55 protein-coding genes and 1 riboswitch (2 of these 56 running past the window's edge) are annotated in these 57671 nt (G+C 45.2%); of the genes, 31 read left to right on the top strand and 24 right to left on the bottom strand.

All coding sequences use genetic code 11. The features are described from left to right. From parE to V7R39_RS03020, 3 genes are all read left to right on the top strand, one after another. On the top strand, positions 1-898 hold the 3' end of the coding sequence (parE, locus tag V7R39_RS03030) for a DNA topoisomerase IV subunit B (RefSeq protein WP_334027994.1). Its footprint begins 998 nt before the window's first position; 898 of the gene's 1896 nt are visible here — the last part of the coding sequence; the start codon falls outside the window, past its left edge; its stop codon occupies positions 896-898. A gap of 177 nt (positions 899-1075) precedes the next feature. Then, complete coding sequence (locus tag V7R39_RS03025) at positions 1076-3214, top strand: hypothetical protein (RefSeq protein WP_334027992.1); 2139 nt, start codon at positions 1076-1078, stop codon at positions 3212-3214. A gap of 383 nt (positions 3215-3597) precedes the next feature. Next, positions 3598-4911, top strand: a complete 1314-nt coding sequence (locus V7R39_RS03020) for a hypothetical protein (RefSeq protein WP_334027990.1) — start codon at positions 3598-3600, stop codon at positions 4909-4911. Between the two features lie 98 nt (positions 4912-5009). Here V7R39_RS03020 and V7R39_RS03015 read toward each other — a convergent pair whose 3' ends face one another. Then, positions 5010-5333 carry a hypothetical protein gene (locus V7R39_RS03015; protein WP_163107562.1) on the bottom strand — a complete coding sequence of 108 codons (324 nt, stop codon included), beginning with the start codon at positions 5331-5333 and terminating at the stop codon, positions 5010-5012. 156 nt (positions 5334-5489) lie between these two features. On the opposite strand from V7R39_RS03015, the gene V7R39_RS03010 reads away from it, so the two are divergent. Further along, entirely contained in the window at positions 5490-5681 is a 192-nt protein-coding gene (locus tag V7R39_RS03010) for a hypothetical protein (RefSeq protein ID WP_032095683.1), read from the top strand. A 1-nt stretch (position 5682) separates the two neighbouring features. Here the strand turns inward: V7R39_RS03010 and epmB are convergent, their stop codons facing one another. Then, entirely contained in the window at positions 5683-6708 is a 1026-nt protein-coding gene (epmB, locus tag V7R39_RS03005) for an EF-P beta-lysylation protein EpmB (protein ID WP_334027987.1), read from the bottom strand. Positions 6709-6744: 36 nt separating this feature from the next. Here epmB and efp point away from each other — a divergent pair, with 36 nt between their 5' ends. The 5 genes from efp (at position 6745) to V7R39_RS02980 (ending at position 12822) form a co-directional block, all read left to right on the top strand. Beyond that, positions 6745-7314: an elongation factor P gene (efp, locus tag V7R39_RS03000; protein ID WP_334027985.1), complete on the top strand. Its 570-nt coding sequence runs from the start codon at positions 6745-6747 to the stop codon at positions 7312-7314. Positions 7315-7441: 127 nt separating this feature from the next. Further along, on the top strand, positions 7442-8422 hold the full coding sequence (epmA, locus tag V7R39_RS02995) for an elongation factor P--(R)-beta-lysine ligase (protein ID WP_334027983.1): 981 nt from the start codon (positions 7442-7444) through the stop codon (positions 8420-8422). 381 nt (positions 8423-8803) lie between these two features. Further along, a complete protein-coding gene (locus V7R39_RS02990) occupies positions 8804-11359 on the top strand; it encodes a TonB-dependent receptor (RefSeq protein WP_334027981.1) in 2556 nt (851 codons plus the stop codon). Positions 11360-11606: 247 nt separating this feature from the next. Further along, on the top strand, positions 11607-12266 hold the full coding sequence (locus V7R39_RS02985) for a gamma-glutamylcyclotransferase (RefSeq protein WP_334027979.1): 660 nt from the start codon (positions 11607-11609) through the stop codon (positions 12264-12266). A 37-nt stretch (positions 12267-12303) separates the two neighbouring features. Then, positions 12304-12822, top strand: a complete 519-nt coding sequence (locus V7R39_RS02980; RefSeq protein ID WP_334027977.1) for a GNAT family N-acetyltransferase — start codon at positions 12304-12306, stop codon at positions 12820-12822. A 21-nt stretch (positions 12823-12843) separates the two neighbouring features. Here the strand turns inward: V7R39_RS02980 and V7R39_RS02975 are convergent, their stop codons facing one another. The 3 genes from V7R39_RS02975 to V7R39_RS02965 all read right to left on the bottom strand — a co-directional run bounded on the left by V7R39_RS02975 (position 12844) and on the right by V7R39_RS02965 (position 14263). Next, complete coding sequence (locus V7R39_RS02975; RefSeq protein ID WP_334027975.1) at positions 12844-13302, bottom strand: acyl-CoA thioesterase; 459 nt, start codon at positions 13300-13302, stop codon at positions 12844-12846. Beyond that, complete coding sequence (locus tag V7R39_RS02970) at positions 13299-13646, bottom strand: hypothetical protein (protein ID WP_438823495.1); 348 nt, start codon at positions 13644-13646, stop codon at positions 13299-13301. The genes V7R39_RS02975 and V7R39_RS02970 overlap by 4 nt, the downstream gene beginning before the upstream one ends. A 167-nt stretch (positions 13647-13813) precedes the next feature. Then, positions 13814-14263, bottom strand: a complete 450-nt coding sequence (locus V7R39_RS02965; RefSeq protein ID WP_334027973.1) for a rhomboid family intramembrane serine protease — start codon at positions 14261-14263, stop codon at positions 13814-13816. Positions 14264-14469: 206 nt separating this feature from the next. Between V7R39_RS02965 and V7R39_RS02960 the strand changes: the two genes are divergently transcribed. Beyond that, on the top strand, positions 14470-14607 hold the full coding sequence (locus V7R39_RS02960; RefSeq protein ID WP_334027971.1) for a hypothetical protein: 138 nt from the start codon (positions 14470-14472) through the stop codon (positions 14605-14607). Positions 14608-14751: 144 nt separating this feature from the next. Here the strand turns inward: V7R39_RS02960 and V7R39_RS02955 are convergent, their stop codons facing one another. After that, entirely contained in the window at positions 14752-15333 is a 582-nt protein-coding gene (locus V7R39_RS02955; protein WP_334028153.1) for a peptidylprolyl isomerase, read from the bottom strand. Between the two features lie 59 nt (positions 15334-15392). Further along, entirely contained in the window at positions 15393-16604 is a 1212-nt protein-coding gene (locus V7R39_RS02950; RefSeq protein WP_334027969.1) for a methyltransferase, read from the bottom strand. A 289-nt stretch (positions 16605-16893) separates the two neighbouring features. On the opposite strand from V7R39_RS02950, the gene V7R39_RS02945 reads away from it, so the two are divergent. From V7R39_RS02945 to V7R39_RS02930, 4 genes are all read left to right on the top strand, one after another. Further along, positions 16894-17580, top strand: coding sequence for an alpha-ketoglutarate-dependent dioxygenase AlkB family protein (locus tag V7R39_RS02945; RefSeq protein WP_334027967.1), 687 nt, complete (start codon positions 16894-16896; stop codon positions 17578-17580). An 82-nt stretch (positions 17581-17662) separates the two neighbouring features. Further along, positions 17663-17980 carry a BolA family protein gene (locus V7R39_RS02940; protein WP_287009726.1) on the top strand — a complete coding sequence of 106 codons (318 nt, stop codon included), beginning with the start codon at positions 17663-17665 and terminating at the stop codon, positions 17978-17980. Positions 17981-18045: 65 nt separating this feature from the next. Beyond that, positions 18046-18744, top strand: coding sequence for a phosphatase PAP2 family protein (locus V7R39_RS02935; RefSeq protein WP_334027965.1), 699 nt, complete (start codon positions 18046-18048; stop codon positions 18742-18744). Between the two features lie 86 nt (positions 18745-18830). After that, the gene (locus V7R39_RS02930) at positions 18831-19448 is read left to right on the top strand and encodes a nucleotidyltransferase family protein (protein ID WP_438823505.1); all 618 of its coding nucleotides are present in this window, start codon (positions 18831-18833) and stop codon (positions 19446-19448) included. A 9-nt stretch (positions 19449-19457) separates the two neighbouring features. Here V7R39_RS02930 and V7R39_RS02925 read toward each other — a convergent pair whose 3' ends face one another. Continuing rightward, positions 19458-19745 (bottom strand): hypothetical protein, encoded by a 288-nt coding sequence (locus V7R39_RS02925; protein WP_032095697.1) that lies wholly within the window; start codon positions 19743-19745, stop codon positions 19458-19460. Positions 19746-20193: 448 nt separating this feature from the next. On the opposite strand from V7R39_RS02925, the gene V7R39_RS02920 reads away from it, so the two are divergent. Together V7R39_RS02920 and V7R39_RS02915 are read left to right on the top strand one after the other, a co-directional pair. Then, entirely contained in the window at positions 20194-21759 is a 1566-nt protein-coding gene (locus V7R39_RS02920; RefSeq protein WP_334027960.1) for a SulP family inorganic anion transporter, read from the top strand. A 229-nt stretch (positions 21760-21988) separates the two neighbouring features. Further along, positions 21989-22360, top strand: a complete 372-nt coding sequence (locus tag V7R39_RS02915) for a VOC family protein (RefSeq protein WP_163107501.1) — start codon at positions 21989-21991, stop codon at positions 22358-22360. Positions 22361-22499: 139 nt separating this feature from the next. Here the strand turns inward: V7R39_RS02915 and V7R39_RS02910 are convergent, their stop codons facing one another. Then, entirely contained in the window at positions 22500-22922 is a 423-nt protein-coding gene (locus V7R39_RS02910; RefSeq protein WP_163107500.1) for a VOC family protein, read from the bottom strand. Positions 22923-23179: 257 nt separating this feature from the next. On the opposite strand from V7R39_RS02910, the gene V7R39_RS02905 reads away from it, so the two are divergent. Next, positions 23180-24172 (top strand): glycosyl transferase family protein, encoded by a 993-nt coding sequence (locus tag V7R39_RS02905; RefSeq protein WP_334027956.1) that lies wholly within the window; start codon positions 23180-23182, stop codon positions 24170-24172. Here V7R39_RS02905 and V7R39_RS02900 read toward each other — a convergent pair. The 5 genes from V7R39_RS02900 to ccoG form a co-directional block, all read right to left on the bottom strand. Beyond that, positions 24169-24369 (bottom strand): hypothetical protein, encoded by a 201-nt coding sequence (locus tag V7R39_RS02900; RefSeq protein ID WP_334027954.1) that lies wholly within the window; start codon positions 24367-24369, stop codon positions 24169-24171. The genes V7R39_RS02905 and V7R39_RS02900 overlap by 4 nt on opposite strands. Positions 24370-24521: 152 nt before the next feature. Further along, positions 24522-25154: a thiol:disulfide interchange protein DsbA/DsbL gene (locus tag V7R39_RS02895; RefSeq protein ID WP_334027952.1), complete on the bottom strand. Its 633-nt coding sequence runs from the start codon at positions 25152-25154 to the stop codon at positions 24522-24524. Positions 25155-25367: 213 nt separating this feature from the next. Beyond that, on the bottom strand, positions 25368-27317 hold the full coding sequence (locus tag V7R39_RS02890) for a TonB-dependent receptor plug domain-containing protein (RefSeq protein WP_334027950.1): 1950 nt from the start codon (positions 27315-27317) through the stop codon (positions 25368-25370). Between the two features lie 75 nt (positions 27318-27392). Then, positions 27393-27669, bottom strand: a riboswitch (cobalamin riboswitch). A gap of 184 nt (positions 27670-27853) precedes the next feature. Beyond that, the gene (locus tag V7R39_RS02885) at positions 27854-28840 is read right to left on the bottom strand and encodes a serine/threonine protein kinase (protein WP_334027948.1); all 987 of its coding nucleotides are present in this window, start codon (positions 28838-28840) and stop codon (positions 27854-27856) included. Then, positions 28837-30267, bottom strand: a complete 1431-nt coding sequence (ccoG, locus tag V7R39_RS02880; protein WP_334027946.1) for a cytochrome c oxidase accessory protein CcoG — start codon at positions 30265-30267, stop codon at positions 28837-28839. Before ccoG ends, V7R39_RS02885 begins: the two co-directional genes overlap by 4 nt. 431 nt (positions 30268-30698) lie before the next feature. Between ccoG and V7R39_RS02875 the strand changes: the two genes are divergently transcribed. Beyond that, positions 30699-31064 carry a hypothetical protein gene (locus V7R39_RS02875; RefSeq protein WP_334027944.1) on the top strand — a complete coding sequence of 122 codons (366 nt, stop codon included), beginning with the start codon at positions 30699-30701 and terminating at the stop codon, positions 31062-31064. Positions 31065-31117: 53 nt separating this feature from the next. After that, positions 31118-31666, top strand: a complete 549-nt coding sequence (locus V7R39_RS02870) for a DUF3016 domain-containing protein (protein WP_438823494.1) — start codon at positions 31118-31120, stop codon at positions 31664-31666. A gap of 324 nt (positions 31667-31990) precedes the next feature. On the opposite strand, the gene V7R39_RS02865 is transcribed toward V7R39_RS02870, so the two are convergent. Beyond that, positions 31991-33751, bottom strand: coding sequence for an acyl-CoA dehydrogenase family protein (locus V7R39_RS02865; protein ID WP_334027941.1), 1761 nt, complete (start codon positions 33749-33751; stop codon positions 31991-31993). Between the two features lie 262 nt (positions 33752-34013). Between V7R39_RS02865 and V7R39_RS02860 the strand changes: the two genes are divergently transcribed. Next, a complete protein-coding gene (locus tag V7R39_RS02860) occupies positions 34014-34823 on the top strand; it encodes an SDR family NAD(P)-dependent oxidoreductase (RefSeq protein WP_334027939.1) in 810 nt (269 codons plus the stop codon). Positions 34824-34841: 18 nt separating this feature from the next. After that, a complete protein-coding gene (locus V7R39_RS02855) occupies positions 34842-35825 on the top strand; it encodes an amidohydrolase family protein (RefSeq protein ID WP_334027937.1) in 984 nt (327 codons plus the stop codon). Between the two features lie 98 nt (positions 35826-35923). Here V7R39_RS02855 and V7R39_RS02850 read toward each other — a convergent pair whose 3' ends face one another. The 3 genes from V7R39_RS02850 to V7R39_RS02840 form a co-directional block, all read right to left on the bottom strand. Further along, the gene (locus V7R39_RS02850) at positions 35924-37108 is read right to left on the bottom strand and encodes a mandelate racemase/muconate lactonizing enzyme family protein (RefSeq protein WP_032095710.1); all 1185 of its coding nucleotides are present in this window, start codon (positions 37106-37108) and stop codon (positions 35924-35926) included. Between the two features lie 90 nt (positions 37109-37198). Beyond that, positions 37199-37966: a class II aldolase/adducin family protein gene (locus V7R39_RS02845; protein ID WP_334027934.1), complete on the bottom strand. Its 768-nt coding sequence runs from the start codon at positions 37964-37966 to the stop codon at positions 37199-37201. A 167-nt stretch (positions 37967-38133) separates the two neighbouring features. Continuing rightward, entirely contained in the window at positions 38134-38670 is a 537-nt protein-coding gene (locus V7R39_RS02840; RefSeq protein WP_334027931.1) for an NUDIX hydrolase, read from the bottom strand. 174 nt (positions 38671-38844) lie between these two features. On the opposite strand from V7R39_RS02840, the gene V7R39_RS02835 reads away from it, so the two are divergent. The 5 genes from V7R39_RS02835 to V7R39_RS02815 all read left to right on the top strand — a co-directional run bounded on the left by V7R39_RS02835 (position 38845) and on the right by V7R39_RS02815 (position 46924). Continuing rightward, positions 38845-39894 carry an efflux RND transporter periplasmic adaptor subunit gene (locus V7R39_RS02835; RefSeq protein ID WP_334027929.1) on the top strand — a complete coding sequence of 350 codons (1050 nt, stop codon included), beginning with the start codon at positions 38845-38847 and terminating at the stop codon, positions 39892-39894. A gap of 14 nt (positions 39895-39908) precedes the next feature. Continuing rightward, positions 39909-43016 (top strand): efflux RND transporter permease subunit, encoded by a 3108-nt coding sequence (locus V7R39_RS02830; RefSeq protein WP_334027927.1) that lies wholly within the window; start codon positions 39909-39911, stop codon positions 43014-43016. A 503-nt stretch (positions 43017-43519) separates the two neighbouring features. Next, complete coding sequence (locus tag V7R39_RS02825; RefSeq protein ID WP_334027925.1) at positions 43520-43924, top strand: phosphate ABC transporter substrate-binding protein; 405 nt, start codon at positions 43520-43522, stop codon at positions 43922-43924. 34 nt (positions 43925-43958) lie between these two features. After that, the gene (locus V7R39_RS02820) at positions 43959-45140 is read left to right on the top strand and encodes a topoisomerase IV (RefSeq protein WP_334027923.1); all 1182 of its coding nucleotides are present in this window, start codon (positions 43959-43961) and stop codon (positions 45138-45140) included. A gap of 164 nt (positions 45141-45304) precedes the next feature. After that, complete coding sequence (locus V7R39_RS02815) at positions 45305-46924, top strand: methyl-accepting chemotaxis protein (RefSeq protein WP_334027921.1); 1620 nt, start codon at positions 45305-45307, stop codon at positions 46922-46924. A gap of 455 nt (positions 46925-47379) precedes the next feature. On the opposite strand, the gene rpoD is transcribed toward V7R39_RS02815, so the two are convergent. The 5 genes from rpoD to rpsU form a co-directional block, all read right to left on the bottom strand. Continuing rightward, positions 47380-49212 (bottom strand): RNA polymerase sigma factor RpoD, encoded by a 1833-nt coding sequence (gene rpoD / locus V7R39_RS02810; RefSeq protein WP_334027918.1) that lies wholly within the window; start codon positions 49210-49212, stop codon positions 47380-47382. 24 nt (positions 49213-49236) lie between these two features. Further along, positions 49237-49407, bottom strand: coding sequence for a hypothetical protein (locus V7R39_RS02805; protein ID WP_334027916.1), 171 nt, complete (start codon positions 49405-49407; stop codon positions 49237-49239). A gap of 207 nt (positions 49408-49614) precedes the next feature. Next, on the bottom strand, positions 49615-51393 hold the full coding sequence (gene dnaG / locus V7R39_RS02800; protein WP_334027914.1) for a DNA primase: 1779 nt from the start codon (positions 51391-51393) through the stop codon (positions 49615-49617). A 155-nt stretch (positions 51394-51548) separates the two neighbouring features. Continuing rightward, a complete protein-coding gene (locus tag V7R39_RS02795; protein WP_334027912.1) occupies positions 51549-51995 on the bottom strand; it encodes a GatB/YqeY domain-containing protein in 447 nt (148 codons plus the stop codon). Between the two features lie 527 nt (positions 51996-52522). Then, entirely contained in the window at positions 52523-52738 is a 216-nt protein-coding gene (gene rpsU / locus V7R39_RS02790; protein ID WP_012517258.1) for a 30S ribosomal protein S21, read from the bottom strand. A gap of 369 nt (positions 52739-53107) precedes the next feature. Here rpsU and tsaD point away from each other — a divergent pair, with 369 nt between their 5' ends. After that, entirely contained in the window at positions 53108-54121 is a 1014-nt protein-coding gene (tsaD, locus tag V7R39_RS02785) for a tRNA (adenosine(37)-N6)-threonylcarbamoyltransferase complex transferase subunit TsaD (RefSeq protein ID WP_334027910.1), read from the top strand. A gap of 178 nt (positions 54122-54299) precedes the next feature. Next, the gene (locus tag V7R39_RS02780) at positions 54300-55517 is read left to right on the top strand and encodes an alkaline phosphatase family protein (protein WP_334028146.1); all 1218 of its coding nucleotides are present in this window, start codon (positions 54300-54302) and stop codon (positions 55515-55517) included. 83 nt (positions 55518-55600) lie between these two features. Here V7R39_RS02780 and plsY read toward each other — a convergent pair whose 3' ends face one another. Beyond that, positions 55601-56203, bottom strand: coding sequence for a glycerol-3-phosphate 1-O-acyltransferase PlsY (plsY, locus tag V7R39_RS02775; protein WP_334027908.1), 603 nt, complete (start codon positions 56201-56203; stop codon positions 55601-55603). Positions 56204-56557: 354 nt separating this feature from the next. On the opposite strand from plsY, the gene folB reads away from it, so the two are divergent. The 3 genes in view from folB to V7R39_RS02760 are tightly spaced (at most 8 nt apart) and all read left to right on the top strand, a layout consistent with a single transcriptional unit that may run on beyond the window. Continuing rightward, entirely contained in the window at positions 56558-56911 is a 354-nt protein-coding gene (folB, locus tag V7R39_RS02770) for a dihydroneopterin aldolase (RefSeq protein WP_334027906.1), read from the top strand. Next, on the top strand, positions 56911-57405 hold the full coding sequence (gene folK / locus V7R39_RS02765; RefSeq protein ID WP_334027905.1) for a 2-amino-4-hydroxy-6-hydroxymethyldihydropteridine diphosphokinase: 495 nt from the start codon (positions 56911-56913) through the stop codon (positions 57403-57405). The genes folB and folK overlap by 1 nt, the downstream gene beginning before the upstream one ends. Before the next feature lie 8 nt (positions 57406-57413). After that, a protein-coding gene (locus tag V7R39_RS02760) for an undecaprenyl-diphosphate phosphatase (RefSeq protein WP_334027903.1) crosses the window boundary here: on the top strand, positions 57414-57671 show its start. Its footprint extends 543 nt past the window's final position; the window shows 258 of its 801 coding nt (coding positions 1-258); the start codon lies at positions 57414-57416; its stop codon lies beyond the right edge, outside the window.

Genomic DNA, 57671 nt, shown 5'->3' with positions numbered 1-57671 from the left:
AACGAAAGAGCGTTTATCTTCTCGCCAGTCTAGTGCTTTTGTGTCTGGCGTAGTGAAAGACTCGTTTAGCCTGTGGCTAAACCAGCATACGGACGTTGCCGAAGCCCTTGCCGAAATGTGCATTAACAATGCTCAGCGTCGGTTGCGTCAAACCAAGAAGGTCGCTCGTAAAAAAGTGACACAAGGCCCGGCATTACCCGGAAAACTTACCGACTGTTCATCACAAGATATTAACCATTCAGAATTGTTTTTGGTGGAAGGGGACTCTGCGGGTGGCTCTGCTAAGCAAGCCCGCGATCGTGAGTTTCAAGCAATTATGCCCCTTCGAGGTAAAATTCTTAACAGTTGGGAAGTCGACTCCTCTCAGGTGTTAGCGTCCCAAGAAATTCACGACATATCGGTGGCGTTGGGTATCGATCCTGATTCAACAGATTTGTCCGGTTTACGTTACGGTAAAATTTGTATTCTGGCAGATGCCGACTCAGACGGACTGCACATTGCTACCTTGTTATGTGCACTTTTCGTAAGGCATTTCAGAACACTAGTAAACCAAGGTCACGTTTACGTGGCTATGCCTCCTCTGTTTCGCATAGATGTGGGCAAAGAGGTGTTTTATGCGCTGGATGAAAGTGAAAAACAGGGCATTTTAGATCGTATCGAAGCGGAGAAAAAGCGCGGCAAGGTTAACGTGCAGCGTTTTAAAGGGCTAGGGGAAATGAATCCACTTCAGCTTCGCGAAACCACTATGGACCCGAATACCCGTCGTCTTGTTCAGCTAACTATTGGTGACGCTGAAGATATGATGGAATTGATGGATATGCTTTTAGCGAAAAAACGCTCAGGCGATAGAAAAACTTGGCTTGAAAGTAAGGGGAATATGGCCGAGGTAGTACTGTAGCTCTTTGCGTTAAACTCAATACATTAAGAAAGCACAGCACCGAGCTTTCTTTGTGTATAAACTTTTTACTTCTTTTTTACATCTGTTGCATCCAGTCGGTATTTTCGGCCGTTTGGCTTTTTGGACAGGACGTGAGTAGTACAACGTCACTACATCAAAATGGCAACGGAGAAGATTATGGGTTTATCAAATAGTTCACAGCGCAATATCAGACTTTCACTGCTTGCAGCCGCAGTCGTGTTTTCCCTTTCAGCCTGTAATGGCGATGACGGAGAGAACGGTGTCGATGGTCAAGACGGCGTAAACGGGGTAAATGGCCAAAACGGGGCCGATGGCCAAGATGGGGCAAACGGTGCCGATGGTCAAGATGGGGCAGATGGCCAAGACGGCGCGCCAGGACAAGATGGAAGCCCAGGTTTTGCAGCGGCGACTTTTTTAGTTGCTAATAACGGCGATAGCAATCGCAATACCGTATCGACGGTAGATCAAAACGCCAACGTTATTAATACAGTATCAACCGGCGCCAATGAAGGCGTGGCGTTGTCCCAAAGCAATACGCTGTTCCAAGCAGGAGATAGCGACCTTCCTCTTATTCGCTCATTCTGTTCATTTACAGGAAACAGCGACTTTGATGCAAACTTTGGCCATGACATTACTGGAGCTCAAACTGGTCTAGTCAATCCCAAAGGTATTGTATTTGCTGAAGAGGCCGGCCTTGTAATGGCTGCCGATTTTAATGGGCAAAGAGTGAGTGTTTTTGGTGGCCAAGCTGCAGGAAACGTAGCGCCTATTGCCGAAATTATGACTTCTGCCCGCCCTTGGGACTTAGCGTTTGATGAAAACGCAGATCGCTTATTTGTTGCATTAGTCGACGGTACAGTTGCGGTGTATGACGATGTCACTTCATCTGGTTTTGCGCCAGCATTAGCAAGAACGATTGTTCCATCAGACGCTGACGGCAACCAAATTTCAATCAACCTTCACGGTATTGTGTTTGAGGCGATGTCAAATCGACTCATTCTGTCAGATGTGGGTGATGCAAGCGTGGCTGACGATGGCCAGTTATTCGTCATCGAAAGTGCGGCATCGGCTGATGGTATGGTAGTGCCCACAAGAGTAGTGGGTGGCGCTAGCACGCAATTAGGTAACCCTGTTGATATTATTTTATCGGGCTCTGACCTTCGAGTTGCCGAAAAATCGAATGACGCAATTTTAGTATTTTCAAACATTTTTAACGGTGCGAGTGGCGATGTTGCGCCAACGCTTTCTACACCATCTGTTAAGCCTGAGTCTCTTGTTGAGTTTACTGACGCGATGGTGAAGTTGGATGCATCAGATAACGGTATAACTACCATGCCAATTTCAGGGCTTTCTGTATCGAGTAATCCAGCTGCAGAGGGCGATACAACTGGGCAGGTTGCACAACTTAGCGCGCTTTTAGGCAGCGAATTACGCAGTTTTGATAGTGGCATGAGCATTGAAAGTGCGTCGTATACCGCTCAAGGCGATGGCGTTATTACCTTCGACAACCCAGATACATCAACAGGTGGGCTGTTAGTGGTAAATCGATTGGCCTCACAACGTGATAGCATGATGTACAGCGACAGTTACGATCATATGATAGCAGGTGCTAGTACAGGTCTTATTGCACCTAAAGGGCTTGATATTGCATCAGCTGATGGCCTCGTGTTTGTTGCCGATGTGAATGAGACAACGCCCGCTGTACGCGTGTTTTCACCCTGCGCATCGGGTGATGTAGCGCCGCTATTAACGCTTGAGGCATCAAATGGTGCTCGTCCGTGGGATGTAGATTATGACCCGGCAACTGACAGTGCCTACCTAGCACTTACAAATGGTACGGTTGCCGTATTTGAAGAAGTAGTGAGACGGTTGAATAGCGGTGAATCGGTACTGATTGGGGAAGACAGGCTCATTGTACCGGCAAGTGGTGGCACTGCGTTTTCAGCGCCTACCAATCTTCACGGCATCGACTATGACAGCCAAAGCGATAGCTTGGTTATCTCCGATGTAGGCAGTGCGGCCGACGCTACCGATGGCAAGCTTTATGTTATTTCAGGTGCGAAGTCGGCTGACGGCATTACTGATGTATCAGTAAATATTGCCGGCCCAGCGTCAATGCTTGGAAATCCAGTTGATTTAATGCTAAGCAACGGACATGTGTATGTGGCAGAAAAATCGAACGGCGCTATCTTGCGATTCGATAATATTTTGAACGTAGACTCAGGTGATATAGCGCCAAGTTACAGTGCGTCTTTTACTGCACCTGAATCCGTTTCGGTACTGCCTATATACTAAGACTGAAACACACATTGTTGTACTAAGTAAAAGGCCTGGCGCTAACGCGTTGGGCTTTTTTGGTGACGAGGATTTATTAACAGAAGCCTCATCACTATTACAGCAAACTGGTAACATTGCGTTACGAATTAGCACGTTATTTGTTAATACACAGCGCTCAAAATAGGTTTTAATAATGAACAAAGTGGCGCGCAAATAAAATGGTGCGATAATTTTTGATATTATTAGAAAAAAGGATTTATCATCGCGTGTAAAAAACGCGTGTATGGTAACGTATAACAATCAACTGCTGCCTGCGATGAAGCAAGCTCTACCCCATTGATTCAGATGCACTACACGTCGGCTCCCCGTGTCACGATTAGCAAAGGTTTACTACCACGAATATGATCTTGCGATTTTTAAAATGGCTTTTTATTGGTTTAGCTATAGTTGTTTTTCTTGCGCTTGTAGGCGCGACAACGCTCACTGTCATGGCCATTCAAACTACACCGCTGGTCTCAAGTAGTGCATCAAGCCAACTTGATGGTGCCGACAGTGTGAATGCATTGCTCAGCCAGCTACAACGCGCTTTTTCCCGCCGTGAAGAAGGCCATCATTTAACCTTAAGTGAAACACAGGTGGAAAGCTTGGTAGGCGTGTTGCAGAGGGCGCTACCAGAGTTTAAAGGGCAGGTTAATATTACCTCGATGGGCGGAACGGTAAGCGTCACCTATGCACTAAAGGATACCGGCTACTTTTTTAACGCCTCTGCCTTAGTGTTACCTGGCGATAGTCTGCGCATAGAGCATGTGCAAGTGGGCAGTTTAACTATTCCCGGAAGGTTATTACTCGACGCGATTGAATATGCCGTTAATGGCTACACCGATACAGAAATTGCCTCAATAGCCCTAAGCCGCGTAGAGAAAGTGTCTATGCAGCAGGGTGAACTCACGTTAGAGGTAGGGCGTTTAGACACGTTGCTCGTGGAGCTAAATACAGCAGCATCAAACTTATCCGTAGACGAAGAAACCGAGCTACAAACACTTACCGCCTATTACCTCAGGTATATTTCGGGTAGAGAAATCGCCTTATCTACACGTCCAGTCTCCCTGACTGAATATTTGCGTGAAGGCATGGCCAGAGCCCGTGAGCAAAGTACATCAGCTACTCAAGCGGTATTGCACAATAAGGCGGTAATACTCGCGTTAGCCGCCTATGTGGGGCACCACCGAGTTGGAAATCTTGTGGGCGACATTCAACCGAATAAAGACAAAGCCCTTCGCCCTCGTTCTGGCGCAGTTTTGCATAATCGCAATGATTTGGCGCGACACTTTATTATCTCTGCAGCGCTAGAACTATTGTCAGAGCAAAGTATGTCCTTTGCTATTGGTGAATTCAAAGAGTTAATGGACCGCGGGGCTGGTGGTTCTGGATACAGCTTTGTTGATTTAGTTGCCGATATGTCCGGCACGGCCTTTGCCCAAACCGCCACATCGCCAATGCACGCTGAAAGCGTTCAAAATGCCCTTGCCCGTATTCGCAGTGAAAGTGATATTATTCCTGCTATTGACGATGTGCCGGAGGGACTCAGTAAACAAGCCTTTACTGAGCAATATGGACGTGTGGACAGCCACGCGTATTTACGTGAAGTGGAAAGGCTAAAGCAGCGCATAATGCGCATTCCGCTTTATGCTGACTATCCGTCAACTAGCCGATAACCAAGTGTGGTTCATGGGTAAGTTAGCCGCTAGCTAAACTGACTTTTTAGGCCAATAAGTTAGAGATTCTCGCCAAACTAAGTAAGCATAGGCAAGCGTTAGTCCTTTGGTTTACTGGCTAGGCTTTGTTGAAATTGGGTAACGGTGATAAGCGCTAATTCTATTTTCTTCACTAGCGGGGCAAGTGCCGCTTTCGTTTGCTCTTCGTTCATGTCTTTCATAGCTTGCCAATCTAACGCTATTTCTTCTACATAGGGAACAAAGCGCTTTGACGACGTTGTAAATCCACTGTCAGAGGCAAATACGGCTGAAAATTTACCTTTCTTATCCTGCTGCAACACGTCTAATGCTTGGTCGGCATCCACGGCTTTTCGGTAAAGCGTTTGCATGGTCTCTTGAAGTTGTTGGTTTACGGTTTGCATTTCTTGCATGAAAACGCCTTTAATTGCTTGGTGTAAATTTGATTTTGAAATTGATTCAAAAACTGATTAAAGTTTCGACGGTTTTTGCCGATATATCCTAAGATGGGCAATTTTGCCCATTTTTTCACTTTGCTACAAGCAACAAAGGAAAACGGTATGGAACTACAAGGTGCAAACGCCTCTGCAGCGTCCGGTGCTTCGCTTGAATTGGCTTCTCTTAAGTTGGCAAAAGGCCAGCAAGAACAAGAGGGAAAAGCGTCGCTTCAGTTGCTGGAATCAGCCGCTGACGTACCAAAGGCATCCTCTTCAAATCCCGCGTTAGGCGCTAATATTGATACTTTCGCGTAGGTTAAGGATGCAAATGTAAGTCGATAGGCGTTTTGCCGGGTTGTCCCCCAATTTCTCTCACGAGTTTGGGCACTAAAAATCCCGGCAGGCGCTTTATCGCTTGCTCCATAATAGCCCTCCCATCGTCATCACTCACATAGAAATGACTCGCGCCTTGTACCTTGTCGAGTACATGCAAATAATAAGGTAGTACGCCTGCTTCAAAAAGTCGCTCGTTTAGCGCACAAATGGCATCAGCACTGTCGTTAATTCCTTTCAGCAATACTGACTGATTCAACAGGGTTACTCCTTTGCTTCGAAGCGGTGCCAGTGCATCGACTAATTCATCGGAGACTTCATTTTCATGATTCGCGTGAAGTACTAATACCTTTTGAATGGGCAGTGCGGTAAACCAATCTTCAAAGGCACTGCAAATTCGCTCGGGTAATACCACAGGCAATCGCGTGTGTATTCGAAGGCGCTTTACGTGGTCGATAGCTGCAATTTTTGACGCCAACCACGCTAGGTGATCGTCTTTTGCCATTAACGGATCGCCACCAGAAAAAATGACTTCGTTAATGTCTGAGTTACTGGCAATGTACGATAATGTGTCTGTCCACTGCGCTTTGCTAACGGCATTTTCTGCGTAAGGGAAGTGACGTCTAAAGCAGTATCGACAGTTCACTGCGCACCCAGTGCGAACCATCAGCAGCACGCGAGAGTCGTACTTGTGCAACAGTCCTTTGCCCGCTGTGTCATGTTCTTCCAATGGGTCTTCATTGTAGTGAGGCGACGTTAAAAATTCATCGCTAAGCGGCATAACTTGCAAGAGCAGTGGATCGCTCGGGTTCCCTTTTTCCATTAATTCCACAAAATGACGGGGAACACGCATAGGAAATAAGCGCCGTGCTTTTATGTGTTGAATGTATTTTTTCTCATCTAAATGCAAATGAGTGAGCAGCTTCGAGGGGTCCGTAAAGCTTCTTGATAATTCTTTTTGCCAGTTATGCTCTACAGAAATCGCTTTTTTAGGTATTATTTGTTCCACGAAACTTTTTGCACCTTATGTTTAGACAGAGGAATTATGGCTAATTACAGCACTAACGAGTTCAAAGGCGGCCTGAAAATCATGCTGGATGGCGAACCTTGCAACATTTTAGAAAACGAATACGTAAAGCCTGGTAAGGGCCAAGCGTTTAACCGCGTGAAAATTCGCAAGCTTGTTTCAGGTAAAGTTTTAGAAAAAACGTTCCGCTCTGGTGAATCCGTAGAAGGCGCAGACGTTATGGATACTGAGCTGGCCTATCTATACACCGACGGCGAATTCTATCACTTTATGAACAATGATACATTCGAACAAATTGCGGCTGATGAAAAAGCTGTTGGTGAGAATGTTAAGTGGTTGGTAGAAAATGACGTTTGTACTATTACATTATGGAACGGTGCCCCAATTACGGTAACTCCGCCTAACTTTGTAGAGTTAGAAATTACTGAAACCGACCCCGGTCTTAAGGGTGATACTGCTGGAACTGGTGGTAAGCCTGCAACGCTGAGCACAGGTGCAGTGGTACGTGTACCTTTGTTCGTTCAAACCGGCGAAGTAATCCGTGTAGATACACGCTCTGGCGACTACGTGTCACGAGTTCAAAAATAAGTAGCGTTTAATAATCAGTAACACTGCCAAAAGGCGTGTTACTAGCAACGTTCAGAAACCGGTATGTTCACGTACCGGTTTTTTAATTTATGGTTTTCATCTTCTTCTTAAAAGCGTTGGCGCGACTATGAAACATGAGCAATTGTGGCAACCTACCACCACCCACAAAACCAGAGTGGCGAGAGCTGAATTACTTCGCCAAATAAGGGCGTTTTTCCACTGCCGTGATGTTCTTGAAGTAGAAACCCCAGTGCTATCTGCCGGAACCGTTACCGATGAGTACATTGACGGGTTTAACACTGAATTTTTGTACGCTGATACTGGAAGGCCCGTTTCTTTGTTTCTTCAAACATCGCCTGAATATGCAATGAAGCGACTGCTTTGTGCACAAAGCGGTGCCATTTACCAAATTGGCAAAGCTTTTCGTCACGAAGGGGAAGGGCGGTGGCACAACCCTGAGTTCACCATGTTGGAATGGTATCGACCAGGTTTTGACCACTTTATGCTTATGAAAGAAGTGGATGCCCTTTTACATGAGGTGTTAGGCGCAACAACTGATAGTGAAATGATCACCTACCAAAATGCGTTTATCACTCATCTTGGCATAGACCCGCTTACCAGCCCAACAAGCTCAATTCATCAAAAAATGCTCGAATGCGGTATTGATATTGATGACGTGGAGAGTCTATCAAGAGACAGTCAGCTGCAGCTTCTGTTTTCCTATTGCATTGAACCTAAAATAGGCCTGAAAGCGCCGAGTTTTGTCTATAACTTTCCTGCCTCACAAGCAGCATTGGCGAAAATAAGTCCGTCTGACACTCGTGTTGCCGAGCGCTTTGAAGTGTATTTTAAAGGTATTGAACTAGCTAACGGGTTCAATGAACTAAGTGAACCCGCTGAGCAGCGAGAGAGGTTTGAGCAAGATAATAAAAAGCGCGCGTTGTCAGGGTTGCCAGAAAAACCTATCGATGAACACTTTTTGCAGGCGCTAGAGTCGGGTCTGCCAGAGTGCGCAGGTGTTGCCCTTGGCATAGACAGACTGTTGATGTTGAAAACAGGCGCCTCACACATTCAAGATGTTATTAACTTTCCCGTTAGCCGGGCATAGCAAAGCCCTTGGCGCAAAGCCAAAGCCATTAGCGCAAAGCCAAAGCTATTAGCGCAAAACAAAAGCCATTAGCGCAAAACAAAAGCCCTTAGCGCAAAACAAAAGCCCTTAGCGCAAAGCAAAGCGGTCAAATCCAAACCGTTTTCTTTTTTTGTAGCCCCTTCTATTTTTGTCACCAGTAATAAACCTCATAGTGAGCGTAAGCAATTCAACACATCTGCACGGTTAAAGATTTCATTATTGCAATTATTTGCTGTTGACTTTATTTCTCGCATGCTGAAAAATGTTATAACATCACATATTATATTGCTTCGCACACACACATTGGCAATGCAGTAAAAACAATAAAATCACAGCTAAAGACACTCAGTAGAGGAAACAATGAAAATGCGTTCGTTACTCAGCATTACGATAGCGGGACTGCTCAGCGCTCCGGTTTTAGCAACTACAGTGACTGGAACTGTCACTGATACTTCAGGCAAGCCTGTAGAAGGTGCTGAAGTTAAAATAGAGGGTACGCGCCGCATAGCAGTTACCGACGCAAACGGCATCTATCGTTTTAACGATGTAAAGCAACCTCATGTCCATTTGCATGTTTATTCAAGCGACTACATTCATGGTGATAACGACCTTGGAGATGTGAGTGGCGATCAAAAAGCTGACTTTGTTTTACAGCCTGCATCGGTAGAAAATATTGTTGTTACAGCAACCGCGCTGCAGTCATCTGTGCTTGAATCAGTCACGCCAGTTACCGTTATTGGTGCTGACAAACTTCGTAAAATTGAAGCGCCAACTCTTGGTGAAACGCTTAAGAATACCCCAGGGGTGCACAGTACCTATTTTGGTCCTGTTTCAAGCAGCCCTATCATTCGCGGCAATGATGGCCCGCGAGTGAAAATTGTACAAAACGGCTTGGATGTCTCAGACGTATCTCGCGTGGGGCCAGATCATAATGTGGCCACAACGCTGGCAAGTGCCACTCAGGTTGAAGTGCTTCGCGGCCCGGCAACACTTCAATATGGAAGTGGTGCAATTGGCGGTGTAGTTAACGTTGTTGATAAGCGCATACCGCAATACCAAGTAGACGGTGTTGAAGGTGAAGTTGAAGCAAGCTACAGCACTGTAAACGAGGGGCAATATACCCGCGGTGATGTAACTGGCGGCCAAGGTAACTTTGTGTGGCATGTTGACGGTTTTATCCGTGATACAGAAAACGCCGACATTCCGGGTTTTGCATCTCTTGAGCCAGATGATGACGAGGTAAGCGGCGAATTAGAAAGCAGTGCCATGGAGACAACTAACATTGTTGCTGGGCTTTCCTACGTTGCCGAAGAAGGCTATTTCGGTTTTGCCGTTGAAAAGCTCGATAACGAATATGGTGTTCCAGGCCACAGTCACGGTCACGGTGATGAGCATGACGACGAACACGATGATCATGATGAAGGCTTAGATGATGATCATGATGAAGGGCACGCACACGAGGACGAAGGTGTATTTCTCGATGTTGACATGACTCGTTACCAAGCCGCAGGTGAGTGGCATTCCCCCATTGCAGGGCTAACTAATCTTAAATTCGCCGCTGCCTACACCGACTACGAGCACGCTGAAATTGAAGACGGTATGCCAGGAACCGTGTTTACCAATGAGTCTACTGATATTCGCCTATCGGCTTATCATGAAGAAGTCGCAGGCTGGCACGGTGTGTTTGGTCTGCAGTTTACATCAAGCGATTACACCGCTGTGGGTGAAGAGGCTTTTACGCCAGCTAATGTTACAGACAGCTTCTCGCTATACCTCATTGAGCAAAAGAAAGTGGGCGACGTGACATTTGAAATTGGTGGTCGTTTAGAATCAACCACAATTGATGTTGCCGACAGTGAGGTTGAGCTTGAGGTGTTTCATGACGACGAGCACGAGGGTGAAGAATACGAAGGCGAAGAACACGAAGGTGAGGAACATGAAGGCGATGCTCATGAAGGCGACGCTCACGAAGCTCACGGCACAGAGTTTACTTTCCCAGAATATGACTTCACAGCAGTATCCCTTTCTGCAGGTGCGAACTGGGAGTACACCGACGGTCAGTCAGTAGCGATTACGCTGTCTAGAAGCGAACGGGCTCCGAGTCAGCAGGAGTTATTTTCTGCCGGTCAGCATTTGGCAACACAAAGTTATGAAGTTGGATTAGTATTCGACCTAGACGAAGAAGGCCATATTGAAGAAAACTTAAAAGGGGTAACTGAAGAAGTTAGCACTAATTTAGATGTCACTTTCCGCAAGTTTACTGGCGATTGGGGCTATAGCGTTTCCTTGTTTTATAACCAAGCCGATAACTATATATTCCAAACCAATACGGGTTTAATCGCTTTATCTGAGCATGAAGAACATGGCGATGAACACGACGAAGAGCATGATGATGATCACGGCGGAGAGCATGAAGGTGAGCACGAGGGAGAGCACGAAGAAGGTCATGAGTCGCACAGCGATGAAGGCTTGCCTGTTTACTACTTCCAGCAAGCCGACGCCGACATTTGGGGGCTTGAAGCGCAAGCGTACTTCGACCTTAATGATGCATTCCGTTTGACCGTGTTTACCGATTATATTCGCGCAGAAATAGAAGACGACAATTTGCCACGTACTCCGCCAATGCGAATTGGTGGTGAGCTAAGTTACGTTAACGGCGGGCTTAGCGCAGATGCTGGTTTTACTTGGGTTGACGACCAAACTGATACCGCGTCTTTTGAAACGGCTACAGACGGATACACCCTGTTAAACGCCAGCGTTCAGTATGAATTTGCGAGTCAGGGCATCGATTGGGTTGTGTTTGCTCGAGGCGATAACTTGACCGATGAAGAAGCGCGAGTGCACACCTCTTTCCTTAAAGACCAAGCGCCGCTGCCAGGCAGAAATATCAGCGTGGGTGTAAGAGCCTTGTTTTAATCATCTAATGATGGACTGTCTTTAGCTTATTGCTAGATGACAGCAACATGCCATAAGGTAAACGCTGCAAAGGCGGTACTTTTTGAGGTTATCGCATCAAGGTAAACTCAAAACGAACCGCCTTTTTTTATGACCTCGTCTTAATGAATCAGAACAAGCATGTTGGGCTATGAGGCTGTAAGCTTATATTGCGAACGAGTAAGTTCTGTCATTAATAGCCACACAATAAAACCAAACAGGAGATAGTGTGAACAACGCTGATGCGCCCTCTGCACAAGATATTATTAATTTTTTAAACGGGCTCAATGAGTCTCATATCGTTCTTGGGTATGGAAGTTTATTAAGCCGCGACAGCCGAGAGCGTTTCTCGGATATAAAAACCTACGGCATTCCGGTAATGGTAGATGGGTTCGAGCGTGCCTGGGTAACAAGAAGTATTCAAGAGCAGCAAACCTACGTTGGGGCAATCAAAAACGCCGCAAAAAAGCTGAATGCGCAACTTATTCCCGCCCAGCTCAATCCTGCGCTGCAAGAAAGAGAAAAAGACTATCGATTTACGCAAGTGTCGCCAGAGCAAATTGCCTTCGACGCTACAATGGACATAAATAGCGAAACAGCCCTTTATGAAGCCCTTAGCGGTCGCACACTATGGGTATGCGAGACATTGCACTGTAGCCCTGCGAATGATGAGTTTCCGGTAAGCCAAACCTATGTGGATACTTGTTTAGCCGGATGTTTAGAGCATGCAGGCGAAAAGGCCGCTACGGATTTTGTGACGTATACCTCACTGTGGGATCACCCACGAGTCAACGACAGAGCGTTGCCTAAATATCCACGGGCTGCCAACGTAGATAAGACCATACAAGACAAAATAGACACCATCTTATCGAATAATCTACTATCTTAACTGCTTTCCTACAATAAACGGTTAGGGCGTCATTAAGATGAATATAGGGTTTCAGGGAACACGAGTTCGGCTGCGGGCGCTCAGTTTTGACGACAAAGAGTGGGTGTTAGCACTGCAGCAAGACCCTCAGTGGGTAAAATTCATTGGAAGTCGAGGCGTCAATTCACTTGAAGACGCCTGCGACTATATTGCTCGTACCAATGCGCAATGTAAAGAATGGGGCTACGGACTGCTGGCTATTGAGGACAGTCAGACTGGGCTTCCATTAGGGGTATGCGGGCTGTTTAATCGCTTTGCATTCACCTGCCCGGATTTAGGTTTTGCCCTGTTGCCAGAAGCGCGAGGACGAGGGATTTGCCAAGAAGCCTGTGAACTCGTGATTCACTGGGCAAGAAGCCAAGGTTATCGCTTTCTCACGGGAATGACTCACCCAGATAATACGCGCTCTCAGGCGCTACTGACTAAATTAGGGTATGAAAAACAAGGGTGGTATTTTGATAAATCATTTCCGGTTCAGGCGCTCTATTGGCTGTCGCTTCAGCAAGCTGTGAGATAAGCGACTGTTGAAGCGTTAATATTAAAGCTCAATGCCTGCTAGGTTCATCATTTTTCCTGGGGCACCTTTTAATAACGTTGCTTTAAATTCATTGGGCACCGGTTTCTTTTCAAATGTCAGTGAATCGACCATTACATAGACAATCTCAGCCGATGCGACAGTGTGTTTGGTTTGCCAATTCAGCATGTCAATCTGCATCGTAAAAGACGTATTGCCAACTTTGCTGACATGCACCGATAAGCACAAAATGTCGTCGAATTCCGCTGAGTTTTGCCATGATATATTGAGATTGACGACTTGATTATCTAAGCCTTGGTTTGTTAGTGCTTGATACCCACCTATTAGCGCTCGCATAAACTCAGTGGCGGCTAAATCTGCGTAGTCTGCATATCGTGCGTTAAATACAACGTCTTGAGGGTCGCACTCGGCATATCGAACTCTTAGCAGTAATTTAAATGCGTTAGGCTTAACGTTGGTCATTCATGTTTTCCTTTTTCATTCGGTATGGTTTGTATACTCCCCTCATTGTCTTCAGCCTGTCCATCCAGACGCCACTGATCACCGATAATAGGGTCTTCCGATTTAGGTTCCACTTCCCAAGAATATGCCTTATCTGTGGGTTTTGGATCGAGCGAATGCCATAAACAGGCACAAAGAACACCAGCTAAAGCACCGAATAAATGGTATTCAAACGAAATCCCTTCTTGGCGGGGAAATATGCTCATCGTCATTCCACCGTACATGAAAAAAGTAACCATCATAAGCACGACTGAACGATTATACCATTCCGCATAGATAATTACCCCCTCAGAAGGCGCTGGCAAGTTTCCTAGCAAAGCGTGGGAATGCAGGAATGGCTGTTCCCTTTCAAATTCCCAGAATGAAGCTAGGGAGCTTGCCAGACCTTCCCGAAGGGCGAGTTTAAAATGTCCGTACTCTTTGTTGTGTCACCTTGATGTAGAACCACTATATCTGCGGTAACACGCCGCAATTACGAACATTTTAAGTCTCGCTGAGTGGATAAGTATCTATGCGGAGTGGTATTTTCTCTGCGAAATATACCCACTGCGAGCAAATAGAAAAATACACCATGAGTTAAACCGCTAGCGCCAATATGATAGCTTTCGCGTCCAAACAACCACACACCAATACCAGATAGTAACCACACTGTTATTAACACATGCCAACGTGTTTTTGGGTAACCGTAGATGAGAAATGAGCCAAGAACCAACATAGGCAGCGTATTGTTGAAAATGTGCTCTAATGAACCGTGTATCAGGGGCGCCGTTATAATTCCAACCAAACCATGCAGCGCTAAAGGATAAACCCCGAGCCAACTTAGGTCGACGTTAACGTTGAGTTCAAAAGCTTTAAAGCACCAAATAAACCCCACGCCGAATGCGGTGATTAATATGCTGTTTTTGAGAGACGTCGTTTTCATCTGTCAGATTTATGGGCAATTAATAAAATAACAACTTTCCTGTAGGCTTAATGGCAGCAATGGACGCTTATCAGAAAACTTGCCGATTATCTTTAACATTTCATAAACAAAAATTAAAAATTATTGTATCAAAATCAGCGGTTTAGCGCTTAAGGCTACAGGTCGTGATCACGTATAATTAAAGCCTAATTTGTGAGGGCTAAGACATGACTAAACAGAAAAACGATACGAGTAAAGAAACGGCAAAAGTTGTTGCGACAATGATCGTACCCATGGTCACGTTAGGCTTGGTGTGTCTATCAATTGGCGTGTATCTAATGAATACCGTCTTTACGGGAATTTGACGAGACTTTGATAAATAACGCTTCACACGCCACCATCCTTGGAAAGTTGCATAACCAAGGCGGTGGCGTATGTATTTTTAGCGCTAACTCAAACCGGCTATAAACACGATTGAAGCAGCGCGTTTAACACAAAAAAATATGTGACTACAGCGGTGGGAGCACAGTCACTTTTTTGATTACAATGGGTTCAATGGGAACGTTGTTCGCGTTTAAGCGAATTGAGTACTCGGTTTCCACTTCAGACATAGCATCAACAACATCCGACCCCTCTACGATTAAGCCAAACACTGCATAGCCCCAGTCCCGTCCAGGGTTCAGGCTTTCATTGTCATTGACGTTAAAAAAGAATTGACGGTTAGCGGTGTGAGGGCCGTTTTGACGTGCCAGTGCAATGGTATGCAAGTCGTTAGTGAGCCCGTTGCCAGATTCGTTAAAAATATCGGGAAAGTTCGACTTACCGTTGAAATCAGAGGTGTAGCCGCCACCTTGCACCACAAATCCCGGTACGATGCGGTGAAAAATAGTGTCGTTGTAAGCCTGCTTATCTACATAACGCAAAAAGTTATTCACGGTAATCGGAGCGCGTCTTCTATCTAACTCCACCACAATATCACCCATGGTGGTTTCAATTTTTACGCGAGGGTAATAGTTGTCAGGCTGTATTTGAGAGCCATCATCTTTTTTCGCAGCAACAAGGGGGCTAACACTCAAAAAAACACACACCATTAATAGGCTAGAAAGAATGTTGTTTATCTTCTTTAGCATAGTAAATCCTTCAAATAATCTTACTGTTTAGCGACGCTAAAAATAACGAACTTTTTGTCGTTTGACAGTATATCAACACCACCAAACAGTTTTTTCAATTTTATGTGGTAATCCAAGTGACGATTTCCTACCACAACAAGATGTCCGCCTCGTACTAACAAATCGCGAGAGTCGGTAAACATTTGCCATGCAATGTGGTCGGTGATCACATTTTGTTGATGAAAAGGAGGATTACACAACACCTTAGTGACCGCAGGCGTGTTCGGCTCGTTAAGAAGCCCTTCTAAGCAGTTGGTAGCAATAAAGGTGCATTGATCTATTTTATCTGGGTGGTTAGTCAACACGTTTAATCGTGCACTTTCCAATGCCATGTAAGATTCATCGGTAAAAATGACCTTGCAGTCTGGGGCAAGTGTCAGCGCGTTAATACCTAAAACGCCGTTACCACACCCCACATCGACAACCGTATCATTGCTGCTTACCGTCATGTGTTTCATCATAATACGCGCACCGATATCTAACGACTGACGTGAAAACACATTTGCTTCGTTGTCTAACGTCATTTTCGCGCCTGTGGTTCCCTTGCATTCCCATCGAGTTGGGTAGGGCGACGGATATGATGGAAGGGTTAGGTCGGGACGAGAAAATATCAGTCGCGACTTTTTCTTTGCAAGAGAGGTAGTGGTGGGGCCAATGTACTTTTCAAACAATGCCAGCACCGATTTGGTAATGGCTTTTGCTTTGCCGCCGGCAATCACTTGTGTGTCAGCAGATATATAACGCTTTAAATCAATAAGCTGCTGCTCTAAAAGCGCAAGCGCTCTTGGTACTTTCAGTACCACAATAGCCGGGGCGGCTTGCGGAGAAAACGTTAAGCTGTCCACACTGGTCATAGTATTGACGGGGGTCGTTTCTGTTACCGATGTCTCTGCGCTTGTAGCATTACGCCCTAAGTTTTCCAGCAACGAGCGGCGAGATATGTATGAGTCTGATACCCAAAGTGGATTCAAATGCTCAAACCAGCACCCCAATGCACCAAAGTCATCATTAAAAATCATAAGCTGAGACTCGGCAGTGTCTATAGAAACCACATTGTCGTTGAGCAACGATTCTACATGGTCGATGAGCAGCTCGTCGGCGCTATCCCATGCCTGTAAGCTTACATGTTGATGCTTTTCAGGATAGCGAATTAGAGACAAGTTTCGGTCTGCAAAAATAAATTCTGTATTCATTAGCGAAATTTCTGACGGCAACAGCGATGACGTGAGTCAAGCCTTGGCGTGCTTTGGAGTTAGCAATGGGCGTAGGGTAACATTTCGCGGGCAAAAAGAGCATGATCAGATTGGTGCAATGCACGTAAATAACCATGGTGTAGAAAAAATTATGATCAATAAAGCCATACTTAACCTGAATCCTGTTTAAAGAATGGTGCAAGCATTTCTAGTGGTGCTGAGCGCCGTTTCTTAAACAGTATTCAGGTTACTTAATAAAATCGGATAAGAGAGCGACCTAGGCGAAGACATGCAATATTCACTTTTTAATCAACCTGAGAAGCTTGAACCTGAACAAGGAGCGTCTGATCAGGAAACCCCTGAGCAACACAAGCAGGCGGCACAGCCTCAGCCCCTGCCGCTGCCTGAGGGGGATGTTGTGTACTATCCTCGCTTTTTCAGTCAATCCACCGCCGATATGTATTTCGACAAACTGCAAAGCGAGCTGCCTTGGAGACAAGACTCACTGCGCATGTTTGGTAAATCTATTCCCATCCCCCGCTTGCAGAGCTGGCATGGCGACCCACAGTGCACCTATACCTATTCAGGGCTGACCATGGTGCCTAACCCGTGGACATCGACCTTGGCTGATATACGGGATTGTTGTAGCGCTGCATGCGGCAGCCGTTTTAATAGTGTCCTTGCCAATTGGTACAGACACGGTCAAGACAGCATGAGCTTGCACGCTGATGATGAACCCGAGCTTGGGCCAAACCCCGTTATTGGCTCTGTAACGTTAGGAGAGGCGCGCCCTTTTGTGTTTAAGCATAAAGAAACGAAGGCGCGATATACGCACTTACTAGAACACGGCAGTCTATTGGTTATGGCTGGCGCTACGCAAAGCCATTATTTACACGGCATTTCGAAGACGGTTAAACCGATAGATGGTAGAATAAACCTCACTTTCAGGCGATTAATAGTCGCGAATTCACCGTAAAAATTTCACCGGTTCGCCAGTCACGCGAATAAAAGAGGTTGAGGTAAAAGATATGAAGGTAGACGATATGCAAGTAAGCGGTATGCAAGTAAAAGATTTCCTAGAAACAGCCATCACTGATGCTATTGCGCCAAGCTATTTGGAGGTAGTGGATGAAAGCTTTATGCATAATGTGCCCGATGGAGCGCAAAGTCATTTCAAAGTAACGGTAGTCAGTGATGCCTTTGAAGGGCAGCGTTTAATTGGCAGACATAGACAAATAAACGCATTGGCAGCACCTGCCTTAGAGGGGCCTGTTCACGCCTTGGCGCTTCACACTTACACCCCTGAAGAGTGGGTAAAAAGGGGAGGGGAGCCTTTGTCATCACCTAAGTGCCTTGGCGGAAGTAAGCACGACTAGGTCGCTACGTCCTTATGATGTAGACCACAGCTAGTGAAATAGAATGCAACAAATGGATGTTAGTTATGAAACAAAACAGTGAAGTTGGTCACTATATCAATATGCTTAAAACCCCTTCAGTTCAGGTTTTGCTTCTTGGAACCTGCTTTGTATTGGTTATGCTATTTGTGCATTTAGGTGTTGCGCAGCCGATGGACGAGGCATTATTTCAAGCCCTTAAACTGGATGGTTCCACGCCTAAATGGATATCAGATGCATTAAGAGATGTTACCGCGCTTGGCAGTAATATTGTGCTGCTTTTTGTGGCTATTACCGTTACGGTTGGCCTCGCCATGCACAATCAGCGCAATAAGGCGTATACCTTTGTGCTGGCAGTAGCGTTGGGGCTATTTGTTGCCTTTGCCCTTAAAGCGGGGATCGCGAGACCTCGTCCACCGGTTAGTCAGCACGATGTGGATGTATATACCCACAGTTTCCCGTCTGCTCATGCAACCCTGTCTACCTTGGTGTACTTCTACCTCGCTTACCTTGTTTGCCATTTCTCTGACCAAAGGGCGGTCAGCACATGGATATACTCAACCGCAGCATTATTGGTGTTTTGCATAGGGTTATCTCGAGTGATGCTAGGGGTTCATTGGCCAAGCGACGTGATTGGAGGTTGGTTTGCTGGTGGCAGTGTTGTGGCGCTATGCCTTTACGTTATTAAGTGGAAGCAAAAGCTGCATATTCACAATAGCGAGCCACAGCAATCAAAACGCCAGTAAGGTCAATGCAAGACCCATTGCGCAATGTAGAACGACCTAAACTTTATCAGCGCGTTTGCGACATTATACAGGCAGACTCTCAGCGCATGTCGTGCTTACATGCGCTTCAACAACTCGCGTTGCCACAAGGTTACCTAGGTGCAGGCTTTCTTCGTAACGCTATTTGGGATTTTTTACACCAAAAGAGCACACCCACGCCGTTAAACGACGTTGACGTTATCTATTTTGATGCAGACAACACACAGCGCGCTAAAGACACCTTCTATGAGATGCAGCTAAATGAGGTACTACCGCTAGTTAAGTGGCAGGTAAAAAATCAGGCGCGTATGCATGTACTGCACGGACATGCGCCTTATAAGCACTGCGAAGAGGCTATTTCATATTGGATAGAGAAAGAAACCTGCGTGGCGATAGCGTTATCAACCGCAGACAGCGTAGCCCTATCTAGCAGTACCAGTACCAGTGCCGGTGCTAGTGCCAGTGGCAGCTCCAGTGCCAATGCTAGTAGCAGTGCCAGTGCGTGCTTAAGCTCGTCGTTTGAAACAGCAGGGCCGTTTGAGATACTCGCGCCCTTTGGTTTGCAGGCTAATTTTGCAGGCACCATCAGTATAAACCCCAAGTACCCTCGGCCAAACGTATTTAATGAGCGGATTCAAAACAAGCGTTGGTGTGAGATTTGGCCAACGCTTACAGTGGCATCTTAATCTCTCTCATTAATTTCTCACTACGCGGAGAAACCATCCAACAAACAACGAAATCAGAAATCCGAAAAAAGCCACTAGTATATTAATTGTTAAAAGCTGCCCGGAAAAGTCGGCGTTAGCGCCTGTTTTTTCACTTACAAGCATTCCCGACGCTTTAAATATGAATAGTGCTGCTACTGAGAAAAGTAGAATAACGGCGGTAGACATAAAAGTCGCTTTCCAATACGCCTTCGGCGAAACCCAGTGTATTGCACCTGCTACGAGCACACATAAAATAGTAAGGATGTACGGGACCACAATAACTCCTAATTGATATTCTTGTTGATGTTGATGCTGAAACTAAACAAAAGCTGCTTTGTATTTCTCTTGCGCAGTTTACTAGCCGACAGACTACAAAGGATTTGAGCGATAAGAAATTAATCAAGGATAAGCAGCTAATTTTGCCCGATACGATGCCACGTCATAACGCCTGTGTCAGCTTTTATGTCAGATTGTCAGATTTTATATTAGCGTTTTGGTCGATTCTTTCGGCTGCTTTAACAAATAATATCGCCAGCATGTCCACAGTTTGGTCTAGCTCTATCATTAGCAAATAGACTTTCAATACGTATCAACACGCCTGCATGGTTAACATTCTATTAAAAGATTTTAAGCTGTAATGGTGATAGAATCGCCAACAATTCTCCAGTCAGCCCTTTTAGCCGATAGGGCTTTTTGTTTAACACGCTTTATATTCTGAGAAAACATGTTCGATTTAATAACCAGTAAAGATAGCAACGTAAAAAATGACGTGCTTTCGGGAATTACGGTCGCTTTAGCGCTAGTTCCAGAAGCCGTAGCCTTTGCATTTGTTGCAGGTGTAGAACCTATGATTGGTCTATATGCTGCATTTATGATGGGTTTAATTACTTCTGCCATTGGCGGTCGCCCAGGCATGATTTCAGGTGCAACAGGGGCCATGGCCGTTGTGATGGTGGCACTTGTGGCGCAGCATGGGGTGCAATACCTGTTTGCGGCCGTCATTTTAGCGGGACTGCTGCAAATACTCTGCGGCGTGTTTAAGCTCGGAAAGTTTATCCGATTAGTGCCATACCCGGTTATGCTAGGTTTTGTTAACGGGCTTGCTATTGTTATATTCTTAGCGCAGCTAGGGCAGTTTAAAATAGTCAATTCACTTGGCGAGCTGCAGTGGATGCAGGGTTCAATGCTGTACTGGATGCTAGGTCTTGTAGGCATTACCATGTCAATTATCTATTTACTGCCAAAGCTTACCAAGGCGGTACCTGCGTCGTTGGTAGCAATTGTAACGGTTACCGCTTTAGTACACGGATTAGATTTAGAAGCGCGCACGGTTATCGACTTTGTAAGAGACTTACTGCCGGCTGATCAAAAAGACAGCGCCACCTTGGCGGGTGAGTTGCCAACCTTTGCTATTCCAATGGTGCCTTTCACCTGGGAAACGGTAATGATTGTGCTGCCAACATCTATTATTTTATGCTTGGTTGGTCTTATTGAATCGCTGCTTACCCTATCGCTTATTGACGAAATGACCGATACCCGTGGTCGCGGCAATAAAGAGTGTGTTGGACAAGGTGTTGCCAACACCGTCAACGGCTTCTTTGGCGGTATGGGCGGTTGCGCCATGATTGGCCAGAGTATGATCAATATCAATTCTGGCGGCCGTGGTCGTTTATCAGGAATAAGCGCTGCACTTGTACTGCTTGGCTTCATTCTTTTTGCAGCACCACTTATTGAAATGATTCCATTAGCAGCGCTGGTTGGCGTTATGTTCGTGGTGGTTATTGCTACGTTTGAATGGGCATCATTCCGTATTGTGCGTGGTGTTAACAAAGAAGATGCGTTTGTACTCTTCTTGGTCACTGGCGTTACTGTTATTGCCGACCTAGCCATTGCCGTTGTTGTTGGTGTTATCGTCTCTGCCCTTGTATTCGCCTGGAAGCACGCTCGCCACATTGCCGTGAAATCGCATATCGACGATGACAACTGGAAGGTCTATGAGTTAGAAGGGCCGCTGTTCTTTGGCTCGGTAACTCATTTTAGAGACTTGTTTGATATTGCTAACGATCCAGAAGATGTGGTTATCGACTTTAAAGAGTCTCGTATTTGGGATTCGTCGGGTATTGACGCGCTAGATACGCTTGCAGATAAGTACCTCGAGCAGGACAAGAAGCTGCATATACGTCATATCAGCGACGAGTGTCGCAGCTTGCTGCGTAAAGCCGATAAATTTGTAGAAATTAACGTTAACGAAGACCCTCGTTATCGCGTTGCTACCGATAAGCTTGCCTAAGGCTTCTTATTAGAACGGTCGCCTAGTGTCTTAGCGCAAGGTGTTTGCGCAGACAGAGACTTAAGAGCAACATGAAAAACACAAAACCGCACTAGGCACACTAGTGCGGTTTTTTATTAAATATTCCTCACTGAGCTATTTCTCACTGAGCTTTATCGTAACGCCCGCCGTAGGCTTTATCACACAGTACATTTCAAATTACTTTTAACCTACTTTTTGGGAAAGCTTGATGATTAACTACGTAACTTTGGGTGTAAGCGATATAGAAAAATCAGCCTCATTCTACGAGTCACTACTAGAAGATTTTGGCGTTAAGCGGTTAGTGAATATGGACCGGATTAAATACATTGGTAAATCGATGAAAGAGCCAATGATTGCCGTGTGTATTCCGTGGGATGAGAAAGAGCCTTCACCGGGCAACGGCAATATGTTTTCTATTGCACCAGGAAATAAGCAGAAAGTGGATAAAATGCATGAAAAAGCACTGTCTCTTGGGGCTACATGCGATGGCGCGCCAGGACAACGAGTACCCGGAAAGTTTTATGCGGCTTACGTAAGAGACTTTGACGGTAACAAGATATGCTTCAATTTCTTCGGTTAGGTTTTCTTCTTATCCATTGCGGTTAACGATAACCTAAGTACCTAAATAAATATGTACTCAAATAACCAAGTACTCAAATAACCAAGTACTCAAAGAAACGTGCCAGCGAGCACTACGCTGGCACGTTGACGTGAGCGCTTTATTTGGTAGTGCGAAACAATACTTCAGGGTTAGTCATCGTTTTCATTTCAAGTACATTGCCGTTAGGATCTTCGATGAAAAACGTTTCTTGTTCGAACTCTGTATCTTTAAAGCGGCGGTAGGGTTTATCTAAATAGGGTAAGCCTGCCGACTCAATACGCTTCTTCAACGCTTGAAACTCATCTTCGCTCATATGGACACCAAAATGCGGTACCGAAACCGTACCCATGTCTACTTCATGACGTACTGAAGGTAACCGTTCGGTACTTTCATGCAAAGTGAGTTCATTGCCCCAAAAATCAATGTCAATCCAGTGCCCGTCCTCACTGTTACCCGTTTTACAGCCCAATACGTCACAATAAAATACCTTGGCTTTTTCTAGGTCGCCTGCAGGGATAGCAAGATGTAAGCAATTAGACATCGCAAATTCCTTATTTTTGTTTTTATACCAGTAATGATTAGGAAAATTTTCTACCCCTGAATCATCCAACAATGGGGATAAAAGGCAAGAGCGTGGCAAGCTTCTTATAGTTAGCAATGTAAACGTATGTATGCAAATGCACTTTTGCAGGTGTGAATATAACGAACTACTGAACGCAGGTTTATTTCCCCTTATTTTTTTAAAAATGATAGAGTGAATAGTATTAATGACTTAATAAAAAGCGTTCCTAACACACTATGCAGCTTCCATTTAGTGACTATATAAAAATTATTGGAAAAGGCCAGCGGGGCGGTCGAAGCTTAACGCGCGAAGAGGCGTACCACGCCATGAAAATGGTGCTTGCCAATAAAGTTACCGGCGATCAACGTGGTGCTTTTTTAATGTTGCTGCGTACCCGAGAAGAAACGCCCGAAGAAGTCATAGGCTTTGTGAATGCTTGTCGAGAGCTTATTGAGCCTGAGGTGCAAACACTGGCCCCTGTGCTAGATATTGGTTGCTATGCAGGAAAGCGGCGACAACTTCCATGGTATTTACTCGCCGTGGCGGTGCTTGTAAAAAACGGTACGCGAGTTATGTTGCACGGCGCCCATGAGCCAGGTTCGGGGAGACTATATGCAAGTACGGTCTTGCCAACGCTTGGTTTGCCAGCAGTGAATACGGTGACACAAGCTAAATCCCAGATGGATGAAGACTTGGTGACTTACCTCGACCTTTCGTGTCTGCTGCCTGCGCTAGACGATATTATTAAACTGCGAGAAGTGTTTGGATTGCGCTCTTGTGCCAATACGCTGGCTCGGTTGTTAAACCCCACTGGCGCGAAGTATTGTGTGCAAGGGGTGTATCACATGCACCTCGACCATAAACATTGCCGAGTAAACGAAAACTACGAAAACATAGATGCACTGTGTTTTCGCGGTGACGGCGGCGATCCTGAGGTCAATGGCGAGCGGGAAACAGAGTTATTTATTACCCGTGGTGGCAAGACCGATGAATATGTTCTCCCTGTTATTGCCAAGCGCTGGGCGCTAAAAGATAAGACCATGGCCGTGGGCGATATGCTAGAGGTGTGGCACGGCAAAGCAGAAAGCGATTACGGTGAGCAGGCTATTATTAGCTCGCTGGCAAGTTATCTTGTTTTGCTACGCAATATTGAGGTAAACGACGCCATAGAAGAAGCAAAAATACTGTGGCAGCAGCGTGATAAAGCTAGCCTTCCGTTTGGGCGCTAGCTATTGGGCGAGTCTAACAACCATTTATTTGCCACGGCAATGTCTAGCTGTCTGCTTACGAAATCCCAAAGTGCCGGCGCACAGGTTTTAAGGTGTGCATTGCGATTCTTGTCTGCCGGAAGCGTTATTTTTCGCTTAACAGCCTTTAGCTTATCAAGTTCACATATAAAGTCTGCAAACGAATCTACTGGTGTCATAAGGTTCCTCTAGAAGGCTGGCTCAATAAAAAACTGGGCTTAAAAAAAATGGGCGCTTAGAAAGCGCCCATTTTCGTTGGTCGTATTTTGCCAAGTGCCTTGCTCAGTAATAGCTACTGGGCAGGCCCATTATAGGTTTATTTTGCTCAGACCTATTTTTGTTCAGACAGCCATACAATTAAATCTGCAATATCATCATAAGACATGTCAGATGTGAAAGTAGGTTGATACTTTCCATTTATAATAAAGCTTGGCACGCCGGTTAATAACTCACGGTTAGCATCGATTTGCTGCTGGTTTTTACGCAACATGCTGTTAACACCAAAGCTTTTGGCAAGCTTGTCGAATTCCTCACCATCAGCGCCGTTTACGACGAAGATGTTGCGTAAGTCTTTCAAATTAGTAATAGAGGCTTTTTGCTTGTGAATGTAGTTGAAGATTGCGCTATTCATCGCATTTTCTTGCTTCATTGCACGGCCAATAAGCATCGCTTTTGTCGCTGCATCCTGCACGTCTGGGCCGGTAAAGCGCATAAAGTTTACGTGTACTTTGTTAAACGCAGTACCGTCACTTTTCTTCTGTTTTATTTGTTCAACAATTGGCTCAAACTGAAAGCAGTGTGGGCACCAGAACGAGAAGTATTCAGTAATTACTGGCTTATCAGTAGCCTCTTCATTAACCACTTTATAATGAGTACCTTCTTTCCATTTTGCGCCTGACTCTTGAGCACAAGCGGCTAATGGCAAAAGCATTGCCATGACAAACATTACTGCAAACTTTTTCATGGAATAAGTTCCTTTGTATTTAAGATTTTTATCGGAAAAGATTATCACAGGCTTTGAGCGTTAACTAGGGCGTGTTGATCTTTGTTGTACGAGTTTTGGGCTAAATGTACAGCAAAGATCAACACGCCCTAATTTCAGCGGCCAGCAAGCCAAAAAACACAACGAAATGATACAGTAGAAAGCTTAATCTCCGCTGAACACCATGCCTGCTATCTATCGCGTATAACTGACTGAAAGCAGGGCGCGTCGTTCTTGCCCCACATACCCAATGATATCTTCGTATTCTTTATCAAACAGGTTATTCACTTTTAGTGACATTTGCCATTGATTGCTAAGCTGGTAGCTCACATTAACGCTTGTCAGTGTGTAAGCAGATAGCGCAAGGGTTTCTGAAGGCGCAGGAAATGGAGGGAAAAACGTATCAAAGCGTGTGCCGGTATAGGCAAGCTTTGTGTAAAAGCTAAATTTCTCAAGGCCAAAATCTGACGTCACCGTAATAGCACCTTGATGCCGAGCACGTCTAAGCTCAATGGCGCTTTGTGCATTACTGGCTTGCTGGGCATCAAGATAGCTGTATGAGCCTGTAATATCCGCAAAGTCGCCACGCCAGCTAAATTCTGCGTCTACACCGTCTCGCTGGCTTTCACCATCTACATTGCCCGCAGTAAATGCGCCGCTTTGCGCATCGAATACAAAGCCATTTATTTCATCTTGTAGCTGAGTATTGTAAACACTGACTTGTGCCGTCACGGTTTGCCAACGACCTTTAACGCCCACCTCAACTTCTTCACTTTTTTCCGGAATAAGGTCAGGATTGCCGATAAAGCTGGCTGGAATAAATCCAAAGCGTTCGGTAAAGGTGGGGGTTTTAACTGCTTTTCCGTAGCTGGTGAATAAAGCGATATGACGGTCAAGCTGCCATGTGAGTCCGGCGCGATAGCTAGATGCATTGTCGAATTCACTGTTATTATCGAAGCGTGCGCTAAGTGAGGTGAAAACCTTGTCACTTACTTCTCCAGTAGCCTCGGCAAAAACGCTGTAGGTATCATCCCGTTGGTCTTGGTTAGGATCGCCGAAAACCACAGGCCCACGCTGTGAAAACAAACGTTGAAGGTATTCAGTTCCTGCGGCTAACTGCCAATCATTTACACTGTAGAAATTAGTCCAATTTAGCTCAATACGTTCACCCGTAGTGCCGCCTGCGTCTGCGCCTGAAGTCGTGTTGTCATTTTCATCTTTTCTGTATTGTGCAGTAAGCGCTGAGCGATAATCACTGTTATTAGCTTGGTAATCCCACTTGAGTTTCGAGCTAATTTGAACCCCTTTTGTAACGTTGTCTGCATCTGTGGGCAATCCCGTGGTAGCAAAGTCTATAGCGTCGTACTCATTCTCGTAATCTACCGTACGCAGGTAGGCAGAAAACGTATGCTCATCATTGGCGTTAAAGCGAAGGTTCAGTCCAGCAGTAAGGTTGTCATAACCATCGTCTTCACTCCCTATTCTTGAAATATTATCGCCATCGGTTTGCATGTAGCTCGCGTACGCCGACACGCCAAGGTTGTCGTGTTGTGATGATGTGTTTACGCTTCCTCTGTAGGTGTTTTGCGTACCCACTCCTGCCGACATGCTTAGCTGAGGCGTAACGTCACCCTGAACACCGGCTTTTGTGGTAATACTTAATACACCACCAATAGCGCCGCTGCCCCAACGTGCGCTTTGTGGGCCCTTTAATAACTCGATGCGTGTTACATTTGCAGCGGTTAAATGGGCTAAATCAATCAAGCTTCCCTGGCCGATATCATTAGCAATAACGCCATCGATAAGTACCAAAAGATGATTAGTTTCACTGCCTCGCACTCTCACCTCGGTGAGGCCACCTGGGCTGCCTGATTGAGATAAGCTGACGCCAGGAAGTCCGCGTATAAGTTCGGTAAGTTGCAACGCGCCTGAGGCTTTTATGTCGCTCTCGGTTAATACCGATACCGCACCCGGTAGCTTTGTAAGCGTTATCGGTAGGCGAGTGCCTGTTACGGTGAGGGTTTCTACGTCGTTGGTATCTTTAGAACGTTCTTGAGAAAAAACAGAAGTTGAAGTGATACACGTTAGGATTGCAGCGGCCGTTGCAGTTTTAGTAAAAGCAGCCTGTAGTAAAGATAATTCCATAATCAATAATAGTCTCTTATGCGCTCCGCCCGAGCACATGATTAAGCGAAAGCACCGCACACTCATTGATAGTGCAGGGGCCGTGAAGCACAGGCCGGTATCCGGGCTTTCTCGTCATCTGCTCATTGTTTATAAGCGTATAGCTATGAGACTGACACTCTTTTGCCTTCCCATCGAATAAGTCAACGATCACATTGGCTTAGCGACAGTGGCGTGTAAAAAAGAAGTACTGATATAGCACTGATATAGCACTTACATAGTACTGAGATTACCGTTGCGGGGGCAGCATCAGCATTTAACTGATTTCCCGTTTAACACAATTATCGGCATTGCCTTTTTATTGCCTCCTATTTTCTAGCTTTGTCTCGCCTTTTTATTGGCTAAAATGGGCTATTATGAGCTAGTATAAGCTAGTATGAGGCTAGCAAGGCCGATTCATGTGCACCTACGCGGGAGCGAGTATATAGGCTTTAACGGCGACTTACGACAGCAGCAATAATATTGATGCCTATCGCTAGTTAAATAATGTGATGAAACTACATGCCCAATTTTAGCACGGGCTCTTGCAGTGCAGACATCTGTTCTTTGAGCGCTAAGATTTGTCCTTCCCAGTATTTATCTTCTGCAAACCAAGGAAATGCACGAGGGAACGCAGGGTCTGACCAACGACGAGAAAGCCACGCCATATAATGTACCATTCTCATGGCTCTTAACGGTTCTATTAACGCAAGCTCTGCTTTATTAAACGGCTGAAACTCTTCGTAGGCTTCTACTAATGTGTCTAGCTGAAGTAATTGCTGCTGCCTATCTCCGCTTAACATCATCCATAAATCTTGAATGGCAGGCCCCATTCTGCAATCGTCTAAGTCAACAAACGTGGGCCCATCGCGCCATAAAATATTGCCAGGGTGGCAGTCTCCGTGCAGACGAATAGGGGAAGACACGTTCTTATATGCTTTTTGTGTAGCTTCAATCACCGGGTTTAAAATAGCGAAAAATGCCGTTTTAAGGCCTTCAGGCAATAGCTCACTTTGCTCTAAAACCCGCTGAGGTTCTAATAAATAGCTTTCAACATCAATTGCAGGGCGAGAAGAAAATGCAGACGCTTGAGCCGTAAGGTGAATGCGACCGATAAACCGTCCCATCCATTCCAACTGGTCTAAATTGTCGTTTTCAAATTGACGGCCGCCCACCGAGGGGAATATGGCAAAACGGTAGTCCGTACTTCCAACGCTATGGTGGTGCAGCGTCTTTGTGTTCACGGCCATGGGAGCGATGATGGGAATTTCGTTGTCGGCTAATTCCTTAGCAAAGTTGTGCTCTTCTTGGATTTGTTCGTCAGACCAGCGGCCCGGTCGATAGAATTTAACCACATAACGTTTGCCGTCTTCGGCAATAAATTGATAAACCCTGTTTTCATAGCTATTAAGCGCTAATAGACCGCTTTGAAGAAAAATGCCCTGGGTTTCCAGGGCATCTAGTATCGTATCTGGGCTTAAGCCCGAGAAAGAAAAATCTGTCATCGATAAAGAAACTTAGTTGGCTCATCAATGGTTACAATATCACCGTCTACGGTGGTGGTAACACTAATGAATATGTCAGTGACCGTATCTTCCAGATTATAAGCGTCGGTTGCAACCGATATCGGCGTTGAATATACCGCGCCACCTTCAACGACAAATTCCTGCTTTCCAATATATTCATAATCAGGAAGGCCTTTTATTTCTATGGTGTAGGTTTGACGCTTCTGTGTCTTATTCAATACCTTGATGGTATACACATTTTCAATCAACCCTTCGTTGGTTTCGCGATACAGAGAGTTCCTATCGCGAATAATATCGACTTCTGTAGGGCTACGAGTGTAGATATTGGCGAACAATAAGCCAATCATGATCACGAGTACCACAAAGTAGCCAATGAGCTTAGGTCGTATAATATGGGTTTTACCGCCAGCCAACTCTTCTTCAGAAGTAAAGCTAATGAGTCCTTTGGGGTAATTCATTTTGTCCATGACACCGTTACACGCATCAACGCACGCACCACAGTTGATGCATTCGTACTGCAATCCATTTCGAATGTCGATGCCGGTAGGGCAGACCTGCACACATAGGTTACAGTCGATACAGTCACCTAACCCTTTTTCTTTCACCTCTTCGTGGCTAAGCTTGCGTGGGCGCGGCCCGCGTTTTTCGCCGCGGTTGGCGTTGTAAGATACGGTAAAGGTATCTTTGTCAAACATGGCAGATTGAAAGCGAGCGTAAGGGCATATGTGAGTACACATAATTTCTCTCATGTAACCTGCGTTGCCGTAGGTACACACGGCAAAGAAAATAACAAAAAAGCCAGCCCAGAAGCTTACGTTGAAGGTAAAGAAGTCAACAAATAGTGCACCTATGGGCGTGAAATACCCAACAAAAGTAAGCGCCGTTAACAGAGCAACGCCCACCCAGGCAGTGTGTTTAGCCGTTTTACGCATAAATTTATCGGCATCCATTGGACGCTCGTCTAACTTAATTCGCTTATTGCGGGGCCCTTCACATTTCTCTTCAAACCACGTGTAGATATACACCCAGGTAGTTTGTGGACACATAAAACCGCACCACACTCGACCTGCAAAAGTGGTAACAAAGAAGAGGGCGAATGCCGACACAATAAAGATGTAGGCTAATAGCGTAAGGTCTTGAGGCCAAAGTGTTAGCGAAAATATTGTAAAGCGCTGCTGGCCAATATCGAGTAATACGGCCTGCTGGCCGTTAAATTGAAGCCAAGGAATGATGGCGAACAAGCCAAGAAAAATAAGCCCAAAAAATCGACGGAACGATTCCAGCGGCCCTTTTACTGCGCGTACATAAATGCGACTGCGGGAGTCGTGGCGTTTACCCTGACCGCCTCCCTCTGGTTTGTGCACTTTTACCGGTGTGACATTTTTGACCGGTATTTGTTCGTTCATAAATAAACCTTAGCTAACATCCTTAAATGGCGTGTGGAGTATACCAGCAACAGGATTGTCATGATTAATGTAGATCAAGAATGTTCATTATGATCGTACTTTTTAAACTTTCAGTCAATACTGAAAGTTCAGAAAGTAAGTTTTTGCACAGGATAACAATCTACAAAGTGTAAACCTAATTCAATAATAAAAAGTGCATTCGCATACTGACGTATTATTAATTGTATACGAGAAAGTAATCAGGATAGTGTAATATCAGCGTATATGCTTAACTACGACTCAAGTATCTAGGATTGATTTTAGTAGCACGTTAAACACCATAGCGCGCAAAGTAGCGTTAGTTTTAACGCATTTACACGAGGTATTATTCACATGTCAGCGTTAATCACAGTTATTAAAAGCCGCCATTAAGATAGGTTATGTAATACGTTATGCTACGGTTTTTTATCATTACTGCTGAAATTATTGTGCTTGTGTTGGTCTTGCGCTCTCCCTTTGTTCAATACTTGTTTGAAGACATTCAAAATTCTGTATCCGACTGGTTCATCTCACTTTCTACGCTACCCGAGCAGCGCGCGCTAGAGAGTTTACGCAGTGATATCACAACACAGCTAAAACCATTAAAGCCCTACCAACAAAACTATGTTGAAAAAATCACCGTATCTACAGATAGTGTTAAGCGTTTTTATGCGAATTATTGTGAAAAGGACGATATAAACCCCAACTTTTCGGGAACCAAACGCGCTCAACTTTGCCATACTATTACGCAGTCTTCTCTAATGCGAAAGCCAGATTAATATCTAGAAACGCCGAAAACGTTTGCGAGAAGACCGAAACGAGGAGAGTAAACGTGAATAACTTGTCTATCATAACAGCCTCTATCTGTACGGTGTTGTTAAGCAGTGCCGTTGTATTGCCATCGCATGCTGGCGAACTAAAAATAACGTGGAAAGAGCCAAAATCTTTTACCGATGTGCGCCCCTCAAATGAGTCCCGCGCTCGTTTTCGTGAACGCACTCTTGAGGCGTTAGAGGCTCACTTAGTTGAGTTAGCCGCCTCTTTGCCAAAATCTCAAACACTCTCGATGGTTGTCACTAATATCGATTTAGCTGGCCAAGTGTGGCCCAGTCAATTTATTGGCTTTGGTAATAACGTGGGCGCAGACGTGCGCGTAATACAGCGTGTTGATATACCAAGAATGACTTTCAGTTATTCGTTAACCGATAGCAGTGGTGAAGTACTGAAAAGTGAAGATGAGTTTCAGCTTAAAGACATGGGCTTTATGGATACCAATATCAGAAACATGAGAAATGAAAACCTGTTTTATGAAAAGGCCATGTTAGATGATTGGTTTGACGATACGTTTGCTGACACGGAAAGCCCAAAGAACGAAGGCTAATAAGATTTAATAACTATCTATACGCACTGGTATAAGACAGCAATTTTGAAGTACATGATTTAAAGGTACATGATTTAAAAGTACATGCTTTTAAAGAACATGGAAAACTGTAAAAAAAGGTCGGCTTGAGTGCATAGCGTTAACTATGCAATTCAAGCCGACCTTTTTGTTTTTGTTGCCATTACCTTTGAACAAGTATTTTTAGCAAGTACTCTTAATGTATAGTTTCAGCGAACACCTTGTTACAGCTTTCGCGAAGCTCATAGCCAGTGGTAGGTACATTTCACCTACCACCTACTACATAACAGGCAATCGCCAATAGCATTACAAGTAGTCGAACTCGTCGCCGCTAATCGCTAAGGTACTATCTGGCCCTGCTTTATACGCTACTTTGTGTGCGTCGCGGCGAGGTAAAATACGCTGCATATAAAAGTCTCGGGTTTTCACTTTAGAGGCTGCTAATACCGCATTATCTGAGCGCTGAGCCTTATCAGCCATGCTGTACCACAATACGCCAATTAGCGAGTATGCGCTGTAATTTAGGAAGTCGCATGCCGCTGAAGCAGCTGTGGTTGGGTCCATGCCCAAACAGTCGGCAGAAGAGGCGCGCCAGTCATCTAATAGACCTTGTGCTAGTGCTTTACTCTCACCATCTTCAATGTCGTTAACCAGTTCACTAAATGCAGCATAGGTCGACTCCATCATTTTACCGCCATCTCGGGTGAGCTTGCGGCCAATTAAGTCGAGGGCTTGAATACCGTTGGTTCCTTCATACAGCATGGCAATACGCACATCGCGCACCAGTTGCTCCATTCCCCATTCGCGAATGAAGCCGTGACCACCGTATACCTGTACACCAATATTAGTGGTTTCAAGACCCATGTCAGTCATAAAGGCTTTGCAGATAGGCGTTAAGTACTGAAGCACATTTTCTGCATTTTGTTTTTCTTCGCCTTCTGTGTGCTTTTCGATATCCATAAATTTGGCATAGAAAAGAGACAGAGCGCGACAACCTTCGATTAACGACTTTTGCGTTAGCAGCATTCTTGCTACGTCTGGCTGAAATACGATTGGGTCGGCTTTACCTTCAGGGTTTTGAATGCCCTGGGGTGCACGAGATTGAACGCGGTCGCGTGCATAGGTAAGGGCACCTTGGTAAGACGCTTCAGCAGCACCTAAGCCCTGTAAGCCCACTTGGAAACGAGCATCGTTCATCATGGTGAACATGCACGCTAACCCTTGGTTTTCCTCACCCACTAACCAGCCGGTGGCACCGTCGAAGTTCATTACACAGGTAGGACTGGCTTTAATACCCATCTTGTGTTCAATACTGCCCACTGACAGGCTGTTTGCTTCGCCCGGCTCATTGCTCGCGTCAGGCAAAAATTTGGGGACCAAGAACAAGCTAATACCTTTCACACCTTTTGGTGCGTCAGGTAAACGAGCGAGAACTAGATGGATAACGTTAGAGCTCCAGTCGTGATCGCCGCCAGTGATAAATATCTTGTTACCAGTCACTTTAAAGCTGCCGTCGTCTTGTGGCAGCGCTTTAGTGCTTAGTAAGCTTAAGTCTGTTCCAGCGTGAGGCTCGGTAAGGTTCATCGTGCCTGTCCATTCGCCGCTGATAAGCTTCGCAAGATACGTATCTTTAAGCGCTTTACTGGCATGCTTAGTGACCGCAAGTGTCGCACTTTCGGTTAGCATAGTTGTTAAGCGCCAGCTTAAATTAGCGGCATTCAACATTTCGTGAACCGGTACGGCCATGGTGTAGGGTAAATCTTGACCGTCGTACTCAGCAGAGCCAAGCATGGCATTCCAGCCGTTGGCCACATATTCTTGATAGGCGTCGGCAAAACCTTTTGGTGTAGTAACCTGACCATTTTCAAGCTTACAGCCTTCTTCGTCGCCCTCTCGGTTTAATGGGGCAACAACATCTAGTGCAAATTTAGCACCTTGCGAAATAATTTCATTCGCTAGGTCGCTATCAAAATCACTGATACCGAGCTTTTCATAATGGGCATCAAGTCCAAGCCACTCTTTTAAAAGAAACTGAAAATCAGCGGTAGGGGCATGGTGTAGAGGCATGGATGACTCCTTTTTCAAACAAGTGTTTTAATTTCTCTATTATAGCCATAAAACAAGTGGTCAGAGTAGTCCGTTAACTGAAAGTTAATAATTAATTACCTATATTCCGTTTCTCAAACAGGACTCTGGTTAACTATTACTTATGGCCTTTTGGCTTTTCCTTGCATTTATCCTACTCGCTGGCATGCTTACGCCACAGAAGCTAGCGCAATCACAAAGAAAGCACAGAGAAAACAGAAATAGACTAGGAGCAACGTGAGCTATGACCAATACCACAACGAATACCGAAATCGATACTGACGTAAGCGTTAATACTGACGTTAAGCTTAATAATAGCCCAGTCTGCGTGGTAACGGGTGGCAGTTTGGGAATTGGCCTTGCCGTGTGTAAAACATTTGCTGAAAACGGCTATCGCGTGGTGAATTTAGACATTAGGCACTTTGACGTCGCCCCGCTACATTGTGAGTGGGTAAAGTGCGATGTAAGCAACGTGAGCGAGGTAGAAAAAGCACTGGCGTCTGTGGCACAAGACTATAAGCGCATTGATGCGTTGGTGTGTAATGCGGGTAAACATGTATCAGCCACTATCGAAGAGACTGACGAAGCGTTACTCGACAGTATAATAAGCCTAAATATTAAAGGGGCTTACGCCGCAATAAAAAATACGTTACCCGTTATGAAAGCACAGCAATCAGGTGCGATAGTGGTGATGGGTTCAGATCAATCCTATGTGGGAAAACAAAACTCCTTCGCCTACGGGCTAACAAAATCTGCATTGGCGTCCATAGCTAAAAGTACCGCCCTTGATTATGCCTCTTTTAATATAAGGGCGAATGCGGTGTGCCCTGGCACTATTGAAACCCCATTATTTCACAACGCCATTGATAATTATGTCGCGCGTTCTGGGGCAAATAAAAACGACGTTGTAGCAGAAGAAGCGGCAGCCCAGCCCATTGGCAGACTAGGTCAACCTCAAGACGTCGCCGAACTCACCTATTTTCTTTGTAGCGATAAAGCGTCTTTTATTACTGGAAGCCTTCATGCTGTGGATGGTGGGTACACGGCGCAATAATGATGTGGAAGAACGCCCATGAACTGGATTGACCCTCATATACACTTTTTTGCCCTTCAGCACGGTCATTACGATTGGCTAAAGCCTAATAATCCGCCCTATTGGCGGGACAAGCCTGTTATCGCACGCAGTGTATATGAAAAGGATTTGTTTAAAGGAAATCACGCAACGCTCGGCGGGTTTGTGCATATTGAGGCTGGTTTTGATAACGGGCAACCGTGGCGAGAGGTGGCGTTTTTAGAGCAGCACTGTGTAAAACCGTTTCGCAGTGTGGCTAATATTGACTTGCGGTCGTCTACCTCCTTATCAGACATTGATAGATTAAAACGGTTTCCCTCTTTAGTTGGGCTTCGTCATATTCTTGATGATGATGCAGCAACACTATTGCGAAGCCCTAAAGTGCTGCATAGCCTGAAACATATGGCGGCAAATAACCTATCCTTTGATGCGCAATTCGATATTACCGATACGGCAAGCGTAAGCGCATTATTGAATGTGGTTGAGCGTATTCCAGAACTGACGGTAATAATTAATCATGTTGCAGCAGCGCCTTTTTTAGCTGACGTTTTGCCTGCTGAGGCTTTACCCGCTAAAGGCTCCTTACCCGCTAAAGGCTCTTGTAGCAAGCACACTAATTCAAGCAGGCGCTCTTATTCTAGCCTTGCTTACACAAAATGGCAGCGTCATTTAAGTGCGCTAGCGCAGTGCAGCAATATGGCATTTAAATTTTCGGGTATGGAGATGCAGGACAGGCAATGGACGTGGCCTTATGTTCAGCGATTGCTTAATACCGCTGTTGATATACTTCCTATAGATAACATTATGCTGGCGAGCAATTTTCCCTTGTGCACCTGGCGAATGCCTTACGCTCAACTACTAAAAGGGTATGACGACATGCTCAAGCGCATGCAGTCTCAAACAACCTCTACGGCTTTTAGTCTAAGCAAGGATAATGCAGAGAAGCTGCGTTATAAAAATGCGCACAAGTGGTATCAGTTTTAGGGTTACACGCTGACGGGGAAAATCCTAAGCTAATAAAAAAGCACCGCAAAAAAGTCGAATCTTTTACTTTTTGGCGGTGCCCCAGTTTATATCACTCGCTATTTCAGTTCAGTTACCGTCATGTGGGGAGAGCGATACACAATGTCATCATTTAAGTCGATACCAATTCCCGGCGTGTCCGGCGCCTCAATAAAGCCATTTACTGGCTGAGGGTCTTGAATACACAATTCTCTATTCCACGCTTTAGTGGCATAGGTATGATGCTCGTGGATCAGGAAGTTTGGTATGGCTGTTTCAAGGTGCAGGCTTGCTGCCGTTGCCACAGGGCCACCACATACATGTGCCTGAATACGCACATCGTAAATATCCGCGTAATCGCACACCTTTTTCGCTTCGGTAAAGCCACCGCAAAGACCCACATCAGGCTGCAGTACGTCGATGGATTGATCTTCAAGGTAAGGCCGTACGTCCCAGCGGTGGTATAAACGTTCGCCACCTGCAATAGGCACCTTCACGTTTTTCGCTACTTTGTCATGTAGCTTAGAGTTTAAGTAGTTCACTGGTTCTTCGTAATATAAACAGCCAATGTCTTCTACAATACTGCCTAACTGAATAGCGGTAGAGGCACCTAGCAAGCTGTGGCATTCGAAAATGATATCACCGTCTTCACCCATAACGTCACGCATTGCTTGTAAACGTGCGCGAAACAATTTGAGTTCTGGCTTGGTAAACAGCTTGGTTCTGTCAAAATGGGTGTTGCCGTCTTTGTCGTAAACGATTGGGTCAACTTTAACCGCATCGTAGCCATCTTTTAACGCTTTTTCTGTAGCGCGAGCGTAGTCTGCTGGGTCGTTGAGTTTGGTAATTTCTGTATCCCAGTCAAACTGAAGTTGGCTGGCGTAACTGCGCAGTTTACCGTTAGTTTTACCACCAAGAAGTTCGTAAACCGGCAAGCCGAGGGCTTTGCCTTTGATATCCCAAAGCGCGGTGTCGATAGCACTCATTGCAGAATAGAAAACCGGGCCTCCACCTAGTCCCCAGAAGCCTTCGCGCAGCATGCGAGACCATAAAAGTTCGGTATTAAAAGGGTTAAAGCCAATCAGTAAGGCTTCGGCAATCTCTTTTACCATATTAGCAGCGGCGCTATGGCCCCAGTCGTAGGCAAGACCCGCTTCGCCCACGCCGGTAATACCTTCATCGGTATACACTCTGACAAACACAGGGTTCCACTGAGGGCGCTTCGGGCATTCGATGTCGAATATTTCTACTTTGGTCACTTTCATAATGTAGGTTCAGTTCCGTTATTTATTTCAATCTTTAACGCTTCATTGTAAACATCAGCAGGTGGCTGTGATCACAATTACGTAGTCATGTTATTCACAAAATCCTGGATCTAATTTGTACGCCTTGCGCAACATAGCAGGCCATGCTTTTTGTCCGCCGGTTGCACCGCTATGCACAACCTTCGCCTGCTCATAGATACCGTCAATGATAGGTTGGGGGATCTCAATGACCTCTTCATTAGATTGCATTAATGCAAGTTGTATCTCACATGCTCGCTGAAGGTCGTAAAAGCGCATAAACGCATCACCCACCGTAGGGCCTAATGTCAGGCCGCCATGGTTGGGCAACAGCATGTGATTAGTATTACCCAAATCGTCTTGGAGTCGTTTTCGCTCAGCGTCGTCAACGGCAAGCCCTTCATACTCGTGGTATGACAAAGAAGGCAGTGAAAACATGGAGTACTGGCTCCAAGGCTTTAAACCGCCTTTGACCGATGCCACTGAGATAGTGGCCAGCGTATGAAGGTGAATAACGCATTCTGCATCATGACGTACTTCGTGAATTGCACTGTGAATAGTAAAGCCAGCTGGGTTTATGCCGTAGGGCGTATCATCAAGAATATTGCCGTCTAGGTCTACTTTCACTAAATTCGACGCGGTCACTTCGTCAAACGTTAACCCGAAGGCATTAACAAGGTAATGCTCGGTTCCCGGTACCTTGGCTGATATATGCGTGTAGATTAGGTCGCCCCAGCGCATATCCGCCACAAGGCGGTAGCACGCTGCCAAATCAACACGGGCTTGCCACTCTTGTTCTGATACGGTGCCTTTCAGGCTCTGTGTGGGCAATGAAAACACACTTTACTCCTTAATATCAAAAATCGGGGTTAATATCAAAAATCGGGGCGGACCGTCTCTTTTTATCTTCTATTTTTATGTATAGCGCGATGAGACACGGCTCACCACCTTAACCGCTTCTTACAATGTATCAAAAGTGAGATTCAAATCTCACTCTGGTATGGCTATTAGTTAGTGTCAAACGCTATAAACCCATCGCGAAGCGAAATAAGGTCATCGGCGTAGCGCAGCGACTTATGATTAAGTAAAAACGGGTCCACCTTTTCAATTGCAATCACTTCAAGCGCTGCCCATGAAGGCGGACTAAAATGTTCAGGCAGTAAGTCGATACCTGCGTCTAAGTCGCAGGCAAATAGGGCAAGCCCGTTGGATGTTTTACCCAATTGCTTTCGAACAAACACATTAAAGCCTGTTTCTTCCCATGTTTCGCGATGTGCAGCGCAAGATAGTGATTCACCCTCATTCACTCCTCCGCCGGGGAAATCGAGTTTTCCACTTAATCGATGGCGAATAAGCACCGCTTTATCTTGGGTTTTGATAAGGCACACAGCAGCTTGGGTGTCGTTACTATTAAAGCTTTGCTCGACAGCTTGCGATTCAAGCAACGAAGATTGTCGGCACTGGGGGGCACTCGGTGAGTGCTGCGAACAGCCCAAAAGCGTTAAAACTGCCAAAATAGGTGATAAGCGAAAAAAGAAAGTCATTGAAAAAGGTAGAATACTCTTAACAAAATAAAATCAATAAATACTAGTGCTGCACATAATAAACGTAGTAAACGGAATACCCGTAGATGTCTTTGTTATTTGTGCACCGCTTTTATAAACAGCTGCCAGATAACTACTCTATCACGGGTTGTTATTTTACCTATAGGAAAGGTTATGTCTTCACGTTTTTCTTTATCACCACTGTTAATTGGCGTTGCATTGTTGGCAGGTATTGTCGTGTATTTGAATTTACCAGAAGACAATCTCGAGCAGCAAGGGGGACAGCGTGCTACTCCTGTCAAAACTGCCTTTGCCAGTATTGAAGCGCTGCCTATCACAATAGAGTCGCTTGGAACCGCGGTGGCTAATGAATCGGTCAACATTACGGCGCAAGTGACAGAAACCATTGCGAGCATCAATTTTGAGGACGGCGATAAGGTAAAAGAAGGTGAACTGTTAGTTCAGTTAAATAACTCAGAAGAGCGTGCTCGCGTTGAGGAATTAAAAGCGAATATTGACGAAGCTAAACGTCAGTTCACCCGCATTTCAGACTTGCGCCAAACAAACGCCACATCAGAGCAATTGCTCGACGAGCAAAACGCTCGCGTAAAAGCGCTAGAAGCGCAGTTAGATATTGCCAAAGCGCAGCTTAATGACCTACAGGTTCGCGCGCCGTTTACCGGTTTGTTGGGAAATAGAATGATCAGTAAAGGTTCGCTTGTTCAGCCGGGAAGCACTATTACCACACTCGATGATATTAGCGTGATGAAAGTTGATTTTAGTGTGGCCGAGACTCATCTTGCCAGCGTTGCTGCAGGTCAGCGACTCACCGCCTCCTCCATTGCCTACCCCGGCGTAGAGTTTGAGGGTGTTATCAGCAATGTAGATACTCGCCTTGACCCTGTTATTCGCGCTATCAATGTTCGCGCAACGATAAAAAACAAAGACAACCGTTTGCGTCCCGGCATGCTGCTCACTGTTACGGTTGAAAAGCGTGTCCTTAATACACTGGTCCTTCCTGAAAAAGCCCTAGTGCCTGTACAAGACAAACAATTCGTTTATGTGGTGCGAGATGATGTAGCACACCAAACCGAGGTGAGCATTGGTGAGAGAAGACCTGGCATAGTGCAAATCATTGACGGTATTAGCGAGGGCGACGAAGTGATTACTGAAGGTACATTGCGGGTGCGTGATGAATCTCCCGTTAATGTTCTGAATCGATAAGGGAGCGCAGCGTTATGTTATTGTCTGACGTTTCTGTAAAACGCCCGGTATTTGCTACCGTTATCAACTTGATACTGGTTATTTTCGGCGTGGTTGCCATTTCCATGCTGTCGCTACGGGAATACCCTGATATCGACCCGCCTATTGTATCGGTGAATACCACTTATGCTGGTGCCTCTGCCAATATTGTTGAAACGCGTATAACTCAGCTGTTAGAAGACAGAATTTCCGGCATTGAAGGCATTAAGAACGTGACTTCAACGTCTCGAAACGGCAGGTCTGACATTACTATTGAGTTTAAGCTTTCTCGGGATATTGACGCCGCTGCCAACGATGTACGAGAGCGGGTCAGTCGTGCGTTAAATAATTTGCCAGACCAAGCCGATCCTCCTGAAGTATCCAAAGCGAACTCAGATGAAAGTGCAGTGGTGTGGTACAACTTACGAAGCACTAACCTTAATACGATGGAGCTCACCGACTATGCAGAGCGCTTCCTCGTCGACCGACTTTCTATTGTCGATGGCGTTGCGAGGGTTCAAATAGGGGGCGGACGTCGCTACGCCATGAAGGTGTTCTTAGACAGAACGGCAATGTCTGCCCGTGGCATTACCGTAGCCGATGTAGAGCAAGTCATTCGAGCGGAGAATGTTGAGCTACCGGCGGGGGAAGTTGAATCGGTGGACAGAGACTTTGAAGTACGAGTCGCGCGCACATTCCTTACTCCAGAAGATTTTGCGGCATTAACCGTAGCAGTGGGCGAAAACGGGTATCTAGTTCGGTTAGGCGAAATCGCCAACGTAGAATTAACCGCAGAAGACGATGAAACTGAGTTTCGTGGCGACGGGGTTAATATGATTGGGCTTGGTATTATCAAGCAGTCGAAATCTAATACCTTGGAAGTCGCTAGAGCCGCAAAAGCACAAATAGCGAAAATAGAGGCCTCACTGCCAGATAACATTTTTATTGTACCTAGCTACGATTCTTCCGTGTTTATTGAAGCCTCTATTGATGAAGTGTACGAAACCCTTGGTATAGCGATGCTTATGGTTGTTATCGTGATTTATCTTTTCCTTGGCAATATTCGCGCAACCTTAATTCCCGCGGTTACCGTGCCGGTCTCGCTGATTGCCGCCTTTGTGGTGATGTACGCACTCGGGTTTTCAATCAACCTACTTACCTTGTTAGCAATGGTGTTAGCGATAGGTTTAGTGGTCGATGATGCCATTGTTGTACTTGAGAACATTTATCGCAGAATTGAAATGGGCGAACCGCCCATTTTGGCCTCTTATCGAGGCGCAAAAGAAGTTGGGTTTGCAGTAATTGCTACAACACTCGTACTTATTTCAGTGTTTGTTCCACTGGTATTCTTAGAAGGGAATATTGGCCGGTTGTTTACTGAGTTTGCATTGGCTATCGCCGCTGCGGTAGCGTTTTCTAGCTTTACCGCACTTACGCTAACGCCAATGATGGCCTCTAAAATTTTGAAAAAGCGAGAGCGAGCTTCTGGCTTTGGAAGCTGGATGGACTCACGCTTTTCCGCGCTTGAAAATCGTTATTTTTCGAGTTTAGGCAAAACCCTGCATCAGCCCATTCTTATGCTGTTGCTGCTGGTATTTGCGGTTATCGCTATCGTTCAATTTTCAGAAAAAGTACCCAGTGAGTTTGTGCCTAAAGAAGATAGAGGCAACTTCTTTATTCTGATGAACGCACAAGAGGGCGCGAGCTTTAAGAGCAACGCTGACAATCTCAAGCAGATTGAAGATATCCTTATGCCCTACCGTGAAAATGGAAAAATTAATCGCCTTTTGGTGAGAACGCCTGGGTTTGGTGGCAACGCAGGGATTGCGATTGTGGGCTCTGCTGATTGGGATGTGAGAGATTTTAGCACCTTTGAGCTTATGGATGAGCTAAGTGAAAAGCTTACTGCAGTGCCTGATGTAAGAGCGTTTTCGATTATGCGAAGCGGCGTGTCCGGTGGCGGATTTGGGCGGCCTGTACAATTTGTATTAAAAGGCGATACCTATGAAAACCTTGTTGCTTGGCGAGATACTGTGCTTGAAAAAGCCGCTGAAAACTCGGGGCTTATCCGATTAGATTCAGATTATAAAGAAACCTCCCCTCAGCTTTTAGTGAATATCAACCGCGACAGGGCGGCCGATTTAGGTGTGTCCATAAGTGATATTGGTGGAACACTAGAGGTAATGCTTGGACAGCGCAGAGTATCGACTTTCCTCGATAGGGGAGAGGAATACGATGTTATTTTAGAAGGTATCGAAGATGACTTTAGAAGCCCAAATAACATTGAGAACTTGTACGTCCGCTCTGCGAGAACGGGCGAACTCATTCCTATGGATAACTTGCTCACCTTTGAAGAGCAAGCGACGTCTTCACGACTAAATCGCTACAACAGAATGCGGGCAGTGACAATCTCAGCGAACCTAGCCGAGGGCTATACCCTTGGCCAGGCGCTAACATACCTAGAAGAGATTGTTCGTACTGAGTTACCCGACAACGTGTCTATAGACTACAAAGGTGAATCGCAGCTCTATCAAGAAGCTGGTGGCTCGTTTATCTATGTGTTTATGCTCGCACTTGCCATCACCTTTCTTATTCTTGCAGCGCAATTTGAAAGCTGGGTACATCCGCTAGTGATAATGCTTACAGTACCATTGGCACTCGTTGGTGCCTATGTTGGGCTCTTTTTCTCGGGGATGACGATAAATATCTACAGTCAGATTGGACTTGTCATGTTAATTGGTCTGGCGGCAAAAAACGGTATTCTTATTGTCGAGTTTGCCAATCAGCTGCGCGACAGTGGTATGGAGTTTGAAGAAGCTTTAAAGCGGGCAGCCACACAAAGATTACGCCCCATTGTGATGACTGGATTTACAACCGTCTTCAGTGCATTGCCGTTGGTGCTCGCGACAGGTCCGGGCGCCGAAAGTCGTATGGTGATTGGTATGGTGATATTCTCAGGCGTGTTGGTATCAGCCTTTATGACGCTATATGTAGTGCCGACGGCGTACAGCTGGCTAGCAAGAAATACAGACTCACCCCTTAAACGGACCCAAGAGATTGAAAAGCTCGATAGTGATATTCCGTATAAAAAAGGCGATGTTTAGCAAAGTCCAGCAATGAACGCTGAGCGCATTGAGTGACTGCGCCTTGTGGCAAGACAAACAGGGCGCTTTTGTGATTTACTGCCTATGGTATATCTTTTTATACGATCATATGCAGTTGCATGCGTAAACTTACGCATCGAATTATCTATGTGATTGATTTTAATAGATTTTTCTTTTTCGCTTTCATTATTGCATATGTCATTGAATATCTAATCTAACCCTTTGCTGATTTATTAGTCGATAGTCTACTTGTTAAAATTCTTCTTCTCATTACACTGCGCGCCATAACGCCCAGTTCAGCATAAGTTATTAATTTTTAAAATGTAAAAAATTGGAGGCTGAGTTGGCGATATTTGACATTGTGACTAATACTTAGGCACACGTGGAACTGAATAGACGATTGTGATTATTATTTAATGTTTTATGAGTTATTACAGTAACACCCAAATTAAGCATTATAGGTAAGGTGATATATCACCGACTGAAAGTTAAGAGGAAATCTTATGAAGAAGTGGATACTCGCAGCAGGACTCTGCTGCAACATGGCATTCGCCGATGTAGCGGTTGTTGTGCACCCGAGCAATGGCGATTCGCTTGATAAAGCGACAATTACGCGTCTGTTCCTTAATAAAGCTAAGGCGTTTCCTAGCGGCACTCAAGCCGAGCCCGTAGCACTTGATGAAGGTCAGCCAGCAACTGACGAATTTAACGGTAAAGTTCTTAACAAAACGGCGTCTCAATTAACGGCCTTTTGGTCGAAGCTCGTATTTACAGGAAAAGGTCAGCCGCCAAAAACGTTGGGCACTGACGCAGAAGTGATTGCTGAGGTAGCGTCAAACCCGGGAGCCATCGGATTTGTAGACTCAGGTGCTGTGAATGATAGCGTACGCGTAGTCGCCACATTTTAATTTTACCGAATTATACTGAATTAAAGGAACAAGCATGAAAACGAAACTCGCTATTTTATCAATGGCTAGCCTTGTGGCCGCACCCGCCCTCGCTGATATTCAAATTAACGGTTTTGCTAACCTTATTGCCGGCATGACGTTGGATGATGACGAATCTGTTTACGACTACGACAGTGATTTAAGCTTTGACCCAGCAAGTGTATTTGGCTTACAAGTTCGCGGCGAAATTAGCGACAAGCTATCTGCAACAGCGCAAATAGTTGGTCGTGGTAGAGATGACTATAATGCCGATTTTGAATGGGCGTACATGACATACATCGTGTCTAATACAACAAGCATCAATGCGGGTCGTATTCGCATGCCGTTATTCAAATACTCTGCATCGCTAGACGTTGGTTATTCTTACCATTGGTTAACGCCACCCGATGCGGTGTACGGCATCGACTTTAACAATATTGATGGTGTGAGAGTCGATTACTCTAATTATGCGGGTGATTGGGAATACGGTGCACAGCTTACAGCTGGCCGCGCACAAACCGACACAACAATATCAGGTACCCCTGCTGCGCTAGAAATCAACAATGTAGTGACATTTTCAGTAGAGGTAACAAGAGATTGGTTTAGTGCTCGCAGTCTTTATGGAGTTGGAAAGACAAGCGCAGCTAACGCAGACTTTGATGCTTTTGTAGATGGCGCAGGCCAGTTTGGCGCTGTTGTTCCGGGTGCATCAGCATTAGCATCTGGTTTACGAGTAGAAGACGATACCGGTACATTTTTCGAAGTGGCAGCAGGTATTGATAAGTACGATTGGTTTGTAGCCGCTGAATACACGCAAACAGAAGTTGATGGTTCTGTTATTGCCGACAACAAAGCATGGTACGTAACTGCGGGTTTACGCTTTGGTAAATTCACTCCGCATATTACTTATGAAGTTGAAGAGGCTGACAATGGCGCGCAGCTTGGTTTAGTTGCAGCACTTCCTCCAACTATATCAACAGGTGATGCGGTGACTGACGCAACCTGGGCTGGTATTTACCAAGCTGCAACAGGCATTGCTGCGCAGCAAAACTTAGACGTATCGGCGGTTACCGCTGGTCTTCGTTACGACGTTGAGCCTGGCCTTGCGCTAAAAGCTGATGTAACGTGGTATAGTGATGACCTGAATGACTTAAACGACGCAACGTTACTTAAAGTTGGTGTGAACTACGTGTTCTAAAAACGCTAATGAAGCTCGGCGCGAGCACTCAATAAGTACGTTAAGTGCCGAGCTTCAACTATTTGTTAAAGTTTTCGTTAATTTTGTAGATATATACAGTAGTAATGTCTTGTCAGGTGTTCCTGAGCAGTAGTTGGACGATAATAAAAATAGTGAGATAGCAGATGAGTTTTCTTAAAAAAATGCCTATAGCGACGAAGATATTCCTGATCCCAGGAATTGCTGTTTTGAGTTTCGTTATTTACCTTCTAATCACTGTCTATACTGCGTTAAACAATGACGCTATTTTAGAAAAAGTGCAAACGGTGCAGTTCCCAGCACTTCAGCTCTCCGCGTCCACTCTTGTTGAAATGCAAAAAGTGCGGGATACCCTATCTAGCGCTGTGACTACAGGCGATCAAGATACACTCGTTGCTGCTCAAAACTTGGCAAATGAAGCAAAAGACGGAATGAATCAAATTGCGGGTATTAGCCCTGATTTTCGGTCAGATATGGCAAATATCGCAGATGGATTTGATGATTATTTCAAAGTGGCTTTCGACGTTTCACAGTCTATGGTTAATGGTACTGCCGATTTTAGCAGGCTTGGCGAGCTGTCTAGCAGAATGAATTCGTCCTATGACGATGTTATTGCCGCAATGAAGCGCTTTAAAGATGTCCAACAAAGCGAATTTGAAGAAGCATTCAGAAATACTGACTCTGCTAATACGTCATTAATTAGCACAGGAATAATTTTAGCTGTGTTAGTAACCATCCTGTTGTTTGCTACTGCCATTCCTATTGTTCGTGGTATTAAAAAAAGCATCGACGATGTGGTTCGCTCACTGAAAGACATTGCCCAAGAAAATGGCGATTTAACGGTTCGTATTGAAACGAACAGCGAAGACGAAATTGGCGAACTTGTTCACTGGTTCAATCAATTTATGGACAAACTGCAGGGCGTAGTGAAAGACGTCGTTGAAGCAAGCCTTCCACTTTCAAACTTAGCGCAAAACTTACGCGGCGTGACGGAAGAAACACAGCGAACTATTGATGTACAACAGCGTTCAGCCACTAATGCAAAACAAGCCGTTGATACCATGAGCGGCTCGGTTGACGGTGTAGCGCAAAGTGCTGCTCAAGCAGCAAGTGATGCTAACGAAGCCACAAGCGCTGCAAGTGAAGGGCGCCAGATTGTTCAGCAAACGGTAATCAGCATTCAACAACTCGCAGACAACGTACAAGAAACTGCCGATGTGATAGGTCGTTTAGAGTCTGATTCTAATAAAGTGGGTTCTGTGTTAGACGTTATTAAGGGAATAGCAGAGCAAACCAACTTACTGGCACTTAACGCAGCTATCGAGGCCGCCCGTGCTGGAGAGCAAGGTCGCGGCTTTGCGGTGGTCGCCGATGAAGTGAGAACGTTGGCGTCGCGCACTCAGCAATCAACAGAAGAAATTCAAAATACTATTGAGCAGCTTCAAAGTGCGGCTCAATCTGCCGTACAAGTGATGGCTAAGGGCACCGAACAAGCATCTAATAGTGTAGAAACGGCAAACAAAGCAGGTAGTAGCCTTGAAACAATTACCAGCACCATCGGCCGTATAAACAACATGAACGAGCAAATCGCGCACAACACCGAAGACCAGCGTACTGTTGCTATTGATATTGTCCGCCACGTAGATGAAATTCATCAGCGCACGGAACAAACGGCAACACGCTCTGGGGAGCTGGGAAGTATGTGTAATGAACTGGCTAATTTAGCGCAACACTTAGAGTCTATAGCTAAACAGTTCCGCGTGTAGCGATACGGTTAGATTCATCTATAATAAAAAGCCTCCTTGCGGAGGCTCGTTTGTTTTTAATTTTCTTTACCTTTAGTTACTCATTCTCATTAGTAACTATTCCGCTTATTTCTATCTCTATTTATAAGAATCTTTCCGTGTTTCTTTAGACTTTCACTGAAAAGCGTTTCTTTAAAGTGTATCTGAAGTGTTCTTGTAGAAAATTATTCTCTTAAAGTTGAATTGGCGACTGTGACCAACTTATTGAGAGATCGCGGTAGGAGCCACCACGATAGAGATGTCAGCTATTCGTAGAGACAAAAAAAATCCCCGACTTTCGCCAGGGATTTTGTTTGTTTATTTAGCTTGTTTTGGCACTCATTAGATTGATGTAGTCTTTAATTTCAAACACATCTCAAACTCACTTCAAACTAATGCCTAGATGTAGTTTCACCTGTGAAGCTACAGCTAAGATGCTATTCGTCTAAAAAGCTTCGAAGCTGCTCAGAGCGGCTAGGGTGGCGAAGCTTACGTAACGCTTTAGCCTCAATCTGACGGATACGCTCACGAGTAACGTCAAACTGCTTGCCCACTTCTTCTAGTGTATGGTCAGTATTCATATCAATACCAAAACGCATTCGTAGAACCTTAGCTTCGCGGGCTGTAAGACCAGCAAGTACTTCCTGCGTAGCACCTTTCAAGCTTCCGCCCGTCGCCGAGTCTAAAGGCTGCACAATGGTGCTGTCTTCAATAAAGTCGCCAAGATGTGAATCTTCATCATCTCCAATTGGCGTCTCCATAGAGATAGGCTCTTTTGCAATCTTAAGCACTTTACGAATTTTATCTTCCGGCATTAACATGCGTTCAGATAATTCCTCTGGCGTTGGCTCTCTGCCCATCTCTTGAAGCATTTGGCGAGAGATACGGTTTAGCTTATTGATAGTTTCAATCATGTGCACAGGAATACGGATTGTTCTGGCTTGGTCGGCGATTGAACGCGTAATAGCCTGACGAATCCACCACGTTGCATACGTTGAAAACTTGTAACCACGACGGTATTCAAATTTATCAACTGCCTTCATAAGACCAATGTTACCTTCTTGAATAAGGTCGAGGAACTGAAGTCCGCGGTTGGTATATTTTTTAGCAATTGAGATAACAAGACGAAGGTTAGCTTCAACCATCTCTTTCTTCGCACGGCGAGCTTTCGCTTCTCCGATAGACATACGACGATTAATGTCTTTTATGTCTGCGATAACCAAGCCAGTTTCCTGCTCAACTTGATTCATCTTGCTAATACAGCGCTCTACTTCTTCTTGATGTACAGCAAGTTCGTCGGCATAAGGAGCGCCAGATTTTACTGCAGCAAAAAGCCACGCTGTTGATGTTTCATTTCCTGCAAACGCTTTAATGAAGTCTTTCTTTGGCATTTTTGCGTTAACTACGCAAAACTTCATGACAAGACGCTCTTGAATACGTACTTTGTCCATCATATGACGCATGTTTTTCACCATGCGATCGAACTGCTTAGGAACAAGTCTAAATTCTTTAAAGATGTCGCTTAGTGCGTTGATCTGTTTACGCGCTTCTGCATGCGAACGACCTTTCTTCTCAATGACATCACGAGTTTTGATGTATTGAGTGCGAAGTTCGTCGAAACGCGCTCTCGCCAATTCAGGATCTACGCCAGTGTCTTCTTCTTCCTCATCCTCGTCATCGCTATCATCGTCTTCATCTTCTAACTCTTCTTCTGAAAGGTCTGAACCGATGTGCGTTGCTGTTGGAGCAAGGTCTTGGTCGTCATCAGGGTCAACAAAGCCAGAGATAATATCGCTGAGGCGAATTTCTTCTGCTTCATATAAGTCCCATTGATCAAGCAAGTACGTAATTGCTTCTGGGTATTCTGCTACAGAACACTGAACTTGATTTATGCCATCTTCAATACGCTTGGCTATTTCAATTTCGCCTTCACGTGTTAAAAGTTCTACGGTTCCCATTTCACGCATGTACATGCGGACAGGATCTGTAGTGCGGCCAATTTCACTTTCTACAGTTGCAAGTGCTTGCGCTGCAGCCTCTGCTGCATCTTCGTCTGCATTTGCTTCTTGCATGAGAAGTTCATCTGCATCAGGAGCTGATTCAGAAACTTGAATTCCCATGTCGTTGATCATGCGGATAATGTCTTCTATTTGATCAGAATCGACAATATCTTGCGGCAGGTGGTCGTTAACTTCTGCAAAGGTTAAGTAACCTTGCTCTTTACCTTTTGCAATCAGGAGCTTAATCTGAGACTGCTTGCTTTGCGCCATATAACCTACACTTCTCACATTCAATTAGTTTGCAATAGACAAGACACCATACGCTGGCGTATGTTTCATCTTATCTGCTGGAGTACTGATGTTCGTATCAATGCCGTTTGTGCCCAATGCGACGCTTATGAGTGCGATGCGCATCCGCCCGAGTTTGGTTTTGCCCGTGTTATCGGCTATATATTGTTTACTCACATTGCTGTTTTTTCGTTCACATAGCAGCCAGCCAGTAAATGCTCTGTATGCATTGTGATTGAACACAGCGAATTAGCCAGTATAACAGAAAAACCAGTGGTTTTACCAGAATACTGGCTGATTTTTTAAACAGCAATCATTTGCAATTGAAACCTACAGGGTGTGCTGACCGTCGCCGCACATTTTTGCAGCGAAGTTCAATACACCCTAACTATTTTGCCGTTCTTTCATTAACAGTGTTAACTCTTCTTTCTCTGCTCTACTTAGTGATTGCACCCGAGAGCGCGAGAGTAATGTCTCTATTCGGCTTTCAAGATGAGCATCAAGTAAACGCGTAAAACTATCAGTATAGACCCGTTCTGCGTCTTCATCTTTAACTAAGTGCTCTTGCAGCAATAGTTTTGCGATAGTAGAAGAATGGGGATGGTCGCGGAAGTTTTCAACAAGCTGACTGGTTTTAGCCTCTGGGTTAGCCAAACAAAATGCGTGTACATCGCGCAGCAAGTCCATGCCCGCCGTTGCGCTACCGGTAAAAATGCCAATTTGCACATCGTCACAAGCCGCGGCCAGTCTTGGTGAGTCTAAGAGAAGACGAATAAGCATACGAAGTGGTGATAACTTGGGTTTGTTTACCTGAGTTAGATTGGGAGAGTAGGCTTTTTTGCTGCCTTGGTTTGCTTTTGAGATGTCCTGCTGAAGCTTGAATCGGTCGAATTCTCCGGTGTGCTTAGCCAGCTCTTCAAGCAACATATTTTTCTGATCAGCACCTAATGTTGACTCAATAAGAGGCATTGCAGCTTTCTTAAGGGCTATTTTTCCTTCAGGTGTGCCCACATTATGACTCTTAAGTAGGTTCTCAAAAAAGAAACGCGAAAGCGGCATTGCTTCGTTAAGCATGCCTAAGAAGGTATCTTTGCCGACCTGGCGCACCATGGTGTCTGGATCTTCACCATCGGGTAGAAATAGAAACGATAATCGCACGCCGTCTTTCAATGCAGGTAGCGCGTTTTCTAGCGCTCTCCAAGCCGCTTCGCGACCTGCACGGTCACCATCGTAACAGCACACAATGTGCGATGTTGCGCGAACCAGCATTTGGATATGTTCTAAGGTTGTGGCTGTGCCTAGGGCTGCGGTGGCAATATTAATATCGAACTGGCTTAACGCCACCACGTCCATGTAGCCTTCTACGACAACAACGGTGTCTAGCTGCCTGTTTTGCTGACGGGCAGAGTAAAAGCCAAATAGCTCGTTACCCTTATGGAAAATACGGGTTTCTGGCGAGTTAAGATATTTGGGACCACCGTCTTCTAATACTCGCCCGCCAAAGCCAACCACGCGCCCACGTTTGTCCCGAATAGGAAACATAATGCGGTCGCGAAAAAAGTCGTAGGTTCGGCCCTGGTCATTTTTATTGACCAACCTCAAATCAATTAGCTGCTTTATTTGTTGTGGACTTTTTCCAAATGTATCAAGCAATGCGCTCCAGCCATCAGGCGCATATCCAATTTCCCACTGCTTGACAATATCGCCACTCAAACCTCGATTTTTAAGATAATCGATTGCCTTTTTACTATTTCCGTTTTGGCGCAGTTGGTGTTGGAAAAAGCGTGTCACCTGCTCCATCAACGTGTAGTCGTCTTGCAGCTGCTGCTTCTTTTCCTCACTCATAGCAGGGCGGCTGCCCTTTTCCCGTGGTACCTCTAGCCCGTGATATCTGGCGAGGTCTTCAATGGCTTCAACAAACTCTAGGCGGTCAAACTCCATAATAAAAGAAATGGCGTTGCCGTGGGCGCCACAACCAAAACAGTGATAAAACTGCTTATCTTGACTGACAGTAAAAGAGGGCGACTTTTCATTGTGAAAAGGACAGCAAGCCTGATAGTTCTTGCCTGCTTTTTTTAATTTTACTCGGCTATCGACTACTTCTACCACATCGGTACGTGAGAGAAGATCATCAATAAAGTCGCGGGGTATTTTTCCAGCCATGAGGGATTCGTATAAATAAAACGGAGGTTACTTTAACAGGGATAGCGAAGAATGAGAATGTATTACCGCACCCAAGTTTATTGGTTGCGGTAATTGCTAATAGTCAGCACTTTCTACTAATGATTTTCGAATCGGTGACTATTGCGTTTACATTCTTAAGCGTTTAAGCGGGCCTTAATTTTTGCACTCAGTGCGCCCATATCGGTGCGACCTTGTACCTTAGGTTTTAATGCGCCCATTACTTTCCCCATATCTTGCATACCCGATGCACCCGTTGAAACCATGGTGTCATCAATTAACGCATTGAGTTCTTCATCAGTCAGTGGCTGAGGTAAGAAGTGTTCAATGTGGGTGATTTCTTCCCGTTCCTTACTTGCAAGGTCGTCTCTGTTTGCTGCATCAAACTGAGCCGCGGCGTCTTGGCGCTGTTTTACCATTTTTGTTAGTACCGCTAATACAGCAGGGTCATCGAGCGTGATTTGCTCGTCTATTTCTTTTTGCTTAATTGCCGCAAGGGCCATTCGAATAGTGCCTAAGCGCAGCTTCTCTTTCGCGCGCATTGCATCTTTTTGGGCAGATTTTAAATCATCGATTAATGCCATGATAGTTTCCGTATCCTTTGTTAGCGAGTCGTTGTTGGATATAACGTTATGGGTAATAGGATAATCAATAGAATGATAAATGGAAGCTTTAAAAGCGAAAGGACTCAATGAGAAGTCTAAAAAGTAAGTGAACTAAATATAAGCACCAAATAAAAAGGATGAACAATAGAATTAAATGTGGTTGGTTCGATAACCAAGTTTGACTACAGCGCTATTATAAAACGGGTTGGATATCTGGAAGGGGTAATTGATGTGCGCTGTCTGCCCTGTGCTGTAGCTTATCTGTACTGCGGCCTATCTGTGATGCGGCTTAGTAACACTCTGTGTATTAGAGCTTGGCCTGCTCTTTGTATTTTGGCTTAATTTGCACTTTGGCTTAACTTGTACTTTGGCTTAACTTGTATTTTGGCTCATATTAAAGGCAAGCAAACACAAAAAAAGATCCAAATAAGGATCTTTTTGACACTTCAGAAACGCGAAAGGTGCTGCAATGGCAACACCTTTCGTACTCGTAATTAAACCCTAGTTTAGTAGAGTTTTACGCGACGTGCGTTTTCACGAGCTAGCTTCTTAAGATGACGCTTTTTAGCGGCAGCTTTCTTGCGCTTGCGTTCCCACGTAGGTTTTTCGAAGAATTCACGACGACGAACTTCAGATAGAACACCTGCTTTTTCACAAGAACGCTTAAAACGACGCAGCGCCACATCAAACGGCTCGTTTTCTCTAACTTTAACGATAGGCATTTAAACACTCACCTCAAAACTTTACTGTGTATATCCGGGTAAAATTGTGCGCTAAAAAGGCCACCCGGGTTAAAAATGGTGCGAAATTCTAATCATTTCTACAGAGAAAGTAAAGGATGAATTGCTAAAAAATAGCCAATATCGTGCATTTACTCCTTTGCTAGCATTCCATGAATGCAGGTTTACAGGTAAACTCTGCGCCTAAGAAACATAAGCTACCCAGTTTCATCCCCCATAACGCTGCCTTTTTAGAGCGTGTCTGGGTGTTGAATGTCGGGTTAGAAAGATAATCACGGGCGGATCATAAAGATGATCGCCGCAGATCGCTAGTAAAATTATTGGTTTTTGTTGTAAAAAGGTGAGCGCTGAATGCGAATTTTAGGAATTGAGACGTCGTGCGACGAAACCGGCATTGCAGTATATGATGACGAGCAGGGCTTGCTTTCTCATGAGTTATACAGCCAAGTTAAGCTGCACGCCGATTATGGTGGAGTCGTTCCCGAGTTGGCTTCTCGCGATCATGTCCGCAAAATTATTCCCCTTATCGAAAAAGCGCTGACTGACGCGAACACCACACCAAAGGATATTGACGGCGTTGCCTTCACTCAGGGGCCAGGTTTAATTGGTGCTTTACTTGTGGGGTCATCCGTTGGACGCTCACTCGCCTATGCGTGGAATGTACCGGCTGTTGGTGTGCATCACATGGAAGGCCATTTGTTAGCACCAATGTTAGAAGACAATGCGCCTTCATTTCCTTTCGTGGCGTTGCTTGTTTCTGGCGGCCACTCAATGTTGGTGAATGTAAAAGGCATTGGTCAATACGAAGTGCTTGGGGAGTCAGTAGATGACGCCGCTGGTGAAGCGTTTGATAAAACCGCGAAACTTCTTGGTTTAGATTACCCAGGTGGTCCATTGCTTGCCAAATTAGCGGAAAAGGGGGAGCCCGGCCATTATAAATTCCCACGACCTATGACTGACAAGCCAGGTCTGGATTTTAGCTTCAGTGGACTCAAAACCTTTGCCGCAAACACAATTAGAGCATCTGATGGCAGCGACCAAGTTAAAGCCAACATCGCATTTGCATTTCAAGAGGCTGTAGTGGATACGCTTATGATCAAATGTAAGCGGGCGCTGAAACAAACGGGCATGAAACGGTTAGTTATTGCCGGTGGTGTAAGCGCTAATCACATGCTGAGGCAAAAAATGACGGTGTTGATGGATGAGCTACACGGCGAAGTTTTCTACCCCAGCCTAGCTTACTGCACTGACAATGGAGCCATGATTGCCTATGCCGGAATGCAGAGATTAAAAGCAAACGAAGTCCTTGAACTAAGCTCTCAGGCTAAGCCTCGCTGGCCGCTAGACACACTTACCGCTGTTTAGGCACGGCTGTTTAGGTATGTAGGTTTAGGTATGTAGGTTTAGGTATTAGAGTTATGTGCTAGGTTTAGGCACAAGTATGACAAGGGTAGGTTTCAGCTTTGTTTTGTGTTCGCCTAATGTGTTCGCAACAAGGAATAAGAGTATGATTAAATTAATGGCCGCCGTGATATCTGCATGGATGATTCTGCTGCTATCTTACACGGCAAGTGCGAGCGAAAAAACAGCGCAGCACCCTCAGTACGTTGTGTTGATTTCACTTGATGGTTTTAGGCACGATTACGTCGAGCTACACGGCGCGTCTCATCTAGCTCGCATAGCCAAAGAGGGGGTGCGTGCATCAAGCATGAAACCGGTTTATCCGGCAAATACGTTTCCTAATCATCTGTCGTTGATAACAGGGTTATTACCTAAACATCACGGCATTGTGAATAATCGTTTTTTTGATAAAACAAGACCCACGAAAGACGGCTATGCTCACTACAGTATGGGCAAAGGCAAAACAGACAGTACCTGGATTACGGCAACGCCACTGTGGAATTTAGCCGAACTAAACGGACTTAAAGCGGCAACTTTCTTCTGGCCAGAGTCTGATGCACGAATTGGCGGCTCGCTTCCCACTTACCATTTTCCCTATTCAAAATATACGAGCTACCAACAGCGAATAGATCAGATGGTTCAGTGGTTAAGTTTGCCTGAAGTATCTCGGCCTCGCTTTGTCACTGGCTACTTTTCGCTAACCGATACGGTAGGTCATGACGAAGGGCCTTATTCGCCCTTAACCAAAGATGCGGTTGTGCAAGTGGATGCCCTCGTGGGTGAGTTGTATGACCGAATTCAAGCATTAGATATCAACGTTAATGTGGTCATTGTATCGGATCACGGTATGACCCCAGTAGATAGCAATAAGGTTATTGATGTGTCAGCACTGTCTATTCCAGATACATTCTCGGTAGAAAACGAGGGCGCACAAGTTCATATTTATGCCCCTAAAGATGCGAGTGAAGAAGCGATATTGCAAGAGGCAAACCGCTTATCTGCTGTCTCTAATGAGCGGTATAAGGGACGGTTCGTTGTGCTTAGTGATGCTCAGCGAGAAATGCGTCAATTTGAAAAGGGGAGTAGAACGGGGGACATCCTGTTAGAGGTGTCACCCCCAGCGCGTTTTATTGATGATGCAACAGGGCACATCAGCAAAGGCGGTCATGGCTACCTCAATACGCTGCCCGATATGGGCGCCACTTTTATTGCTGCAGGCCCTGCTTTTAAAAAGGGAGTGACGCTGCCTGTGTTCAGTAACTTAGAGGTTTATCCTGCCCTTGCTAAAATAATGGGTATAGCGCCGTTCACGCCCATAGATGGCAAACTTGAAGTACTTAATCAAGGGTTGGTGCGCTAGTATTGGAGCATAAGCACTGGAGCACTAATATTAAAACATTAATATCAAAACACTAGCGCTGAAACATTAATGCTGGGGGCGAGTCATTCTTTGATAGACCCTTTATCCCACACTTTACTCTCAGACCCGCTTAAAAGCCGTACAATGTTGTCCTTATGCCTAATAATAATGAGTATGGACAACATGGCCACCGGTATGGTGTAGAGCGGTTTTACCAGCCAAGTAAAAAGAGGCGCTAGGCTTACGGCAACGAGCGCGCCCAATGAAGAATAGCCGGTGATAAAGACCACAAGCACCCAGCTCACAATGAGAAGCCCTGCCAAGTCTAAACCTATTGGCAACATGGCACCAAAAGCGGTCGCCACCGCCTTTCCCCCTTTAAAACCAAAGTACAGGGGGAAAATGTGACCAAGGCACGCGGCTATTGCAATTAGCCCTAATAGCACGGGTTCAATATTTAAAAAGTAACTGCCATAAACGGGGATGGTTCCCTTTAAAACATCCATGACCAACACAAGAAGGGCAGGTACACGTCCACCGAGTCGATATACATTTGTGGCGCCTGGGTTTTTAGAGCCAGCAGTTCTTGGGTCGGGAAGAAGAAATACGCGGCTGATGAGTACCGCACTCGACATCGAACCAAAAAGATACGCAACGGCAACCATTAATATTGTTAAGGAAATCATTAGTTTACTTCTTCACTCATTAGTGTTTCATTTTCCTAATGTTTTTATTGTTAAAACGCTATTAGGTGCTTAACTGCTGGCCGCGACCCTCATCATTCAAACTAAGGGTTCACCAATGTAGCATCCGAAACGACGCAGTGTCAGTCTCACGTAACGTTTTTGTCTTCGTTAAATATGAAAACCTCAGTTGCCCCGTGTTGCCATACAGCGGTATAGTTGTGCATCATTTACTGCGGTAAGCTTTGCATCAGCATAACGCTACTTCATCCAAATACGATATACCACCTTTGGCCTTCATTTATGTAGGTCAATTCGCAGTAGTAAGACCAGTAAACACACAAGTTGAAAAAATTCATGGGTAAAATATATATAACTGGATTGACGGTGAATACGTTAATTGGGGTTTACGATTGGGAACGCACGCAGCAAACCGCGCTGCTTTTAGACGTAACCCTAACCGCCGACTTAAACGCAGCTATGCAAAGCGATGATGTAAATGACACCATTGACTATGCAAAAGTGGCAGAGTGTATTGTTGACGTCGGTCAGCGCAGTGAGTTTGAACTATTAGAAGCGTTTGGCAACGCAGTCATGACATCGATACTTGACGAGTTTGCGGTGTCCGCTATCACCGTTAAAATTGTAAAGCCAAATATTTTACCCAATGCACAAACGGTGGCAGTCGAGCTTTGTCGAGAGCGTAGTTAATGCCTCAACACACCATTTTAATTAGTGTAGGCTCTAATATTGAGCGAGAGCATTACACTCGACAGTCAATTATTGCATTAAAAAAGCACTTTCAAGACGTTTCGCTGTCTTCAGTGTACGAAAGTGAAGCGGTAGGATTTAACGGCAGTCCATTTTACAATTTAGTGGCTAAGGCAAATACCTCACTGAGTATAGAGCACGTATGCGAAACCTTGAAAAACATTGAGCGGGATAATGGGCGGGTTCACACCGACAAAAAGTTTTGTGCTCGTACATTGGATTTAGACCTTCTTACCTATGATGACACCGTGACTCGTTCACCCGTAGTGTTACCAAGAGAAGAGATTTGTCACAATGCCTTTGTATTATGGCCATTGGCAGAGCTGGCACCCAATAGTATTCACCCTGAAACGCAACAAACCTATGCCCACATGTGGGCGTCTTTCGATAAGCAGAAGCAGCGACTGTGGCCTGTTGACTTTACCTGGAGCTAAGCAAGGGAATGACACTTTTTGAAATTATAATTTTAGCTATTATCCAAGGGGTAACAGAGTTTTTACCTATTAGTAGTTCGGGGCATTTACTGTTACCGGCCGAGCTGTTTGGCTGGGTAAGCCAAGGTTTGGCCTTCGATGTCGCGGTTCATGTGGGCAGCTTATTAGCCGTAATGATTTATTTTCGCCAAGAAATTATGCAGATGACGGTTGCATGGTGTACGCAAGGGTTCAGTAAGCAGCAGTCCACTGACAGTAAGCTGGCA

Origin of the sequence: Alteromonas sp. P256, from assembly GCF_036864455.1 — a bacterium.
Lineage (GTDB): Bacteria > Pseudomonadota > Gammaproteobacteria > Enterobacterales > Alteromonadaceae > Alteromonas.
Note: the sequence above shows the minus strand (reverse complement) of the source record. Positions and strands in the feature narration are given on the sequence as shown.

Coding starts and splice junctions, on each gene's coding strand:
- V7R39_RS03025 (WP_334027992.1), top strand. CDS start 1,076: ATGGGTTTATCAAATAGTTCACAGCGCAATATCAGACTTTCACTGCTT.
- V7R39_RS03020 (WP_334027990.1), top strand. CDS start 3,598: ATGATCTTGCGATTTTTAAAATGGCTTTTTATTGGTTTAGCTATAGTT.
- V7R39_RS03015 (WP_163107562.1), bottom strand. CDS start 5,333: ATGCAAACCGTAAACCAACAACTTCAAGAGACCATGCAAACGCTTTAC.
- V7R39_RS03010 (WP_032095683.1), top strand. CDS start 5,490: ATGGAACTACAAGGTGCAAACGCCTCTGCAGCGTCCGGTGCTTCGCTT.
- efp (WP_334027985.1), top strand. CDS start 6,745: ATGGCTAATTACAGCACTAACGAGTTCAAAGGCGGCCTGAAAATCATG.
- epmA (WP_334027983.1), top strand. CDS start 7,442: ATGAAACATGAGCAATTGTGGCAACCTACCACCACCCACAAAACCAGA.
- V7R39_RS02990 (WP_334027981.1), top strand. CDS start 8,804: ATGAAAATGCGTTCGTTACTCAGCATTACGATAGCGGGACTGCTCAGC.
- V7R39_RS02980 (WP_334027977.1), top strand. CDS start 12,304: ATGAATATAGGGTTTCAGGGAACACGAGTTCGGCTGCGGGCGCTCAGT.
- V7R39_RS02975 (WP_334027975.1), bottom strand. CDS start 13,302: ATGACCAACGTTAAGCCTAACGCATTTAAATTACTGCTAAGAGTTCGA.
- V7R39_RS02965 (WP_334027973.1), bottom strand. CDS start 14,263: ATGAAAACGACGTCTCTCAAAAACAGCATATTAATCACCGCATTCGGC.
- V7R39_RS02960 (WP_334027971.1), top strand. CDS start 14,470: ATGACTAAACAGAAAAACGATACGAGTAAAGAAACGGCAAAAGTTGTT.
- V7R39_RS02955 (WP_334028153.1), bottom strand. CDS start 15,333: ATGGTGTGTGTTTTTTTGAGTGTTAGCCCCCTTGTTGCTGCGAAAAAA.
- V7R39_RS02950 (WP_334027969.1), bottom strand. CDS start 16,604: ATGAATACAGAATTTATTTTTGCAGACCGAAACTTGTCTCTAATTCGC.
- V7R39_RS02945 (WP_334027967.1), top strand. CDS start 16,894: ATGCAATATTCACTTTTTAATCAACCTGAGAAGCTTGAACCTGAACAA.
- V7R39_RS02940 (WP_287009726.1), top strand. CDS start 17,663: ATGCAAGTAAAAGATTTCCTAGAAACAGCCATCACTGATGCTATTGCG.
- V7R39_RS02935 (WP_334027965.1), top strand. CDS start 18,046: ATGAAACAAAACAGTGAAGTTGGTCACTATATCAATATGCTTAAAACC.
- V7R39_RS02930 (WP_438823505.1), top strand. CDS start 18,831: ATGTCGTGCTTACATGCGCTTCAACAACTCGCGTTGCCACAAGGTTAC.
- V7R39_RS02920 (WP_334027960.1), top strand. CDS start 20,194: ATGTTCGATTTAATAACCAGTAAAGATAGCAACGTAAAAAATGACGTG.
- V7R39_RS02915 (WP_163107501.1), top strand. CDS start 21,989: ATGATTAACTACGTAACTTTGGGTGTAAGCGATATAGAAAAATCAGCC.
- V7R39_RS02910 (WP_163107500.1), bottom strand. CDS start 22,922: ATGTCTAATTGCTTACATCTTGCTATCCCTGCAGGCGACCTAGAAAAA.
- V7R39_RS02905 (WP_334027956.1), top strand. CDS start 23,180: ATGCAGCTTCCATTTAGTGACTATATAAAAATTATTGGAAAAGGCCAG.
- V7R39_RS02900 (WP_334027954.1), bottom strand. CDS start 24,369: ATGACACCAGTAGATTCGTTTGCAGACTTTATATGTGAACTTGATAAG.
- V7R39_RS02895 (WP_334027952.1), bottom strand. CDS start 25,154: ATGAAAAAGTTTGCAGTAATGTTTGTCATGGCAATGCTTTTGCCATTA.
- V7R39_RS02890 (WP_334027950.1), bottom strand. CDS start 27,317: ATGGAATTATCTTTACTACAGGCTGCTTTTACTAAAACTGCAACGGCC.
- V7R39_RS02885 (WP_334027948.1), bottom strand. CDS start 28,840: ATGACAGATTTTTCTTTCTCGGGCTTAAGCCCAGATACGATACTAGAT.
- ccoG (WP_334027946.1), bottom strand. CDS start 30,267: ATGAACGAACAAATACCGGTCAAAAATGTCACACCGGTAAAAGTGCAC.
- V7R39_RS02875 (WP_334027944.1), top strand. CDS start 30,699: ATGCTACGGTTTTTTATCATTACTGCTGAAATTATTGTGCTTGTGTTG.
- V7R39_RS02865 (WP_334027941.1), bottom strand. CDS start 33,751: ATGCCTCTACACCATGCCCCTACCGCTGATTTTCAGTTTCTTTTAAAA.
- V7R39_RS02860 (WP_334027939.1), top strand. CDS start 34,014: ATGACCAATACCACAACGAATACCGAAATCGATACTGACGTAAGCGTT.
- V7R39_RS02855 (WP_334027937.1), top strand. CDS start 34,842: ATGAACTGGATTGACCCTCATATACACTTTTTTGCCCTTCAGCACGGT.
- V7R39_RS02850 (WP_032095710.1), bottom strand. CDS start 37,108: ATGAAAGTGACCAAAGTAGAAATATTCGACATCGAATGCCCGAAGCGC.
- V7R39_RS02840 (WP_334027931.1), bottom strand. CDS start 38,670: ATGACTTTCTTTTTTCGCTTATCACCTATTTTGGCAGTTTTAACGCTT.
- V7R39_RS02835 (WP_334027929.1), top strand. CDS start 38,845: ATGTCTTCACGTTTTTCTTTATCACCACTGTTAATTGGCGTTGCATTG.
- V7R39_RS02830 (WP_334027927.1), top strand. CDS start 39,909: ATGTTATTGTCTGACGTTTCTGTAAAACGCCCGGTATTTGCTACCGTT.
- V7R39_RS02825 (WP_334027925.1), top strand. CDS start 43,520: ATGAAGAAGTGGATACTCGCAGCAGGACTCTGCTGCAACATGGCATTC.
- V7R39_RS02820 (WP_334027923.1), top strand. CDS start 43,959: ATGAAAACGAAACTCGCTATTTTATCAATGGCTAGCCTTGTGGCCGCA.
- V7R39_RS02815 (WP_334027921.1), top strand. CDS start 45,305: ATGAGTTTTCTTAAAAAAATGCCTATAGCGACGAAGATATTCCTGATC.
- rpoD (WP_334027918.1), bottom strand. CDS start 49,212: ATGGCGCAAAGCAAGCAGTCTCAGATTAAGCTCCTGATTGCAAAAGGT.
- dnaG (WP_334027914.1), bottom strand. CDS start 51,393: ATGGCTGGAAAAATACCCCGCGACTTTATTGATGATCTTCTCTCACGT.
- V7R39_RS02795 (WP_334027912.1), bottom strand. CDS start 51,995: ATGGCATTAATCGATGATTTAAAATCTGCCCAAAAAGATGCAATGCGC.
- rpsU (WP_012517258.1), bottom strand. CDS start 52,738: ATGCCTATCGTTAAAGTTAGAGAAAACGAGCCGTTTGATGTGGCGCTG.
- tsaD (WP_334027910.1), top strand. CDS start 53,108: ATGCGAATTTTAGGAATTGAGACGTCGTGCGACGAAACCGGCATTGCA.
- V7R39_RS02780 (WP_334028146.1), top strand. CDS start 54,300: ATGATTCTGCTGCTATCTTACACGGCAAGTGCGAGCGAAAAAACAGCG.
- plsY (WP_334027908.1), bottom strand. CDS start 56,203: ATGATTTCCTTAACAATATTAATGGTTGCCGTTGCGTATCTTTTTGGT.
- folB (WP_334027906.1), top strand. CDS start 56,558: ATGGGTAAAATATATATAACTGGATTGACGGTGAATACGTTAATTGGG.
- folK (WP_334027905.1), top strand. CDS start 56,911: ATGCCTCAACACACCATTTTAATTAGTGTAGGCTCTAATATTGAGCGA.